Origin of the sequence: Serratia sp. BNK-33-b (assembly GCF_048684565.1) — a bacterium.
GTDB lineage: Bacteria > Pseudomonadota > Gammaproteobacteria > Enterobacterales > Enterobacteriaceae > Serratia > Serratia marcescens.
Map to the genome: position 1 here is coordinate 4,756,800 of NZ_JBLQTZ010000001.1, position 56,631 is coordinate 4,813,430.

Annotated in this window: 52 protein-coding genes and 4 tRNA genes (2 of these 56 running past the window's edge); 17 read left to right on the forward strand and 39 right to left on the reverse strand. The window is 59.9% G+C overall.

The window, feature by feature from the left end; genetic code table 11:
• A protein-coding gene (locus ACMGGK_RS23015) for a DUF2500 domain-containing protein (protein ID WP_028127633.1) crosses the window boundary here: on the reverse strand, positions 1-306 show its 5' portion. 51 nt of this gene lie to the left of the window's left edge; 306 of the gene's 357 nt are visible here — the first part of the coding sequence; its start codon is at positions 304-306; the stop codon falls past the left edge of the window.
• A gap of 160 nt (positions 307-466) precedes the next feature.
• On the opposite strand from ACMGGK_RS23015, the gene ACMGGK_RS23020 reads away from it, so the two are divergent.
• On the forward strand, positions 467-1,093 hold the full coding sequence (locus ACMGGK_RS23020) for a lysoplasmalogenase (protein WP_016929474.1): 627 nt from the start codon (positions 467-469) through the stop codon (positions 1,091-1,093).
• 40 nt (positions 1,094-1,133) lie between these two features.
• Here the strand turns inward: ACMGGK_RS23020 and ACMGGK_RS23025 are convergent, their stop codons facing one another.
• Complete coding sequence (locus tag ACMGGK_RS23025; protein WP_016929475.1) at positions 1,134-1,511, reverse strand: AprI/Inh family metalloprotease inhibitor; 378 nt, start codon at positions 1,509-1,511, stop codon at positions 1,134-1,136.
• A gap of 55 nt (positions 1,512-1,566) precedes the next feature.
• Positions 1,567-3,030, reverse strand: a complete 1,464-nt coding sequence (locus ACMGGK_RS23030) for a serralysin family metalloprotease (protein ID WP_016929476.1) — start codon at positions 3,028-3,030, stop codon at positions 1,567-1,569.
• 681 nt (positions 3,031-3,711) lie between these two features.
• Here ACMGGK_RS23030 and ACMGGK_RS23035 point away from each other — a divergent pair.
• The gene (locus tag ACMGGK_RS23035) at positions 3,712-6,030 is read left to right on the forward strand and encodes a zinc/cadmium/mercury/lead-transporting ATPase (RefSeq protein ID WP_420277310.1); all 2,319 of its coding nucleotides are present in this window, start codon (positions 3,712-3,714) and stop codon (positions 6,028-6,030) included.
• Positions 6,031-6,110: 80 nt separating this feature from the next.
• Here ACMGGK_RS23035 and tusA read toward each other — a convergent pair whose 3' ends face one another.
• Positions 6,111-6,356 carry a sulfurtransferase TusA gene (gene tusA, locus ACMGGK_RS23040; RefSeq protein ID WP_025304890.1) on the reverse strand — a complete coding sequence of 82 codons (246 nt, stop codon included), beginning with the start codon at positions 6,354-6,356 and terminating at the stop codon, positions 6,111-6,113.
• A 220-nt stretch (positions 6,357-6,576) separates the two neighbouring features.
• Here tusA and ACMGGK_RS23045 point away from each other — a divergent pair, with 220 nt between their 5' ends.
• From ACMGGK_RS23045 to ACMGGK_RS23055, 3 genes are all read left to right on the forward strand, one after another.
• Positions 6,577-7,236, forward strand: a complete 660-nt coding sequence (locus ACMGGK_RS23045; RefSeq protein ID WP_016929479.1) for a 7-cyano-7-deazaguanine/7-aminomethyl-7-deazaguanine transporter — start codon at positions 6,577-6,579, stop codon at positions 7,234-7,236.
• Between the two features lie 41 nt (positions 7,237-7,277).
• Positions 7,278-7,712 carry a GNAT family N-acetyltransferase gene (locus ACMGGK_RS23050; protein ID WP_049299804.1) on the forward strand — a complete coding sequence of 145 codons (435 nt, stop codon included), beginning with the start codon at positions 7,278-7,280 and terminating at the stop codon, positions 7,710-7,712.
• An 80-nt stretch (positions 7,713-7,792) separates the two neighbouring features.
• Entirely contained in the window at positions 7,793-8,356 is a 564-nt protein-coding gene (locus tag ACMGGK_RS23055; RefSeq protein ID WP_016929481.1) for a DcrB family lipoprotein, read from the forward strand.
• A gap of 33 nt (positions 8,357-8,389) precedes the next feature.
• On the opposite strand, the gene glpC is transcribed toward ACMGGK_RS23055, so the two are convergent.
• Genes glpC through glpA form a run of 3 tightly spaced genes read right to left on the reverse strand, consistent with a single transcriptional unit; the run spans position 8,390 to position 12,493 of the window.
• Entirely contained in the window at positions 8,390-9,589 is a 1,200-nt protein-coding gene (glpC, locus tag ACMGGK_RS23060; RefSeq protein WP_240430186.1) for an anaerobic glycerol-3-phosphate dehydrogenase subunit GlpC, read from the reverse strand.
• A complete protein-coding gene (gene glpB / locus ACMGGK_RS23065; protein WP_038874127.1) occupies positions 9,586-10,854 on the reverse strand; it encodes a glycerol-3-phosphate dehydrogenase subunit GlpB in 1,269 nt (422 codons plus the stop codon). Before glpB ends, glpC begins: the two co-directional genes overlap by 4 nt.
• A complete protein-coding gene (gene glpA / locus ACMGGK_RS23070) occupies positions 10,844-12,493 on the reverse strand; it encodes an anaerobic glycerol-3-phosphate dehydrogenase subunit A (RefSeq protein ID WP_143778381.1) in 1,650 nt (549 codons plus the stop codon). Before glpA ends, glpB begins: the two co-directional genes overlap by 11 nt.
• Positions 12,494-12,857: 364 nt before the next feature.
• On the opposite strand from glpA, the gene glpT reads away from it, so the two are divergent.
• Both glpT and glpQ read left to right on the forward strand, forming a co-directional pair.
• Positions 12,858-14,213, forward strand: a complete 1,356-nt coding sequence (glpT, locus tag ACMGGK_RS23075; RefSeq protein ID WP_004934295.1) for a glycerol-3-phosphate transporter — start codon at positions 12,858-12,860, stop codon at positions 14,211-14,213.
• Between the two features lie 82 nt (positions 14,214-14,295).
• On the forward strand, positions 14,296-15,375 hold the full coding sequence (glpQ, locus tag ACMGGK_RS23080) for a glycerophosphodiester phosphodiesterase (RefSeq protein ID WP_015376272.1): 1,080 nt from the start codon (positions 14,296-14,298) through the stop codon (positions 15,373-15,375).
• 43 nt (positions 15,376-15,418) lie between these two features.
• Here the strand turns inward: glpQ and yigL are convergent, their stop codons facing one another.
• Positions 15,419-16,216: a sugar/pyridoxal phosphate phosphatase YigL gene (yigL, locus tag ACMGGK_RS23085; protein WP_004934290.1), complete on the reverse strand. Its 798-nt coding sequence runs from the start codon at positions 16,214-16,216 to the stop codon at positions 15,419-15,421.
• A gap of 4 nt (positions 16,217-16,220) precedes the next feature.
• Complete coding sequence (gene pldB, locus ACMGGK_RS23090; protein WP_016929485.1) at positions 16,221-17,264, reverse strand: lysophospholipase L2; 1,044 nt, start codon at positions 17,262-17,264, stop codon at positions 16,221-16,223.
• A 148-nt stretch (positions 17,265-17,412) separates the two neighbouring features.
• Here pldB and rhtB point away from each other — a divergent pair, with 148 nt between their 5' ends.
• Positions 17,413-18,033 carry a homoserine/homoserine lactone efflux protein gene (gene rhtB / locus ACMGGK_RS23095; protein ID WP_004934282.1) on the forward strand — a complete coding sequence of 207 codons (621 nt, stop codon included), beginning with the start codon at positions 17,413-17,415 and terminating at the stop codon, positions 18,031-18,033.
• A gap of 47 nt (positions 18,034-18,080) precedes the next feature.
• Here the strand turns inward: rhtB and rhtC are convergent, their stop codons facing one another.
• The 3 genes from rhtC to pldA are packed head-to-tail and all read right to left on the reverse strand — an operon-like array spanning position 18,081 to position 21,468.
• Positions 18,081-18,701: a threonine export protein RhtC gene (gene rhtC / locus ACMGGK_RS23100; RefSeq protein ID WP_016929486.1), complete on the reverse strand. Its 621-nt coding sequence runs from the start codon at positions 18,699-18,701 to the stop codon at positions 18,081-18,083.
• Between the two features lie 12 nt (positions 18,702-18,713).
• Positions 18,714-20,546 carry an ATP-dependent DNA helicase RecQ gene (recQ, locus tag ACMGGK_RS23105; protein WP_028127631.1) on the reverse strand — a complete coding sequence of 611 codons (1,833 nt, stop codon included), beginning with the start codon at positions 20,544-20,546 and terminating at the stop codon, positions 18,714-18,716.
• A 43-nt stretch (positions 20,547-20,589) separates the two neighbouring features.
• The gene (pldA, locus tag ACMGGK_RS23110) at positions 20,590-21,468 is read right to left on the reverse strand and encodes a phospholipase A (RefSeq protein WP_016929488.1); all 879 of its coding nucleotides are present in this window, start codon (positions 21,466-21,468) and stop codon (positions 20,590-20,592) included.
• Between the two features lie 203 nt (positions 21,469-21,671).
• On the opposite strand from pldA, the gene ACMGGK_RS23115 reads away from it, so the two are divergent.
• Positions 21,672-22,142 (forward strand): thioesterase family protein, encoded by a 471-nt coding sequence (locus tag ACMGGK_RS23115; protein WP_016929489.1) that lies wholly within the window; start codon positions 21,672-21,674, stop codon positions 22,140-22,142.
• Positions 22,143-22,208: 66 nt separating this feature from the next.
• Positions 22,209-23,096, forward strand: a complete 888-nt coding sequence (gene rarD, locus ACMGGK_RS23120) for an EamA family transporter RarD (protein WP_016929490.1) — start codon at positions 22,209-22,211, stop codon at positions 23,094-23,096.
• A 16-nt stretch (positions 23,097-23,112) separates the two neighbouring features.
• Here the strand turns inward: rarD and corA are convergent, their stop codons facing one another.
• Entirely contained in the window at positions 23,113-24,063 is a 951-nt protein-coding gene (corA, locus tag ACMGGK_RS23125; protein ID WP_004934262.1) for a magnesium/cobalt transporter CorA, read from the reverse strand.
• A 444-nt stretch (positions 24,064-24,507) separates the two neighbouring features.
• On the opposite strand from corA, the gene ACMGGK_RS23130 reads away from it, so the two are divergent.
• Positions 24,508-24,981 carry a WbuC family cupin fold metalloprotein gene (locus ACMGGK_RS23130; protein ID WP_016929492.1) on the forward strand — a complete coding sequence of 158 codons (474 nt, stop codon included), beginning with the start codon at positions 24,508-24,510 and terminating at the stop codon, positions 24,979-24,981.
• Between the two features lie 47 nt (positions 24,982-25,028).
• On the opposite strand, the gene uvrD is transcribed toward ACMGGK_RS23130, so the two are convergent.
• The 6 genes from uvrD to lptM form a co-directional block, all read right to left on the reverse strand.
• Entirely contained in the window at positions 25,029-27,191 is a 2,163-nt protein-coding gene (gene uvrD / locus ACMGGK_RS23135; protein WP_025304874.1) for a DNA helicase II, read from the reverse strand.
• Between the two features lie 78 nt (positions 27,192-27,269).
• A complete protein-coding gene (yigB, locus tag ACMGGK_RS23140) occupies positions 27,270-27,986 on the reverse strand; it encodes a 5-amino-6-(5-phospho-D-ribitylamino)uracil phosphatase YigB (RefSeq protein WP_016929494.1) in 717 nt (238 codons plus the stop codon).
• Entirely contained in the window at positions 27,986-28,897 is a 912-nt protein-coding gene (gene xerC, locus ACMGGK_RS23145) for a tyrosine recombinase XerC (RefSeq protein ID WP_016929495.1), read from the reverse strand. Before xerC ends, yigB begins: the two co-directional genes overlap by 1 nt.
• Positions 28,894-29,607 carry a DUF484 domain-containing protein gene (locus ACMGGK_RS23150; protein WP_004934247.1) on the reverse strand — a complete coding sequence of 238 codons (714 nt, stop codon included), beginning with the start codon at positions 29,605-29,607 and terminating at the stop codon, positions 28,894-28,896. The genes xerC and ACMGGK_RS23150 overlap by 4 nt, the downstream gene beginning before the upstream one ends.
• Positions 29,604-30,428, reverse strand: coding sequence for a diaminopimelate epimerase (dapF, locus tag ACMGGK_RS23155; protein WP_004934244.1), 825 nt, complete (start codon positions 30,426-30,428; stop codon positions 29,604-29,606). The genes ACMGGK_RS23150 and dapF overlap by 4 nt, the downstream gene beginning before the upstream one ends.
• 71 nt (positions 30,429-30,499) lie before the next feature.
• A complete protein-coding gene (lptM, locus tag ACMGGK_RS23160; protein WP_004934241.1) occupies positions 30,500-30,706 on the reverse strand; it encodes an LPS translocon maturation chaperone LptM in 207 nt (68 codons plus the stop codon).
• A 78-nt stretch (positions 30,707-30,784) separates the two neighbouring features.
• Here lptM and cyaY point away from each other — a divergent pair, with 78 nt between their 5' ends.
• Positions 30,785-31,105 (forward strand): iron donor protein CyaY, encoded by a 321-nt coding sequence (cyaY, locus tag ACMGGK_RS23165; RefSeq protein WP_004934237.1) that lies wholly within the window; start codon positions 30,785-30,787, stop codon positions 31,103-31,105.
• A gap of 36 nt (positions 31,106-31,141) precedes the next feature.
• Here the strand turns inward: cyaY and ACMGGK_RS23170 are convergent, their stop codons facing one another.
• Complete coding sequence (locus ACMGGK_RS23170; protein ID WP_004934235.1) at positions 31,142-33,694, reverse strand: class I adenylate cyclase; 2,553 nt, start codon at positions 33,692-33,694, stop codon at positions 31,142-31,144.
• 316 nt (positions 33,695-34,010) lie between these two features.
• On the opposite strand from ACMGGK_RS23170, the gene hemC reads away from it, so the two are divergent.
• The 4 genes from hemC to hemY are packed head-to-tail and all read left to right on the forward strand — an operon-like array spanning position 34,011 to position 38,036.
• Positions 34,011-34,952 carry a hydroxymethylbilane synthase gene (gene hemC, locus ACMGGK_RS23175; RefSeq protein ID WP_004934233.1) on the forward strand — a complete coding sequence of 314 codons (942 nt, stop codon included), beginning with the start codon at positions 34,011-34,013 and terminating at the stop codon, positions 34,950-34,952.
• Positions 34,949-35,689 (forward strand): uroporphyrinogen-III synthase, encoded by a 741-nt coding sequence (hemD, locus tag ACMGGK_RS23180; RefSeq protein ID WP_049299799.1) that lies wholly within the window; start codon positions 34,949-34,951, stop codon positions 35,687-35,689. The genes hemC and hemD overlap by 4 nt, the downstream gene beginning before the upstream one ends.
• A 22-nt stretch (positions 35,690-35,711) precedes the next feature.
• Positions 35,712-36,836 carry a uroporphyrinogen-III C-methyltransferase gene (gene hemX / locus ACMGGK_RS23185; RefSeq protein WP_016929498.1) on the forward strand — a complete coding sequence of 375 codons (1,125 nt, stop codon included), beginning with the start codon at positions 35,712-35,714 and terminating at the stop codon, positions 36,834-36,836.
• A 3-nt stretch (positions 36,837-36,839) separates the two neighbouring features.
• On the forward strand, positions 36,840-38,036 hold the full coding sequence (gene hemY / locus ACMGGK_RS23190; RefSeq protein ID WP_151254315.1) for a protoheme IX biogenesis protein HemY: 1,197 nt from the start codon (positions 36,840-36,842) through the stop codon (positions 38,034-38,036).
• A gap of 719 nt (positions 38,037-38,755) precedes the next feature.
• On the opposite strand, the gene ACMGGK_RS23195 is transcribed toward hemY, so the two are convergent.
• The 19 genes from ACMGGK_RS23195 to trxA all read right to left on the reverse strand — a co-directional run bounded on the left by ACMGGK_RS23195 (position 38,756) and on the right by trxA (position 56,349).
• Positions 38,756-38,832, reverse strand: a tRNA-Pro gene (locus tag ACMGGK_RS23195).
• A 74-nt stretch (positions 38,833-38,906) separates the two neighbouring features.
• A tRNA-Leu gene (locus tag ACMGGK_RS23200) sits at positions 38,907-38,993 on the reverse strand.
• Positions 38,994-39,034: 41 nt separating this feature from the next.
• Positions 39,035-39,110 (reverse strand) — tRNA-His (locus tag ACMGGK_RS23205).
• Between the two features lie 63 nt (positions 39,111-39,173).
• Positions 39,174-39,250: transfer RNA gene (locus tag ACMGGK_RS23210), tRNA-Arg, on the reverse strand.
• 135 nt (positions 39,251-39,385) lie between these two features.
• Positions 39,386-40,789, reverse strand: a complete 1,404-nt coding sequence (thrP, locus tag ACMGGK_RS23215) for a bifunctional threonine/serine APC transporter ThrP (RefSeq protein WP_004934226.1) — start codon at positions 40,787-40,789, stop codon at positions 39,386-39,388.
• Positions 40,790-41,154: 365 nt separating this feature from the next.
• On the reverse strand, positions 41,155-41,895 hold the full coding sequence (gene wecG / locus ACMGGK_RS23220; protein WP_420277319.1) for a lipopolysaccharide N-acetylmannosaminouronosyltransferase: 741 nt from the start codon (positions 41,893-41,895) through the stop codon (positions 41,155-41,157).
• 14 nt (positions 41,896-41,909) lie between these two features.
• Positions 41,910-43,277 (reverse strand): ECA oligosaccharide polymerase, encoded by a 1,368-nt coding sequence (wzyE, locus tag ACMGGK_RS23225; protein ID WP_016929500.1) that lies wholly within the window; start codon positions 43,275-43,277, stop codon positions 41,910-41,912.
• The gene (locus ACMGGK_RS23230; protein ID WP_016929501.1) at positions 43,274-44,359 is read right to left on the reverse strand and encodes a TDP-N-acetylfucosamine:lipid II N-acetylfucosaminyltransferase; all 1,086 of its coding nucleotides are present in this window, start codon (positions 44,357-44,359) and stop codon (positions 43,274-43,276) included. Before ACMGGK_RS23230 ends, wzyE begins: the two co-directional genes overlap by 4 nt.
• Positions 44,356-45,606, reverse strand: a complete 1,251-nt coding sequence (gene wzxE / locus ACMGGK_RS23235; protein ID WP_016929502.1) for a lipid III flippase WzxE — start codon at positions 45,604-45,606, stop codon at positions 44,356-44,358. Before wzxE ends, ACMGGK_RS23230 begins: the two co-directional genes overlap by 4 nt.
• A 1-nt stretch (position 45,607) precedes the next feature.
• Complete coding sequence (rffA, locus tag ACMGGK_RS23240; RefSeq protein ID WP_033634227.1) at positions 45,608-46,738, reverse strand: dTDP-4-amino-4,6-dideoxygalactose transaminase; 1,131 nt, start codon at positions 46,736-46,738, stop codon at positions 45,608-45,610.
• A complete protein-coding gene (rffC, locus tag ACMGGK_RS23245) occupies positions 46,725-47,456 on the reverse strand; it encodes a dTDP-4-amino-4,6-dideoxy-D-galactose acyltransferase (RefSeq protein ID WP_016929504.1) in 732 nt (243 codons plus the stop codon). Before rffC ends, rffA begins: the two co-directional genes overlap by 14 nt.
• Positions 47,434-48,315, reverse strand: coding sequence for a glucose-1-phosphate thymidylyltransferase RfbA (gene rfbA, locus ACMGGK_RS23250; RefSeq protein ID WP_016929505.1), 882 nt, complete (start codon positions 48,313-48,315; stop codon positions 47,434-47,436). Before rfbA ends, rffC begins: the two co-directional genes overlap by 23 nt.
• Before the next feature lie 48 nt (positions 48,316-48,363).
• Positions 48,364-49,431: a dTDP-glucose 4,6-dehydratase gene (gene rffG, locus ACMGGK_RS23255; protein WP_049300314.1), complete on the reverse strand. Its 1,068-nt coding sequence runs from the start codon at positions 49,429-49,431 to the stop codon at positions 48,364-48,366.
• Positions 49,428-50,690 (reverse strand): UDP-N-acetyl-D-mannosamine dehydrogenase, encoded by a 1,263-nt coding sequence (gene wecC, locus ACMGGK_RS23260; protein WP_049300315.1) that lies wholly within the window; start codon positions 50,688-50,690, stop codon positions 49,428-49,430. The genes rffG and wecC overlap by 4 nt, the downstream gene beginning before the upstream one ends.
• Positions 50,687-51,817: a non-hydrolyzing UDP-N-acetylglucosamine 2-epimerase gene (wecB, locus tag ACMGGK_RS23265; RefSeq protein ID WP_049300316.1), complete on the reverse strand. Its 1,131-nt coding sequence runs from the start codon at positions 51,815-51,817 to the stop codon at positions 50,687-50,689. Before wecB ends, wecC begins: the two co-directional genes overlap by 4 nt.
• A gap of 85 nt (positions 51,818-51,902) precedes the next feature.
• Positions 51,903-52,955 carry an ECA polysaccharide chain length modulation protein gene (gene wzzE / locus ACMGGK_RS23270; RefSeq protein ID WP_016929509.1) on the reverse strand — a complete coding sequence of 351 codons (1,053 nt, stop codon included), beginning with the start codon at positions 52,953-52,955 and terminating at the stop codon, positions 51,903-51,905.
• 20 nt (positions 52,956-52,975) lie between these two features.
• Positions 52,976-54,073 carry a UDP-N-acetylglucosamine--undecaprenyl-phosphate N-acetylglucosaminephosphotransferase gene (gene wecA / locus ACMGGK_RS23275; protein ID WP_028127624.1) on the reverse strand — a complete coding sequence of 366 codons (1,098 nt, stop codon included), beginning with the start codon at positions 54,071-54,073 and terminating at the stop codon, positions 52,976-52,978.
• A gap of 289 nt (positions 54,074-54,362) precedes the next feature.
• Positions 54,363-55,622, reverse strand: coding sequence for a transcription termination factor Rho (gene rho / locus ACMGGK_RS23280; protein ID WP_004934188.1), 1,260 nt, complete (start codon positions 55,620-55,622; stop codon positions 54,363-54,365).
• A 400-nt stretch (positions 55,623-56,022) separates the two neighbouring features.
• Positions 56,023-56,349 (reverse strand): thioredoxin TrxA, encoded by a 327-nt coding sequence (trxA, locus tag ACMGGK_RS23285; RefSeq protein WP_004934187.1) that lies wholly within the window; start codon positions 56,347-56,349, stop codon positions 56,023-56,025.
• Between the two features lie 131 nt (positions 56,350-56,480).
• Here trxA and rhlB point away from each other — a divergent pair, with 131 nt between their 5' ends.
• Positions 56,481-56,631, forward strand: the 5' end (the start) of a protein-coding gene (gene rhlB, locus ACMGGK_RS23290) for an ATP-dependent RNA helicase RhlB (protein ID WP_015376249.1). 1,136 nt of this gene lie beyond the right edge of the window; the window shows 151 of its 1,287 coding nt (coding positions 1-151); the start codon lies at positions 56,481-56,483; its stop codon lies beyond the right edge, outside the window.

Below are 56,631 nucleotides of genomic sequence, written 5' to 3' on the forward strand. Positions count from 1 at the left end.
GCCCTGCGCGCCTTTTTCAATCGGGTTGTACTGCCATTGCTTCAGCCGCAGCTGGATGTCTTCACCGCCCTGGTTCGGGCTGAACACCACCTCGTAATACATCGGCTCATTGACCAGCGGTTCGCGCTGCGGCGCACGGGTCTTGGCGACCGGCACCGCGCGTTTGTCGCTCACCGTCACCTGCAGACTGCGCATCGGCGCGCGATCGTTTTCCGCCTCCTGCTGGCGCTGTTTGAAGTAGCGTTGCGTGGCCAACACGGCGATCAACGCCATCACGGCGACAAAAAACAACGGTGGCTTACTCATCGGTTTCCCATTTCCTTCGCGGCTAAATCAGCGTAAACATAGCATTCTCAAGAAAGCATTGTCGATCGCTGGCAGGCTACCTACACTGAAATGAAGAAGTGACATGTGTGACAGTTTGGAGCCGGTGGTTGCGGCTCCCTCATACATAAGGAAGACATAAATGAGTTGGCCGTTCCTTGCCGTATTCTTTTCCGGTTGGCTGTTCGTCGACGCCTCTTACCGTGGGCCGCGCTGGCAGCGCTGGGTGTTCAAACCCGTCACGCTGCTGTTGCTGTTGCTGTTGGCCTGGCAGGCGCCGGTGCTCGGCGCGGCGGGTTATCTGATCGTACTCGGCCTGCTGGCGACGCTGATCGGCGACGCATTGCTCCTGTTGCCGCGCGAACGGGTGCTGTACGCCATCGGCGCCTTTTTCCTGTCCCACCTGCTGTACACCCTGAGTTTCGCCAGCCAGATGACGTTCAGCCTGTTCTGGCCGCTGCCGCTGGCGCTGCTGGCGATCGGCGCACTGCTGCTGGCCACCGTCTGGACCCGGCTGGAAGAGATGCGCTGGCCGATCGTTACCTACGTGGCGATGACGCTGCTGATGGTCTGGCTGGCGGGCGAACAATATTTCCTGCGCAGCACCGATTTCGGCTTCTCGCTGCTGATCGGCACCTCGCTGCTGCTGCTGGCCAACGTGGTTTGGCTGCTCAACCGCTACCGCTTCACCTTCCGCGCGGCGGACGCCATCGTGGCTTTCTGTTACTTCTCCGGCCACTTCCTGATCGTGCGTTCGCTCTACCTGTAGAGACCTGCCGCGGGTTCGGCGCGCCGAACCCGTTTCTTCATCAAGCCAGCGCTTTCAACGTCAAAGCCTCATCCGCACCCAGCTGATTGCGGTACAGATCGCCGTCGCGCGAGAAGAACGCCAGCGTGCTGCCATCCGCCCGCAGCAGGGCGATGCCGTCCGGCGCCGGGCGCCAGCCCACCACTTCCGCCGCAAACACGCTCTGCAAACAATGTTGCCGATCCACCAGCTGATAGCCGTTGGTCTCGCTTTGTTCATCCGCCAGAAACTCGATTTGGCATTGCCGTTCGCTGTCGGCCACCTGCCATTGTCCCGCCAGCGACTGCGCGGTCGGCAATGCCAAACTGCCGGCCATCACCGCGCTCGTCACCATCATGCCGCCCGCCGCCAAGGCGGTGCGCGCTAAAGTACCTTTCATACCGGGCTCCCGCATCACGCCCGGCCGAGACTGCGCCGGGCGTTCCGTTGCTGTGTTACACGATAAAGTCCGTGGCGACGTCTACTTGGCCGACGATTTTCACCAAGAAGTCCGGCGCCTGATGCCCACCGATGTTCACCGACAAATCGGTCACGTTGCTGGACGCGTTGTAGCTCAGCAGCGCCTCACCGGCCGTGCCGCTGAAGTGATCGACGAAGTGAATGAAATCGCTGCTCTGCGCTTCTTTATTGAAGAACGACAGGTCGATCTTGTCGATCCCCTTCTGGAAGTCGCGGATCCAGTCTGAGGCGCCCGGTGCGGAATCGCTGGCGGCAGAGAACACGAAGATGTCTTTGCCGGCACCGCCCCACAATTCATCCGCCCCGCCGCCGCCGAACAGCACGTCGTTACCCGCGCCGCCTTTCAGCACGTTGTTGGCCGCGTTGCCGACGATCACGTCGTTGCCGGAACCGCCAATGGCGTTCTCAATGGTCACACCGGCGGCGATCGAGACGTTGCCCTTCAGGCCGCCCACGTCGGAGAACGATTTCTCGTTCAGGTTGATGCGCTGGTTAGCGGTGTAACCGGAGAAGTCGAAGGTATCGTTGCCGCCCGCATCCCAGGCCGCAAAGATCACTTTCTGCGAGTTGCTGGTGGTGCTGAGGAAGTCACGACCGGTATTGGAGTTAAAGCCGTACACGGTGTCGCCGGTGCGGGTCGACAGGTTGGCGCCATACAGATGCTGAATGGCGGCAATGTCATCCAGCAGCGGAGCCGCGGCATAGTGACCGCCGTTGTCGCCACCGGTATTGGTTTCACTCCAGTAGCTCATCAGGCTGAACTGGCGGGTATCTTCCGCATAGGTGACATCTCTATATGTCGGGTTGCCCTCACCGGCGTTGTAGTCGCCCGGGTGGCTCAGGCCCAGCGCATGGCCAATCTCATGGGTGAACGTCTGGCGGCCGTAGTCTTCGGTCGCCGGATGCTTCACGTTGGATTGGTTGACGTTGTACCAGGTCTGGCCGCCCAAATCCTGGCCCTGCCAAATGGTGTTCGGCAGGAAGGCGTAGGCCTGGGTGCCGTAATCATAGTGGCCGGGACGATCCTGGCTGTAATTGCCGAAGGTGATATTGGCCTTTTGACCGGCCGCCACTTCGGTGAAGGTGATATTGGCGACGTCGGCCCAGGACTGCAGCGACAGCTTAGCCTGCTGCTGCTGTTCCGCGCTGAACTTGCTCAGCCCGGTGTCGCCGGCGACGTTGGTGGAAGAGAACTTATAGTCCGGGAACGAGAAGGTTAATTTGACCGGCTGGCCAAATACCTTGTAACCGTTCCAGGTTTGGTTCTCACGGGTAATAAACAGCCCAGCTTGCTCGTTAGAAAATGAATCCTTGCCATTAATCTGAATCCCGTTACCCCGCTCATGATAATGCAGCAGGTCGTCTACAGCATCGTAACCGGTTGTCGCGGCTGCGAGGCTGGATTCAGTAATTTCAATTGCCTTTTTAGTAGATTGCATTGGTTCGATTCCACTCATTACCTGATTGATATCAATCAGACAGATAGACATAACCTCCCCGTAAGCCACGGTTAATGAACCTCAAGCTTGCTGGAAGGGGCTTATGCGCCGTTACCGGCAGTGTGTTAGGTAGAATTAATGCATATATATCAGCAAATAAGATCACCATTAAAAATGGTAATCGATTCCAATTATAGGCAGGACCGTAAAACTGCACATAAAATAATCAACCATTTATTATCGCAACGAAAGTTTGTTATGCTGCTTTTTAGGCTTATTTACAAAGCAAATGAAACTTGATGAGGATAAGTTGGCACCAAACTTCAATAGCAATGCGGCCTGCAGACTCAAGCGAATCATGCTGGCTTTACTCGGGGGAAAAGGTAAATTTTGCTAAAGCGTTATAGATTAATAACTCTTTATTATTAGGTTGGGCGATTTTTTAGTTTCTATAGGAATATTATTTTCTTATTTAAACTAACGGCAGCGAGCCTTTTCGCCCAAATAGGGGATAAGAAAAGCCGATATATTTAAATTCGCATTATTCATTATTGAATGATTCCCCCTTTCTACGCTTGAACGCCGTTAGCAATAATTCTCATCCGGCGCTTGACTCTGGAGTGGACTCCAGGGTGTAGAGTCAGTTGAGCAAACCCGTTTAACAGCCCGAAGGGGGACGTTATGCACAATCAGCAAAACCATAATCATCAGGAACATCACCACGCCGAAGGCGGATGCGGCTGCAACCACAGCCACAGCAAAACTCAACATGGCTGCAGCAGCGAACCGAAAAACGCCGCCGCACAGGCCGAACACGCCCACCATCATCACGATCATGGCGATAGCGGCTGCTGCACCGCCGCGCCCGACGATCCGGACGAGGAAAGCGACAGGCTGGCCGCCGCTCCCCCTTCCGGCAGCCAACGTTTCAGCTGGAAAGTCACCGGCATGGACTGCCCCAGCTGCGCCAAAAAAATCGAAAATGCCGTCACGGCACTTCCCGGCGTCGACAGCGCGCGCGTGTTGTTCGCCACCGAGAAACTGGTGGTCGACGCGCAGTCCGATATCAGCCTGCGGATCCAGGACGCGGTCGCCCAGGCCGGTTTTACCCTGCTCGGCGCTCAGACCGCCAAAGCCGCCGCGCCGAAAACCTCACGCTTCGGCGAATTCGCGCCGCTGCTGCTGTTAACCACCCTGATGGTGGTCAGTTGGGCGCTGGATCGGGTTAACCCGGAGCTGGGCCGCATCGCCTTTATCGCCACCACGCTGGTCGGGTTGGCGCCGGTCGCCGCCAAGGCGCTGCGTTTGATTCGTTCCGGTACGCCGTTCGCCATCGAAACGCTGATGAGCGTGGCGGCCATCGGCGCGCTGTTCATCGGCGCCACCGCCGAAGCGGCGATGGTGCTGCTGCTGTTTATGGTCGGCGAACTGCTGGAATCCTACGCCGCCAACCGCGCACGGCGCGGGGTGACGGCGCTGATGGAGCTGGTACCTGAAGATGCGCTGCTGCTGCAAGGCACGGAACGCAAACGCGTGCCGGTCGCCAGCCTGCGCCCCGGCGACGTGATTGAAATCGCGCCCGGCGGGCGCCTGCCGGCCGACGCCGAGCTGCTCAATCCGTTCGCCAGCTTCGATGAAAGCGCCCTGACCGGCGAATCGGTGCCGGTCGAGCGCCAACAGGGTGAGAAAGTGGCTGCCGGCAGCCTGTCCGTCGATCAGGCGGCGCAGATGAAGGTGATCTCCGAGCCTGGCAAAAACGCCATCGACCGCATTTTGCAGCTGATTGAAGAGGCCGAAGAGCGCCGCGCGCCGATCGAACGCTTCCTCGATCGCTTCAGCCGCTACTACACCCCGGCCATTATGCTGCTGGCGGTCGCGGTGATCCTGGTACCGCCGCTGCTGTTCTCACAGCCGTGGGAGACCTGGATCTATCGCGGCCTGACGCTGCTGCTGATCGGCTGTCCATGCGCGCTGGTGATCTCAACGCCGGCGGCCATCACATCCGGGCTGGCGGCCGCCACGCGGCGCGGCGCGCTGATTAAAGGCGGCGCGGCGCTGGAGCAACTGGGCCAGATTCAAACCATCGCCTTCGATAAGACCGGCACCCTGACCGAAGGCAAGCCGACGGTCACCGACGTGCTGCCTATCGGCGCGCTGACCGAACAACGGCTGTTGCAGCTTGCCGCCGCGGTGGAAGCCGGTTCACATCACCCGCTGGCGCAGGCGATCATCAACCGCGCCGCCGCAAGCGGGGCTGAGTTGCCGCTGGCGCAGGCGCGCCGCGCGCTGGCCGGCGTCGGCGTGGAAGGGATCGTGGACGGCAAGACCGTGCTGATCAGTGCGCCGGGCAAGCTGGCGCCGGGCCTGCTCGCCACCCAATGGCAGAACCAGGTAGACAAGCTGGAAAACGCCGGTAAAACGGCGGTGGTGGTGCTGGAAGACGGCGCGCCCATCGGTTTGCTGGCGCTGCGCGATACGCTGCGCGGCGACGCCAGGCAGGCGATAGCCGAACTGAACGCGCTGGGCATTCGCGGCGTGATGCTGACCGGCGATAACCCGCGCGCCGCCGCGGCGATCGCCGGCGAGCTGGGCCTCGACTATCGCGCCGGTCTGCTGCCGGAAGATAAGGTCAGCGCGGTCACCGAACTGAGCGAACTGCGCCCGACGGCGATGATCGGCGACGGCATCAACGACGCCCCGGCGATGAAAGCCTCCAGCTTCGGCATCGCCATGGGCAGCGGCACCGACGTGGCATTGGAAACCGCCGACGCCGCCCTGACCCACAATCGGCTGGTGGGCGTCGCGGAGATGATCCGCATCTCGCGCGCCACCCACGCCAATATCCGGCAAAACATCACCATCGCGCTGGGGTTGAAAGGGGTCTTCCTGATCACCAGCCTGCTGGGACTGACCGGGCTGTGGCTAGCGGTGCTGGCCGACTCCGGCGCCACCGCACTGGTCACCGCCAACGCGCTGCGGCTATTGAGAAAGCGCAGCTAAGTTTGGAAACAAACACGGGCGCGGCATACCGCGCCCGTTGTCATTTGGGGGAGGGAACTTTTAACTCGGCCGCGCCGCCGTTAGACGCCTTTACGCAGCAGATAACGGTATGGCGCCTGCTCGGTCTCCTGCGCCACCAGCGTGTGCTCCATAAAGCGGCAGAACCCCGGGATATCGCGGGTGGTGGCCGGATCGTCGGCGATAATCAGCAGCGTTTCGCCGTTGTCCATATGGCGCACGGTTTTGCGCACCATCATCACCGGTTCCGGGCAACGCAGCCCCAGCGCGTCGAGCGTCTGGTCTGCCTGGGCAAATAAGTCAGTCATGCAATTTTTCTCGTTCAAAAACGATCGGCGAACGCTCGCCGCATCTCATTAGCGCCTAGTTTACGCCGGTAGTTTTTCTGCGCAAGATGCGTTAACGTTTGCGTTAAATTTAACCATTGCATTGGTTGCGCAAACGCGTATCATGCCGCCGCGCAGCGTTTTTTGCTGTTTTGACAAGACACACTGGGTTCCCTCACCCCACTGCTAAAAAGGCTACAACATGTATTCGTTTACCGCACAGCAGCGCTTCACCGCGTTGGTCTGGCTTTCGCTGTTTCATATCGCCATCATTACCTCCAGCAACTACCTGGTGCAGCTGCCGATCACCGTTTTCGGCTTCCATACCACCTGGGGCGCCTTTACCTTCCCGTTTATCTTCCTGGCGACCGATCTGACCGTACGCATTTTCGGCGCGCCGCTGGCGCGACGCATTATCCTGGCGGTGATGGTGCCGGCGCTGTTCATCTCTTATGTGATCTCCACCGTCACCTATCAGGGAGAATGGCAGGGCTTCGCGGCGCTGAGCAGTTTTAACCTGTTCGTGGCGCGCATCGCCGTCGCCAGCTTTATGGCCTATGTGCTCGGCCAGATCCTCGACGTACACGTCTTCAACCGCCTGCGTCAACGCAGCGCCTGGTGGGTGGCGCCGGCGGCGGCGATGTTCCTCGGCAACATCAGCGATACGCTGGCGTTCTTCTTCATCGCCTTTTATAAGAGCAGCGATCCCTTCATGGCCAACAACTGGGTGGAGATCGCGCTGGTGGATTACAGCTTCAAGGTGATGATCTGCCTGCTGTTCTTCCTGCCGATGTACGGCGTGTTGCTGAACATGCTGCTCAAACGCATCGCGGCGCGCAGCGGCGGCCTGCAGCCGGGCTGAGTCGTGTTATTCTGGGCGGCCTTATCCTTTGGAGGCCGCTCATGACCCCAATCGTCCGCACCGCCACGCTCGAAGACATCCACCTCCTTTACCAACGCATCCCCGAATTCGGCGGCCTGCATAGCCTGGCCGATCTGCAGCAACGTATCGGCGCCGCCCCCGCCAGCCTGTTGATCGCCGAGATAGCCGGACAGCCGGCCGGTTTCAAACTCGGTTATCAACGGCAGGAAACGGTGTTTTACAGCTGGCTGGGCGGCGTGCTGCCGGCATTTCGTCGCCACGGCGTGGCGCAGGCCTTGTTGGCTGAACAGGAACGTTGGGCGCGGGCGCAGGGCTATCGCCAACTGACGGTCAAAACCCGTAACCGGTTCCGCGCCATGCTGACGATGCTGATCGCCCACCACTATCAGATTGTTCAGCTGGAAAAGAAAGGCGAAGTGGCTGATTATCGGCTATTACTGGAAAAAAACTTGTGACAACATCTGCCTTGCATTTCAACCTGGAATAGGTTGCGATACGACAGTGAATCCCTACCGGAAAGGAAGAAGGAAGCCCGATGCGTAAAGTAGCGAAATTGATGGGTATCAGCCTGCTGGCGCTTGGCCTCGCGGCCTGCGACGGCGAAACCAAAGACACCAAGGCAGCGCCAGACGGCGCGGCGGCCAGCGCGCCGGCCGGGCAGCAGGTGAGCCTGCTGGACGGTAAACTGGCGTTCACCCTGCCGGTCGGCATGGCGGATCAGAGCGGCAAGCTGGGCAACCAGGCCAACAACATGCATGTTTACGCAGACAGCACCGGTCAGCGCGCGGTGATCGTCATCTTGGGCGACAAGACCGCCGACAGCCTGGAGACTCTGGCCAAACGCCTGGAGAATACCCAGCGCGCGCGTGACGCCAACCTGCAGGTGATCACCAACAAGGCGCTCGACGTCAACGGCGTGCCGCTGCGTCAGCTGGACAGCATCATCACCAGCGGCGGTGAAAAGGCTTATTCTTCCGTCCTGATCGGTTCGCTGAACAACAACATGCTGACCATCCAGGTAACGCTGCCGGCAGACAATCAGCAGCAGGCGCAGACTGAAGCCGAAGGCATCATCTCTACCCTGAAGCTGAAACAGTAATCCCGCAGGGGCCGGCCTGCCGGCCCTTTCGTTTTATGCCAACGCCTGCGCCAGCAGGGTGATCGGATGTTCGCAGCGCTTGCTGGTGGACATTTCTATCTGCCATTTGCAGGTCTCGCAGTCGGTCACCACCAGATCCACCCCGCTCTCTTCTATCTGCCGGAACAGCGGCACGCCGATGCCTTGCGACGTGGCGTAGTTCTCCGATTTGAACCCGTAGGTGCCGGCGATGCCGCAGCACTGCGAATCCAGCACCACCAGCTCCAGCCCCGGTATCTGCCGCAGCAGCTCCAGGGTGTAGGCGGTCCAGCCCATCTTCTCCATATGGCAAGGCGTGTGATACGCCACCCGCAGCGACGTGCGTTTCAGCGGCAGGCTGCGCCCCTGATTGATCAGGCGATAGAGATAGCGCGTCGCCAGCTCCACCCGATCGCGCACCGGGGTGGTGTCTACGTCCAGCAAGTGGGGGTATTCGTCGCGCAGGGTGAAGGTGCAGCTCGATGAGGTCGCCACTACCGGAATGCCGCGCTCCAGCACCGTTTCATGCAGCGACTCGGCGTTAACCCTGGCCTGCTTCTTGGCCTGCTCGATAAACCCGTTGGCGATCAGCGGCACGCCGCAGCATTTCTCGCGTTTCAGCAGTTGCACGCCGATATCCAGCGCGTTGAACACCCGGACCAAATCCTTGCCCAGCTGCGGGTGGTTATAGTTGACGAAGCAACCGTGGAAGAATGCCACCTGCTCGGCGTAACGCTGCTGAGCCTGCGCCTGTTGCCGGTACCAGCGGCGGAAGGTGCCGAAGGAATATTTCGGCAGTTCGCGCCGGTGATCGATCTTCAGCGCCTTGTCCAGCAGCTTGCGCACCGGTTTCAACCCGGTGGCGGCGTTGACGATCGGCGCAAACGGCGTCGACAGCGATCCCATGATATCGGTATGGCTGAGGATGGCATCGCGCAGCGTCGGCTTGCTCTGGGCGAAGTCGGCGCGGGCGCGCTGAATGATGTCGCCGATTTTGACGTCGGACGGGCAGGCCACTTCACAACGCTTGCAGTTGGTGCAGTATTTCAGCGCTTCGTCGTACAGCGCCGGGTCTTTCAGCCGCAGCCGTTCGCCGTCCGGCCCCGCCTGTTTCGGCCCCGGATAGAGCGGGTTCACTTTGGCGACCGGGCAGTAAGTGGTGCAGACGGTGCATTTGATGCAGCTTTCAAAGCTGTGGTCCCGATGCAGGCTCATACGTTCTCCTCCGCGGCGATCTGCTGCGCGACGTGCAGCGCGCCGATCAATGACACGCCGGCGCCGCAGCCCTGCTGCAGCGGATCGTAGCCGCCGGCGACCGCACCGATGGCGTACAGGTTGTCGAACGGCACTCCCTGCTTCATTGCCCGCAGTCTGCCGTCGGTACGCACGCCGAACTGCAGGTAAGGCTGCGGCGCGAACAGCTCGCGTCGGCTCCAGTCGGCGCGATCCGCCCGACTGTGTACGTCCAGCCCGAAGATCGGTTCGCGCACCCCGTCGAAATCGGCCACCAGTCCATTGCTGAAGAAGCTGCCGCTGGCCAGCACCACCTGCTGCGCTCGCAGCGGAATATCGCCGTGGTTGCGGGTGTACAAACCGGTGACGCGGCCGGCTTCGCTCTCGGCGCGCAGCACGCTGTCGCCCGGCATGAAAACGCCGCCCAACTGCTGGAAACGCCGCCGCAGCGCCTGATGCAAGCGCATGCCGGGCACCGAAGGCGGCAACGTCGGCAGCAGTCGGATCGGCTTGCCGACCGCATCCTGCAACACCGCCAGCGACGCGTCGTCCTCCAGGCCCAGACAGGCCGGCAGGAAGAGCGCCTCGGCCTCGCCCGCCAGCCGCCGCAGCTCTTCGGCCATCGGCGGCAGGCTTTCCATCAAATCCAGTACCCGGGCGATGTTCACCGCACGAAACTCGCTGGGGTTATTGCGCAATCTGTCCAGCGCCGGCATGTGCAGATAGGCCACGTCCGTCTGCACGCCGAGCTCTCGGCTCAGGGCGTCGGCGGCCATCTGCGGTTGGAAGTCGAGGAACCCTTCGATGCCGATCACCGCAATGCGCCGCCACGGCAGTTGGCCGGTCAGCGGCAGCGTCGGGATCGCCTGCGGGCTGAGCCAGGTGGCGCGGCGCGTGCCGAGCGGCGTAATGCGCAGATGGTTGTTCACCCCCTCGCCCTGCAGATTCAGCCCGCAGCGTTCCAGCAGCCGCTGCGCGGCGGCGGACAGCGCCGCCACCCGGCCGGGCCCGATCAGGGCGTACGGATGCTGCGGCGCCTGTTGCGCCAGCTGCGGCAACGCCGCCAGCGGCATCTCGACCGGCGTGCCGTCCGGCAATCTCGCCAGCAGATCGAGCGAGCCGGAGGAGAAGTAGAGCGCGCTCTGGCCAGAACTGACCACCGCGCAGCGCTTGCCCTGTTCGGCCACGGCAATGGCGCAGCTCAGGCCCGCCAGACCACCGCCAATCACCACGACGTCAAATCGCATCATCCGCCTCCTGCTCCTGGTCGGCCTGGGCTTCAAGCCCGCATAATCCCTGGTAAACCCAACTGGTGAATTCGCTCTCGCGCAGCGCATCGCCCCAGGCGATCGGCCGTACGCCTTTCCAGCGTTCGTTGAGGAACTGCGACAGTTGCGCGATGGATTGCTGCGGCGTGCTGACGTTAAAACGCGTCAACAGCCCGGCGGCGCGGCAGGCGCAGAGTTCGCCCTGGCAGGTGCCCATGCCGACGCGGGTGCGGCGGCGCAGATCCACCAGGTTATTGACGGTCAGCGAGTTGACGGCATAGCGCACTTCCCCGGCGGTCACCGCCTCGCATTCGCACACCAGGCTGGTGTCGAGCCGATCGGCCGCCGGCACCTGGCTGGCGCGATCGCCGTGCCGGTAGATCGCCGAGCCGCGAATGCTGGCGGGCAGTGAGACCACGCTGCGCACCGTTTCCTCCGCCGACTGGCGGGATCCGGGCAACGCGTCCTGCGCGGTGGTGCACGGGCGGTTTACGCCAAGCTTTTCGCACACCTTGTCGGTGGCCCACTCCGCCATCAGACGATAGGTCATCAGCTTGCCGCCGGTGATGGTGATAAACCCTTCCAGCCCGTCGCGGCTGGCGTGATCGAGCAGCACGATGCCGCGACTGACGTTGCGCCCGCTGGGATCGTCGTCGCTGGCCACCAGCGGCCGCACCCCGGCATAGGCGCGCAGAATGCGGGTCTGCGCCAGGGTGGGCGCCAGCAGCGCCCCTTCGCGGATCAGAATGTCCACCTCCTGCGGCGTCACCAGCATGTTATCGATTTGGTCGTAGTCGATATGGGTCGAGGTGGTGCCGATCAGCGAGATGGTGTCGCCCGGCACCAGGATGTCGGCGTCCGCCGGTTTGCGGCAACGGTTGATCACCATATTGTTGATGCGGTGACCGAGGATCAGCAGCGCTCCCTTGGCTGGGAACATGCGGATGCGCAAATCGGCGTATTCGGCGATCTGCTGGCCCCAGATGCCGGCGGCGTTGACCACCACCGGTGCGTGCAGCTCATAGCGCCGCTGATTCTGATGGTCGTAAACGCGCACGCCCGTCACCCGGTCGCCGCTGCGCAGCAGCCCCACCACCTGGTGGTAAGTCAGGATCTGCGCGCCGTGTTCGCGCGCGTCCAGCATGTTGGCGGCGGTCAGCCGGAAAGGATCGACGGTGCCGTCCGGCACCCGCACCGCGCCGATCAGCGCCGGGTTAGCCGCCGGCTCCAGCCGCAGCGCCAGCTGCGGGTCGATCGCCTCGGCGTCGATGTCGGCCTGGCGGCAGGCGGCGATAAACTGCTGCTGATAGTCCAGCGAGTCCTGCGGCAGGGTGATGAACAGCCCATCGGTGCGCTCGATACAGTGATGCGCGATGCGTTTCAGGATGCGGTTCTCTTCGATGCACTCGCGCGCCGACTCGCCGTCGGTCACCGCATAGCGCGCGCCGCTGTGCAGCAAGCCGTGGTTGCGGCCGGTGGCACCGGTGGCGATGTCGTGACGCTCCAGCAAAATGCAGCGCAAGCCGCGCCGCGCACAATCGCGGGCAATGCCTGCGCCGGTGGCGCCGCCGCCGATGATGATCACATCCGTTTCGCCGCCGTCAAAATAGCTGCTCATGTCGCTCCCTCAGGATCGGTAGTTATGAGCCTATTGAGCCACGGTTATTAGGGTCTTTGTTTGATAAGGAACAAGAACGAACATAAAACGAAATAAAAATGTCCACAAAAAACCATCAATGTGATCATAATCACGATTTTTGGACGTTTTTCTATTTCATAACGTTAACGAATCGCTCAAAATCCGCCGTGGTTTCATGAAAGTGTAACAATTGCGCCATTCGTCACAGCGACACCAGGCGTATTTGATGACAATGGCGCTCGTTATGGAACACAAAAACACTACATTCGATATCCGCTCAATCATCAAATGAACGTAAAAGGTCATATTGATGTGATAACAGATAAAGCCATCGGAGGCGCTCATGTTGAGTATTTTTAAGCCGGCCGCACACATCGCCCGTGTGCCGAGCGATAAGGTAGACCCGCTCTACCGTAAGCTGCGCTGGCAAATTTTCCTGGGGATCTTCTTCGGTTACGCCGCTTACTATCTGGTGCGTAAGAACTTCACCCTGGCCATGCCTTACCTGATCGAACAAGGCTTCAGCCGCGGCGACCTCGGCTTCGCGCTGTCGGGCATCTCCATCGCCTACGGCTTCTCCAAATTCATCATGGGTTCGGTCTCCGACCGTTCCAACCCGCGAGTGTTCCTGCCTGCCGGCCTGATCCTGGCGGCGGCGGTGATGTTGTTCATGGGCTTCGTGCCGTGGGCCACCTCCAGCATCGCCATCATGTTCGTCCTGCTGTTCCTGTGCGGCTGGTTCCAGGGCATGGGTTGGCCGCCGTGCGGCCGCACCATGGTGCACTGGTGGTCGCAGAAAGAACGCGGCGGCATCGTTTCCATCTGGAACTGCGCCCACAACGTGGGTGGCGGCCTGCCGCCGCTGCTGTTCCTGCTGGGCATGGCCTGGTTCAACGACTGGCACGCGGCGCTGTACATGCCGGCCTTCGGCGCCATCCTGGTGGCTCTGATCGCCTTCGCCCTGATGCGCGACACCCCGCAATCCTGCGGCCTGCCGCCGATTGAAGAGTACAAAAACGACTACCCGGACGACTACAGCGAAAAAGACGAAGAAGAGCTGACCGCCAAGCAGATCTTCATGCAGTACATCCTGCCGAACAAGCTGCTGTGGTACATCGCGGTCGCCAACGTGTTCGTCTACCTGCTGCGTTACGGCATTCTGGACTGGTCGCCGACTTACCTGAAAGAAGTGAAGCACTTCGCGCTGGACAAGTCTTCCTGGGCTTACTTCCTGTACGAATACGCCGGTATCCCGGGCACCCTGCTGTGCGGCTGGATGTCGGACAAAGTGTTCAAAGGCAACCGCGGCGCCACCGGCGTGTTCTTCATGACGCTGGTGACCATCGCCACCGTGGTGTTCTGGATGAACCCGGCCGGTAACCCGACCGTAGACATGATCTGTATGCTGGTCATCGGCTTCCTGATCTACGGCCCGGTGATGCTGATCGGCCTGCACGCACTGGAGCTGGCGCCGAAGAAAGCCGCCGGCACCGCCGCGGGCTTCACCGGCCTGTTCGGCTACCTGGGCGGCTCGGTCGCGGCCAGTGCCATCGTCGGCTACACCGTAGACTTCTTCGGTTGGGACGGCGGCTTCATGGTGATGATCGGCGGCGGCGTGCTGGCGGTTATCCTGCTGCTGCTGACCATGCTGAACGAAAAGAAACACCACGCGGAAATCGCAGCCGGCAAACGCGGCTAAGCGTCACACGACTTTTGCATGATTTAAAGGCCGCCCTGCGGCCTTTTTACTACCCTGCCCCCAACAACATGGAGAAAACGGAATGCGGACTCAAGTCAAAGCCCTGCTGACAGGGATCATTCTCGCCACCTCAATGGTCAGCGCCGCGCAGGCGGCGGACAAAGTGGTGATCGCCCACCGCGGCGCCAGCGGCTACCTGCCGGAACACACTCTGCCGGCGAAGGCGATGGCCTACGCGCAAGGCGCCGATTACCTCGAACAAGATCTGGTGATGACCAAAGACAACGAGCTGGTGGTGCTGCACGACCATTACCTCGATCGCGTCACCGACGTCGCCGAACGCTTCCCGGACCGCGCGCGCAAAGACGGCCGTTATTACGCCATCGACTTTACGCTAGCGGAGATCAAATCGCTGAAGTTCACCGAAGGCTTTGAAATCGAAAACGGCAAGAAAGTGCAGGGCTACCCTGGCCGCTTCCCGATGGGCAAATCCGACTTCCGCGTGCACACCTTCCAGGAAGAGATCGAGTTCGTGCAGGGTCTGAACCATTCGACCGGCAAGAACATCGGCATCTACCCTGAAATCAAGGCGCCGTGGTTCCACAAACAGGAAGGCAAAGACATCTCCAGCAAAGTGCTGGCGGTGCTCAAGCAGTACGGCTACACCGGCAAGAACGACAACGTCTACCTGCAGTGCTTCGACGCCAACGAGCTCAAACGCATCAAGAACGAGCTGGAACCGAAGCTGGGCATGGATCTGAAGCTGGTGCAGCTGATCGCCTATAACGACTGGCAGGAAACCTACGAGCAGAAAGCCGACGGCAAGTGGGTGGAATACGACTACGACTGGATGTTCAAACCGGGCGCGATGAAGAAAATCGCTCAGTATGCCGACGGCATCGGGCCGGACTACCACATGCTGGTGGTGGCGGATCAATCCAAGCCGGGCCACATCGTGCTGACCGACATGGTGAAAGAAGCGCACGCCAGCAAGCTGGCGGTGCATCCGTTCACCATCCGCGCCGATGCGCTGCCGAAGTATGTGACCGACGTAAACCAGCTGTATGACGTGATTTACAACCAGGCCGGCGTCGACGGCGTGTTCACCGACTTCCCGGACAAGGGCGTGCAGTTCCTGCAGAAGCAGGGCCAGCACAAGTAATACCAAGGGCGCCGCAAGGCGCCCTTATTATTTAAAGGTTATTTCAGAGGAACATCTTGCGCAGGTAGTGCGGCACCGCGTTATCGACGTTGGAACCGATCACTTCCAGCTCCGGCAGCATGTCCTTCAGGCGCTGATGCGCGTCGCGCATGATGCAGCCCTTGCCGGCCATCGACAACATCTCCAGATCGTTCATGCCGTCGCCGAAGGCGATGCACTCTTGCAGCGTATAGCCGATGATCTTGGCCACTTCTTCCAGCGCATGCCCTTTCGACACGCCGCCCGCCATTACTTCCAGGCAGGTCGGGAACGAGAAGCTGACGTTGACCCGATCGCCCCAGCGCGCGTTGATGGCGTCTTCCACCTGCAGCAACCGCTCGTGATCTTCACAGGTGAAGTAAACCTTGCAGACGCCGTCGGTTTCCAGCAGGCCCGGCTCAAACAGCTGATATTTGAACACCGACTCCTGGAAGAATTCTTCCTGCTCCGGGCTTTCGCGGTTGGTAAACCAATCGTCGTTACGGTAGACGTTGGTGGTGATATCCGGATCGTCGTGCAGCATGCCGTACAGATCGCGGGCGATATCTCCGTCCAGGTTGTGGCTGAAAATCAGTTCGCCGGCGGTGTTGTGCACCCGTGCGCCGTTGGAAGTGATCATAAAGGCGCTGATCTCCAGGCTGTCGCGGATCTGCGCCACGTCGATATGGTGGCGGCCGGTAGCGAACACGAAATGCACGCCGCGCTGAGTCAGCAACTTCAGCGTTTCTTTAGCGTACGGCGACAGGGTATGGTCGGGAGACAGCAGCGTGCCATCTAAATCGGAAGCGACGACGTGATACATAGCGTTATGTTCTAACCTCTGATGGAGTTGTCGGCGGCAGCGCGCCGCCTAAGTGTTGAGCAAAGAAGCGCAGAATTGCGTTCAGTGCTTCGGCGCGCAGCGCGTCCCGCTCGAACAGGATCTCATGGCGTGCGCCGTTGATAACCCACGGGAGCCCCCCTTCGCAAGGGCGCCCCGCGTCTGACAGAGCCTGACAAAAAGCCTGGTGCGAACGGTTGTCGACTACCCGTTCTTCACCGGCCTGCAAAAGCAACAGCGGCGTGGTGATCTCCCCGGCCTGCGCGATAATCTGCCGGCCGGCGCGGATGCTCTCCCGCACCCAATGGTAGGTCGGCCCGCCCACCTGCAGCTCGGGGTAATCGGCATAATAGCGCAGGCTGCGCCGGTAACGCTCGCGGCTATGGGTCAACACGTTGACCACATAGGGCAACGGACGCCACTGGCCGGTGCCCACCGCGTAATAATCGCGGATCGCCGGGCGGATCTCCGCCCAGTCGAGAATGCGATCGGCCAGCCAACCCGGCATCGGCAACCGGATGCCGAACATCGGCGCGCAAAACGCCGCCGCGTCGAACGCCTGCGGCCGGCGCTGCAGGAACTGCGCCAGGATCGCGCCGCCCATCGAATGCGCCAGCGCGAAGCGCTGCCGATAACCGCGCGATTCGACCTCGCGCAGCCACAGCTGCTCGAAATCGTCCACGTAGTCGGCGAAGTTTACCACATGACCGCGGTGCGTATCCGCCAGTAAACGCCCGGAACGCCCCTGGCCGCGATGATCGACGATCACCACGTCGTAGCCGCAGTGGAACAGATCGTAGGCCACCTCGGGGTATTTCACATAGCTTTCGATGCGGCCGGGGCTGACCACCACCACGCGCTGATGCCGCGCGGAACTGAAGCGCACAAAGCGGATCGGCACGCCGTCCACGCCGCTGAATTCGCCTTCTTCGCGCTGCCGCCAGAAATCCAGCAGCGGCCCGGTGGCGAAGGCAGCGAACTGCGTTTCACGCGTTAACCAGTCATCGGAGCTGAGAGTGAACGAGGTCATCGAGAGCGTTTTCCCTGTGGGGCCGGCGGAAAAATGTGACCGCTGGCACAAGAAATCATACTAGCGTATTGTGATTCAATTCTTACAAAAACGGCGCCGCCTCGGCGCATTGTGGCACAAAACGACACTTTCAGGGAGCCGAAGCACCATGACCTTGGACTGGTGGTTAACCTATCTGCTGACCACGCTTATCCTGAGCCTCTCCCCCGGTTCAGGCGCCATCAATACCATGAGCACCGGCATCAGCCACGGCTATCGCGGCGCCGCCGCGTCGATCGCCGGGCTGCAGGTCGGGTTGAGCGCGCACATCGTGCTGGTGGGCATCGGCCTCGGCGCGCTGATATCGCAATCGCTGCTGGCGTTCGAGCTGCTGAAATGGCTGGGCGCCGCCTACCTGGTGTGGCTCGGCATCCAGCAATGGCGCGCCGCCGGGGCGCTGGATCTGCATGCGCTGGCGGGCAGCATGCCGCGCCGCCGTCTGTTCCGCCGCGCGGTGCTGGTCAACCTGACCAACCCGAAAAGCATCGTGTTCCTCGCCGCACTGTTCCCGCAGTTCATCTTGCCCAATCAGCCCCAGGCTGAGCAGTATCTGGTGCTCGGCGTCACCACCGTGGTGGTGGATATTCTGGTGATGATCGGTTACGCCACCCTGGCGACGCGCATCGCCGGCTGGCTGAGAACGCCGCGCCAGATGCAGCTGCTCAACCGACTGTTCGGTTCGCTGTTCATTCTGGTGGCGGGGCTGCTGGCGACCGCCCGCAAAGCCTGACAAAAAAGGCCGGGCATCGCTGCTCGGCCTTGGGCATTTCACTGCGGTTAGCGGGTAAATATCAGATGTAACCCGAAGCCGGTAAACAGCACGCCCGCCACACCGTCTATCCACTTGGCCAACCGCTGATAGCCGCGGCGCATCGCCGGCAGCGCAAACACCACCGCCACCAGGCTGAACCAGACGAAGGTCTCGGCGACAATCAGCAAGAACAGCCCCCAGCGCGCTCCGGCGCCGACGCTGTCGCCGACGAACAGCGAGAACACGCTGCCGAAATAGATCACCGCTTTCGGGTTGGACAAATTGGTCAGGAAGCCGCGAATAAAGCTGCGCCCGGCCTTCGGCAACGCCACCTGGGCCTCCGCCGCCGGCTGCGCTTGCTGCGCCCGCGCGGAACGCAGCAGTTGCCACCCCATCCAGCACAGGTAAATGCCGCCGCCAACCATGATGATCTGATGCAACCAGGCCATCTTCTGCAGGATCAGATGCAGCCCCATCAACGCCACGCCGGCCCATACCACGATGCCGAGCGAAATGCCGACCACGCCCATCATCGCCTCGCGGCGCGAGCGGCTGGCGGCGGTTTGCGACACGAAAAAGAAGTCCGGCCCCGGGCTCATCAGCGCAATCAGATGCACCAGCGCCACGGTGAGAAACAGCATCAGCATGATATATCGCCCTCAGTCTTCGTCATTGTCGAGATGGTCGCGGATCATCGCCATAAAGGGCGCGCCGAAACGCTCCAGTTTGCGCTGGCCGACGCCGTTGACGCTCAGCAGATCGCCGGCCTTGATCGGCATCTGTTCGGCCATTTCCAGCAGCGTGGCGTCGTTGAACACCACGTAAGGCGGAATGTTTTCTTCGTCGGCGATCGATTTGCGCAGTTTGCGCAGCTTGGCGAACAGCTTGCGATCGTAATTGCCGCCGTAGGATTTCTGGTTGGCGCTGCTGCGCGACTTCAGGCTCTGAATACGCGGCACCGCCAGCTGCAGCGCCACCTCGCCGCGCAACACCGGACGCGCCGCCTCGGTCAATTGCAGCGCTGAGTGCATGGCGATGTTCTGGGTGATAAAGCCCAGGTGGATCAGCTGACGCAGCACGCTGGTCCAGTGTTCGGTGGTCTGATCGCGGCCGATGCCGTACACCGGCAGCTTGTCGTGACCGTATTCGCGGATACGCTGGTTGTTGGAGCCGCGCAGCACTTCCACGATGTACCCGAGGCCAAAGCGCTGACCGACGCGATACACGCATGACAGCGCCTTGCGCGCGTCCTCCAGCCCGTCGTAGCGCTTGGGCGGATCGAGGCAGATATCGCAGTTGCCGCAGTTCTCGTGCTTGCCTTCGCCAAAGTAGTTGAGCAGCACTAGGCGGCGGCAGGTTTGCGCCTCGGCGAACGCCCCCATGGCATTCAGCTTGTGGCGCTCGATGTCCAGCTGTTGCCCGGCGGGTTTCTCCTCCAGACAGCGGCGCAGCCAGGCCATGTCGGCCGGATCGTACAGCAGGATGGCTTCGGCCGGCAGGCCGTCGCGCCCGGCGCGGCCGGTCTCCTGATAATAGGATTCGATATTGCGCGGGATGTCGAAATGCACCACGAAGCGCACGTTGGGTTTGTTGATGCCCATGCCGAAGGCGACGGTGGCCACCACCACCTGCAGATCGTCACGCTGGAACGCTTCCTGCACCTGGGCGCGGCGCTCGTTGTCCAGCCCGGCGTGGTAGGCGCCGACGCTCAGCCCACGGCTTTGCAGGCGCGCGGCGGTGTCTTCCACCTTGGCGCGGCTGTTGCAATAGATAATGCCGCTCTTGCCGCGCTGATCCTGCACGAAGCGCCACAGCTGATCGAGCGGTTTGAATTTTTCCACCAGCGTGTAGCGGATGTTCGGCCGGTCGAAGCTGCTGACCTGCACCAGCGGATCCTGCAGCGACAGCAGGCGCACGATATCGCCGCGCGTGGCTTCGTCGGCGGTGGCGGTCAACGCGATCACCGGCATCGCCGGGAAGCGCTGTTTCAGCTGGCCCAGCGCGCGATATTCCGGCCGGAAGTCATGGCCCCACTGCGAGATGCAGTGCGCCTCATCCACCGCCAGCATCGCCGGCGGGCAGTGATCGAGCAGGTTGAGGAAGCTTTCCATCATCAGCCGTTCCGGCGCAATGTACAGCATCTTGATGGTGCCGTTGCGGCAGCCGGCCATGACGTCCAACTGCTCCTCGCGGGTTTGCGTCGAGTTGTAGCAGGCGGCGGAAACGCCGTAGGCCAACAGTTGGTCGACCTGGTCCTTCATCAGCGAGATAAGCGGGGAAACCACCAGGGTCAGGCCGTCCATCACCAGCGCCGGGATTTGGTAGCACAACGACTTGCCGCCGCCGGTCGGCATCACCACCAGGCAATCCTGCCCGCCGATCGCGGCATTGATAATCGTTTGTTGGCCCGGACGGAATTGCTGGTAGCCGAAGGTATCGCGCAATACCTGCTCGGCCAGCAACTCTCTGTTAATCACTGCTGCGGTTGACACACACTTCCCCATTTTTTCATCGGTACACACCCACCGGGTATGATTACATAATATCGTTCAGCATGACACCAACGCCCACCCGTGTCTGCCGGAAGTTGTAGTCGATCAGCGATTCGCCGTAGCCGCTGAACACCTGGGTATAGAATCGCACGTTGCGGGTGATCGGGTAGCTCCAGCCCAATTCCGCGCCGCCGTAGCCGCTGTTCCAGTTGTAGTGGCTGTCGACGCTGAACACGCTGTCGCCCCAGGCGTAACCGACCTTCAACCGGTAGTATCCCATGTATTTGGTGATGTCCGGGTTGTCGTCGTTGCTCGAGCTCTCCGAGAAACGGAACCAGGGCTTGAGATCCACCTGCCAATTGCCGTTTTGCGCCATCAGCCGCGCATAACCGCGATTCCAGCTGCGCGACGTCGGGTCCGAGCGGCCGTTAGACTGATGGTTAACGCCGATTTCAACATCGCGCAGCGTCCAACCGGCAAAGCGGTAATCGGTCGCCCACCCCACGAACAGTTGCGGCTCGTAGTTGGTCTCGCGGAACGGCGAAGACTCGCCGCGGTTGGACAATTGCCACCAGGAGCGCTGAGTATAAGACGCGCCGAGCACCGAATTGTCGCCGGCAATGCCCCGCCACAGCGGAAACGCCAAGCTAAGCTGGTATTTCACCTCGTCCTTGCGCGCCTTGTCGGCCCAGTTGTACGTCTTGATGGCTTCTTTGTTGATATCGCTGGTGTCGGTGTACAACAGGTAATTGGGATCGTAAGGATACAGCGTGAACGGATTATCGTGCTCCTGCAGCAGGTTGGCGATAATGCTGCCGCGCACCGCCGGCCTATCGTGAATCTGCTGCTCTTTGGCTTCCTCAGCCAATGCCAGCGCCGGCATCAGCAGCGTGGCGGAAACGATCCCTGACAAAATGCGCATAACCTCTCCTCACTCCAACGAAAAAGGGCAAGCCCGGAAAAAATCAGGCCATTTTACACACAAAGGAGGCTTTACCGCAGCGCAGTCCGGTTTTATTGGAATAGTCTGGAAAGCAACAAAGGTTAAGCATAAAATCAACATTCCATTAACCTGGACTGACCAGTTAGCTCCCTTAAAACGCAAAAGAAAAACGGAACCCCGCTATGTCGACCACACCACTGACCCTGGAAGCCGCCCGCCGCAAGATCGGCGAAATTTTTGTCTACCACATGCCGTTCAACCGCGAGCTTGGCCTGGAGCTGCGCCGCTTCGACGATGACTACGTCGAACTGAGCTTCACCAACCAGCGCAAGCTGGTGGGCAACGCCGCACAGGAAATTCTGCACGGCGGCGTGATCGCCGCGGTGCTGGACGTCGCCGCCGGGCTGGCTTGCGCCGGCGGCGTGCTGACGCGCCTGGAACCGCTGATCGAAGAAGAGATCGCCGCCAAACTGTCGCGCATGGGCACCATCGATCTGCGCGTCGACTATCTGCGCCCCGGCCGCGGCGAACACTTCGTCGCCTCCGCCAGCGTGCTGCGCAGCGGCAACAAGGTCGCCGTCGCGCGCGTAGAACTGCATAACCACGACGGCCTGCATATCGCGACCGCCACCGCCACCTATCTGGTCGGCTGATGATTGTGTGCGGTGAGCGACTTCAGTACACTCACCGCATCTTACGTTCCCCACCAGAGTGACGTCATGGACGCAAAGCAAACGCGTCAGGGCATTTTCTTCGCCCTGGCCGCCTATTTTATGTGGGGCATCGCCCCGGCCTATTTCAAACTGATCCAGCAAGTGTCCGCGGACGAGATCCTCACCCACCGGATCATCTGGTCGTTTTTCTTCATGCTGGCGCTGATCTCGCTGGGCCGCAACTGGCCGAAAGTGCGCGCCGCCTGCCAAAACCGCAAACGGCTGCTGTTGCTGGCGGTCACCGCGCTGTTGATCGGCGGCAACTGGCTGCTGTTCATCTGGGCGGTGAACAATCACCATATGCTGGAAGCCAGCCTGGGCTACTTCATCAACCCGCTGGTTAACGTGCTGCTGGGGATGCTGTTTCTCGGCGAACGTTTCCGCCGCATGCAGTGGGTGGCGGTGGCGCTGGCGTTCACCGGGGTGCTGGTGCAGCTCTGGCAGTTCGGTTCGTTGCCGATCATCGGTCTGGGGTTGGCGTTCAGCTTCGCCTTCTACGGCCTGCTGCGCAAAAAAATCGCCATCGACGCGCAGACCGGCATGCTGATTGAAACGCTGTGGCTGCTGCCGGTGGCGGCGGGCTACCTGTTCCTGTTCGCCGACAGCCCCACCAGCCACCTGAGCGCCAACCCGTGGTCGCTGAATCTGCTGCTGGTCGCCGCCGGCATCGTCACCACCGTGCCGCTGCTGTGCTTCACCGCGGCGGCTACCCGGCTGCGCCTGTCGACGCTCGGTTTCTTCCAGTATCTCGGCCCGACGCTGATGTTCCTGCTGGCGGTCACCTTCTACGGCGAGACCATCGGCCAGGACAAGCTGGTGACCTTCGGCTTTATCTGGGCGGCGCTGATCCTGTTCACCCTCGACGCGCTCTATACCCAGCGCAAGCTGCGCTGAGCCCGGCGCCGCCGGGTTACAGCCAGTTCTTGCGCTTGAAGTACAGGTAAGGGGCCAGGCCCGCCAGGATCATCAAGGTGATGGCGCCCGGGTAGCCGAACGACCATTTCAGTTCCGGCATGAATTCAAAGTTCATGCCGTAGCTGGAGGCCACCAGCGTAGGCGGCAGGAACACCACCGACACCACCGAGAAGATCTTGATGATGCGGTTCTGTTCGATATTGATGAAACCCATCGCCGCCTGCATCAGGAAGTTCACCTTCTGGAACAGCGATTCGTTGTGCGGCAGCAGGGATTCGATGTCGCGCAGCACTTCACGCGCCTGCTCCAGTTGGCCGGTCGGCAAACGCGCCTTGCGCACCAGGAAGTTGAGCGCGCGCTGGGTATCCATCAGACACAAACGCACCTTCCAGCCGATATCTTCCAGCTCCGCCAGCGTCGACAGCGCGGCGTCGTATTCGTCGCCCTGATGCCCTTCCATGATCACCCGGCTGAGCTGTTCCAGATCGCTGTAGATGTTCTCTATCTCGTCCGCCAGCTGTTCAATCTTGGTTTCGAACAAATCCAGCAGCAGTTCGTAGGCGTTGCCTTCGAGCATGGTCTGGTTGCGGGCGCGCATGCGGTACAGGCGAAACGCCGGTAGTTCACGCTCACGCAGGGTATACAGGCGGCCGTCGCGGATGGTGAAGGCCACCGTGGAGTTGCCGGCGTGATCTTCCGCATCTTCGAAGTAGAAGAAGGAGTGGATATGCAGACCGTCTTCGTCTTCGAAGAAACGGGCGGAGGCTTCGATGTCGTCCAGTTCGGGACGCGTCGCCAGGCTTTGTCCCAGCTCATTCTGCACGCGCTCACGCTCGCCCTCTTCCGGCTCGACCAGATCAACCCACAGCGATGACGTGAGATCATCCGAGTCGTCCAGTTCCAGACGGGACAAGCGGCGGTTATCTAATTTAAAAGCGCTCAGCATGTGCCAAAACTCCGTGAAGGTAACGGGTGCGGACAACGCGTTGAAGCACAGAAACAGAGGGGATGCGTATCACCGATTGTTTCAGACCATGAAGAGATCTGACTCATAGCGACGCTTTGCGGGGTCGCCGACAACCACGAAGGCTATCAGCAAAAACGGAGAGCCTTAGAAGTTATACCTGCGGCGCAGGTCAGTGAGCCAGTATCTACTGGGTGTGTCCAAGGCGTCTGTCCTCAATGATAATAGTGCGCGCATGTTACGCCGAGAAGAAAAAGCCTGTCAACACGTTAGGCGGGATAATTGCGCAACAAATCATCACGATGATCAATGGCAGAAATGGCGCTTAAACCGTACTGAAAAAGTCGCGGCGATCGCTTACCGCCACCAAGAATGTTGCTAAGATGACATCACCCTAATGGTACGACAAGCATGCGGATTTAAACGATGAAACAGATTACCGCCCATGAACTGACCGCGATGAGCGAACAGGCCGCCAGCGTGCCCCGCCTGCGCGCGCACCGCACCTTACACGAAGAGCTGAGCGACCCGGTGCAACGCCTGGCGATCGCCATGGAACCCGGCACCTATATCCGCCCGCACCGCCACCCGCAAACCTGGGAGCTGCTGACGCCGCTGCGCGGCCGTTTTGTCGTGCTGCAGTTCAACGATGACGGCGTCGTGACGCAGCGCACCCTGCTCGGCGAAGAAACCAAAGTGCTGGAGATGCCGGCATTTACCTGGCATGCGGTGCTGTCGGTCGATGCCGGCGGCGTGGTGTTCGAAGTGAAGCGGGGTCCGTATCAGGCGCTGACCGAAGAAGACTGCATGCCGTGGGCGCCGCAGGAAGGCGGCGAAGGCACCGAAGCGGTGATGCGCTGGTATGCCACCGCGCAGGTCGGCGATCGCTACCCTCACTGATGATGAACGATTGCAGGGGCTGAAACTCCTGCAAATCGCCCCTCTCTTTATACCGTTTCCAGCCGAGCGTAGGCCGCCACCAGCCACTTGATGCCTTCGCCCGGGAAGGCGATCTGCAGCCGGCTGTGCTCGCCGCTGCCTTCCAGATTGACGATGGTGCCTTCGCCAAACTTGGGATGGCGCACGCGCTGACCCAGCTTGTATCCGGTGTCGTTCTCGCTGATCGGCGTGCCCATGCGGCGGTGATTGACCGGCCGCGATACGCTGGCGCGCAGGCGCACTTCTTCCACGCACTCCTCCGGCAGTTCGCCGATAAAGCGCGACGGCCGATGGTAAACCTCTTTGCCGTACAGACGGCGCGTTTCGGCGTAGGTCAGCGTCAGCTTCTGCATGGCGCGCGTTACGCCCACATAGGCCAGACGGCGCTCCTCCTCCAGACGGCCGCCTTCATCCAGCGACATCTGGCTCGGGAACATGCCTTCTTCCATGCCGACGATAAACACCAGCGGGAACTCCAGCCCTTTGGCCGAGTGCAGGGTCATCAGCTGCACCGCATCCTGATAGGCGTCGGCCTGGCCTTCGCCCGCTTCCAGCGCCGCATGCGACAGGAACGCCTGCAGCGGCATCAGATCCTGATCTTCTTCCTGATAGCTGAACTGGCGCGTCGCCGTCACCAGTTCCTCAAGGTTTTCGATACGCGCCTGCCCCTTTTCGCCCTTTTCCTGCTCATACATGATGAACAACCCGGAATCGCGGATCACCCGGTCGGTCTGCACGTGCAGCGGCATATCGGCGGTTTCATGAGCCAGCGACTCCACCAGCTCGATGAAGCGCTGCAGCGCCGACGCGGCGCGGCCGGCCAGAACCTTGTCCTGCATCAGTTCGCGCGTCGCCTGCCACAACGTCAGTTGGCGATCGCGCGCCGCCTGGCGCACCACGTCGAGGGTGCGGTCGCCGATGCCGCGCGTCGGAGTGTTGACCACGCGCTCGAAGGCCGCGTCGTCGTTGCGGTTGGAGATCAGGCGCAGGTAAGCCAGCGCATCCTTGATTTCCTGACGTTCGAAGAAGCGTTGGCCGCCGTAGATGCGGTACGGCATCGCCGTCTGCAGCAGCGCCTCTTCCAGCACGCGCGACTGGGCGTTGCTGCGGTACAAGATGGCGCAGTCGTTCAGCGCGCCGCCGTTGTCTTGCCAGGTCTTGATGCGGTTGACCACGAAGCGCGCTTCGTCGAGTTCGTTGAAGGCGCAGTAGAGGGAAATCGGCTCGCCTTCGCCGCCTTCGGTCCACAGGTTTTTGCCCATGCGCCCGTCGTTGTTGGCGATCAGGGTGTTGGCCGCTTTCAGGATGTTGCTGGTGGAACGGTAGTTCTGCTCCAGGCGGATGGTTTCCGCGCCGGGGAAATCCTTCAGGAAGCGCTGGATGTTTTCCACCTGCGCGCCGCGCCAGCCGTAGATCGACTGGTCATCGTCGCCGACGATCATCACGTTGCTGTTGCCGCCCGCCAGCAGACGGATCCAGGCGTACTGGATGCTGTTGGTATCCTGGAATTCGTCCACCAGCACGTTGGTGAAACGCTCGCGGTAGTGGTTGAGGATATGCGGCTTGTTCAGCCACAGCTCGTGCGCGCGCAGCAGCAGCTCGGCGAAATCCACCAGCCCCGCGCGATCGCAGGCTTCCTGATAGGCCTGGTAGATGCGCAGCCAGGTGGCCTCCACCGGGTTGTTGTAGGTTTCGACGTGCTGCGGGCGCAGGCCCTCATCTTTCTTGCCGTTGATGTACCACATCGCCTGACGCGGCGGCCACTGCTTCTCGTCGACGTTCAGCGCCTTGATGATGCGCTTGAGCAGCCGCAGCTGGTCGTCGCTGTCGAGGATCTGGAAATCCTGCGGCAGGTTGGCTTCCAGATGATGAGCGCGCAGCAGGCGGTGCGCCAGACCGTGGAAAGTGCCGATCCACATGCCGCCCTGGCTGGTGCCGATCAGATGTTCGATACGGTGGCGCATTTCCGCCGCCGCCTTGTTGGTGAAGGTCACCGCCATGATCGAATACGGTGAGCAGTTCTCCACCGACAGCAGCCAGGCGATGCGATGCACCAGCACCCGCGTCTTGCCGCTGCCCGCTCCGGCCAGAACCAACAGGTTGCTGCGCGGCGCCGCCACGGCTTCACGTTGTTTTTCATTCAGGCTGTCGAGCAGATCGGAGACGTCCATAGGCACCACTAATGGTTAAGGGAAAACCCGCCGGTGACGGGTTTTTCACTGGAAATTTATACAGAGTTCTGGCAGGGATTATAACAATGCTGTCAGCGATGCCAACTGCGAAATCTCAATATGCGGCAGCAGGCGGCTGTCGGCGGCCTGCATCAGGCAGCGTTGCCGATCGTTGATCCAACACGCCTGCAGCCCCGCGCGCAGCGCGCCGGCGACGTCGGTAGTCAGATCGTCGCCCACGTGCAGGATCTGCTCGGGCGCCACGCCCAGCCGCTCGACGGCCAGGTGATACATGTCCTGATACGGCTTGGCGCGCCCGTCCGGCCCGGAACGCAGCACGAACTGAAAGTAGCCGTCCAGGCCGCACTGCGCCGGATCGGCGTTGCCGTTGGTGATCGCCACCAGCGGGTAGCGCGCGGCCAGCGCCTTCAGCGTGGCGTGGGTCGCTTCCGGCACCTCGATGCGGCTGCGCCACAGCGCGAAGTTTTGCATTGCCGCATCGGCCCCGATCGCCGCTTCGGCGTCGCGCAGCCCCTGCCGGCTCAGCGCCAGATGAATGGCGCGCCAGCGCCACTGGGTGACGTCGTGGTAGATCTCCGGATCCTGCTCGCGCAGCTCCTGGCGCAGGCGGTGGAAATCCGCCGACTGGAAACTGTTCAGGCCGGGATGGTAGCTCTGCAGGAAGGCCACCGACTGCTGCTCGGTTTGCCGGATCACCGGACGGTTGTCATACAGCGTGTCGTCCAGATCGAAAGTCAGCGCCGCCAGCGGGCGCAGCGGGCGATAAAAATGCATCAGGATTTCCCCCGTTTGGCGCGCGGATGCGCGGCATCGTACACGTTCGCCAGATGTTGAAAGTCGAGGTGGGTATAAATTTGCGTGGTGGTCAGGTTGGCGTGGCCGAGCAGCTCCTGCACCGCACGCAGATCGCCGCTCGACTCCAGCATGTGGGTCGCGAAGGAGTGACGCAGTTTGTGCGGGTGAATATGGCTGTTGACGCCCTGTTTCACGCCCCATTCGGCGAAGCGCTTTTGCACGTTGCGCGTCGAGATGCGCCGCCCCTGATTGGACAGGAACATCGCGTCATCTTCCGGCCCGAACAGATCGCGCATCGCCAGCCAGTGTTCCAGCCAGGTGACGGCGGTGCGCCCGATCGGCAGTTTACGCTCTTTGCTGCCTTTCCCCATCACCCACACCTCGCCGGCCGCCATATCGACATGGCGGCAATCCAGCCCCACCAGCTCGGAGAGACGCAGGCCGGCGCCGTACATCACCTCCAGCATGGCGCGATCCCGCACCGCCAGCGGATCGTTGAGATCGATCTCCAGCAGCTGGTTCATTTCATCGACGTCGATATTTTTCGGCAGATGGCGACCGCTGCGCGGCGTGCGGATGCCTTTGGCCGGGTTGGCGTGCAGCACGCCCTGGCTGACCAGCCAGTCGAGGAAACTGCGCAACGAAGAGAGCCGCAGCGCCAGGCTGGCGGACTGCAGGCCGGCGCGTTTGCTGCGCGCCGCCAGCATGCGCACCCGGGCGGCGTCCAGCGCCGCCCAGTCGGTGACGCCGATCTCCTGCGCCAGGCGCATCAGCGCCGCCAGCTGGCGTGAATAGCTGAGCTGCGTCAGTGGGCTAAGTTGCCGTTCTACCTTGAGATAACGCAGAAAAGCGTCCACCGGCTGCTGCAGGCTGGGCGCAATCGGCGTCATGCGCGTTCGATCCAGCGTTCCAGCAGTTCCGGCAGCATGCGCGCCAGTTGATTGAGCATCACCGTGCCCATGCCCTGCTGATAGTGTTGCGTATCGCGGCTGCTGAAGATCACCATGCCCAGCTCGCCGTCGTCGCCGAGCATCGACAGCGCCACCGAACCAATCTGGCCGATCTGTTTGGCCTGCGGCAACAGCAGCAGCAGTTCGGGGCCGTTCAGGCCGCCGAGGTAGTGTTGTTCGCTGCCCAGCCGCTGGATGCGGAACGGCTCGAACGCCGAACGCGTCAGCGCCAGATGGGTGAAATCGGAAGGCGCGCCGATATTCCAGCGCTCGGCGAACAGGCGCACCGTGGCGCCGGCCAAACCGAAGCCGCGCGCCCAGCGCTGCAGCCGGTTGAGCATGTCCTGCAAGCTGTCGGCGGTGGCCAAATCGGCCTGCAGGTGCAGCAACCGGGCGAACAGCCCTTCGTTAGCGCTGGCCTGCTCCATCAGCAGCGTGATCTCTTCTTCCAGCCGTTCGATGTGATTGCGCTGGCGGGCCAGATGCCATTCCACCAACGAAACGGTGCCGCGCACCGGGTGCGGCACGCGCATCTGCTCAACCTGGCGCGCGTTGCGAATAAAGAAATCCGGGTTCTGCAGCAGGTACTGCATCACGGTGTCGTCATCCAGCGCCAGGCCGGCGACGCTCTGTTCTTCTACGCTTTTCATAGATGAATAAATCCGTCATAGACATGGGTTGCCGGACCGGTCATAAACAGCGGGTTGCCCGGCCCTTTCCAGCGAATATGCAGGCTGCCGCCCGGCAGTTCTACATGCACTTCTTCTGACAGCAATTCCTGTTGGATCCCCACCGCCACCGCCGCACAGGCGCCGCTGCCGCAGGCCTGCGTTTCACCGGCGCCGCGCTCATAAACGCGCAGCTTGATGTGATCGCGGCTGACCACCTGCATAAAGCCGATGTTGGCCCGTTCCGGGAAGCGTTCATGCCCTTCCAGCACCGGCCCGAGCAGCTCCACCTTGGCGGTTTTTACGTCGTCCACCTGCAAAACACAATGCGGGTTGCCCATCGACACCACGCCGCACAACACGGTATGTTCCGCCGCGCGCATGATGTAAGTCTTTTCAGCCTTGGCGGCGCGGAACGGCACCGCCTGCGGGTCGAAATTCGGCTCACCCATGTTGACGCACACCAGATCGTCGTCGGTGACGCTGAGCACCATGCGCCCGGTTTGGGTGCTGACGCGGATGTCGCGTTTGTTGGTCAGCCCTTTCAGCCGCACGAAACGCGCGAAGCAACGCGCGCCGTTGCCGCACTGCGCCACTTCGCTGCCGTCGGCGTTAAAAATTCGGTAGTGAAAATCCAGTTCGGGATCGTAAGGCGGTTCTACCACCAGCATCTGGTCAAAGCCGACGCCCAGGTGCCGATCGGCCAGCCGGCGGATCAGCTCAGGTGAAAAATAGACATTCTGTGTAACGGCATCGACCACCATAAAGTCGTTGCCCAGACCGTGCATTTTGGAGAACTGCATATCATACTCCGCTATCTGGACGCGCTATCCGTCTTGATTTTACGGCGGCGCTCGCCACCGCAAACAGGGTGTTACTGGTCAACCATCGACGGTTTTTGCTGAGAGCCAGACTGCTCCTGCTGGTTCTTTTGCACCTGATCGCCCGTTTGCACCGGCGGCTTGGCCGGTTTCTGGCTGGCGGGATCGGCAGGCGGGAAGTAAAGCGGGCCTTTCAGACCACAGCCGGCGAGGCCGGTAACCAGAACTGCCATCAGCGCATAGCGTAGTTGTTTTTTCATTTGCATTAATGCCTGTAATTCATGCGTCCAAGGTCTCTATAATCGCAGGTGGATCATGAAAAGCAATAGGAATTGAATATGAACGACAGCGAGTTTCACCAGTTGGCCGACCAGCTGATGCTGAATATTGAAGAGACACTGGACGATTTTGACGGCGATGCGGACATCGATTACGAAACCAATGGCGGCGTGATGACGCTGAGCTTCGAAAACGGCACCAAAATCGTCATCAACCGCCAGGAGCCGCTGCACCAGGTGTGGCTCGCCACCAAGGCCGGCGGTTACCACTTCAACTACCGCGACGGCGTTTGGCTATGCGATCGCAGCGGGCAGCCGTTTTATCAGCTGCTCAGCGAAGCGGCCAGCGCGCAGGCCGGCGAGGAACTGCATTTTTCCTGAAGCTAATCAGGGCTCGGCAACCGAGCCCTTGCGGCGTCAATGCAGCTGGAACTGCTGCTTCAGCGGCTGAGCGGCGCCGTCGGCCACCGTCACGCACAGGCTGGACAGCACGTTGCTGCGGAACGGGATCACCTGCGTGCGCCCGTCGAGCTGCACAATCTGATAGAACTGCGGCAGATTGAAGTTGATGAAGCTGGAGCCGTAAGTGAAGCGATCGTGCGACGAGGAGTAGAAGCGGCTAACGTCGCGCACCAGCTCCTCTTTACTGCCCTCGCAGTGGTGATACACCTCGACCCGATTCGACTCATCCAGAATATAGATGTTGAAGCCCTTGTCGTCTGAGGTGTCTTCGAAGAAGAACTGGATGATCCCCTCGCTGGCGAAGCCATCCACCACCGGCGGCAGATGCACCTGATCGGTTTCCACCTTGATAGACAGGCCATGCAGCTTGTTGTTGGAGATGGCGCCGTAAAACTCCACCGCATTCTCCAGCTTTTGCACCGATACGCTCAAGCGCTCGAAGAACAGCCCCCAGGTCTGCCCGGCGACGCGCACCGCCTTGAAGCGGCCGGGTTCCAAACGGGTACTGGACAGGCGCAGCTCGATGCACTCCGACACCAACTGCTGGATACGGGTGCGGATCAGGCCGCGCAGGTGCTGGCTGTAGCAGAACACTTCCACCGATTCCGGCGGCGCGGCGTCCTGATGCATTTTGCCGAGAATGGTTTTCAGCGCTTCCAGCACCGACTGCTCACCGCTGAAATGCAGGGTGCGCACCTCGTTCCAGGAATTGCGGTACAGCAGATCGATGCTGCCCACCAGACACTGCTGCTGCTGGCCGAAGCTGAACACGTCCAGCTTGCGGAAATCGAAGTGCACCACCTGATTGCGGAAGGCGGCGGTCGGATCGTTTTCCAGATTGACGATGATCGCCAGATGGCGAATCTCGCACGGGCTGTACAGCGCTTTCGGCGTCGGCGCCGGCAGGCGCAGCGGGAAGTGATGGGAAACGTCGGCCACCAGCTCCTGCAGCTTGGCGGTGTCGCACAGGTTGCCGCTCTTGATGTGCAGGCGGGTCTGCGGCGTCAGCAGGCCGTTGAAATAGGCCCAGGCCACCAGCTTGTTCAGGTAGCGGTTATATTCCAGCGGCTGATGGCTGACGATCGAATCCATGGCCGGCGCCTGATTGTACAGGTACCAGCCGGTGCGGTTGGCGCGGCCAACCGGCACGTGAATAAAGGTTAAATCGTTTTCCGACAGGTCCGGTGAAATCTGCGGGTTCACCAGCGTCACCTTGCCGGGCAGCGCTTCGAACGCCGCATACAGTTTGCGGGTCAGCACGCCGATATCCTGCGGGCTGGCGCTGACGCTGAGGTTGTTGCGGCGAGCGAAACGGATCAGGTTGCGGTAGCTCTGCATCATCGCGTCGAGCAGTTCGTTATGCGCTTCGCGCACCCGCTCGATTTTCCAGTTGGCGCGGTTGTCCAGCATCGCCAGACGCTCTTCGCTCCAGCCCCACTCGCTGACCAGCTGGCTGAGGATCTCGCGCCGCCAGCCGACGCAGGCCTTGGCCAGCGACAGCTTTTCACATACTTTCAGGTAAAAACAGCGGCGGGCCAGATCGAGGCGGGTGGTGTCGTTGATGTCGGTCAGGTAGCGGGTCACGCGCTCAAGCATCATGCAGTAGGCGTCGAGCCCGAAGCTGACGATCTCGCCCTGATGCAGCCGGTGTTTGATGTCCGTCGCCAGCAGTTGGGTATTGGGGTATTCCCAGGAATAGGCTTCCAGCAGCAGGGTCTTCAGCACCGCCTTGTAAGGCGAATCGATGCTCTTATACAGTTGCCACAGGCTGGCGCCAAAGTACTCTTCCGCCGACAGCGAACTCAGGCCGCCGAGATCCAGCCACTCGTTCGGCGTCAGCGCGCCCTGCGCGTACAGCGACAGCACGTATTCATCGTAGTGCGCTTCTTCTTCGCCCGGCACCATGTTCCACAGGATGCGTTTGCCGGCCAGGCGCACCGCGGTGCGATAGAATTCGTCGAGCAACAGGATGTGCTGCGTCGAGCCGCAATCTTCGCCGCCCAGGCTGCCGCTTTCATTATGGCGGAAACGGTTTTCATCGATCAGGAAGAAGCTGACTTCCACCCCCATCGAGGCGGCCCACTTCTCAAGCAGGCTGCATTTTTGCTGCAGGCGGGTGCGTTCTTCGTTGTCCAGCCAGGACTGGTGGCAGACCCAGATGTCGAGATCCGAGCTGCAGCTTTGGCCGATAGACGAGGTGCTGCCCATCGAGTAGACGCCGGTGATCGGCAGCTCGCCGCTGGCCGGTTTGTCAAACGGGCTGCCCCATTTGTCTTCTAAATCGTTCAGGTATTCTTGTTGAGTTTCATCAGGCGTGTAGAGGCAAATGCCGTGGGGAACGTTACCGTTCAGGTAACCCGGCATCAGCGGGTGGTGGTGGTGCAGTAAGGTGGGCAGCAGACTGTATACCCGTTGAAACGCGGGCTTCATAGCCGCCAGGGCGCGATCGACGCGTAGCTGATTGATCGCATCCAGTCTCTGCTTCAATGTCTCGATGTAGAGGTACAAGACGTCTCGCCTGATTATCCCGGTGTTTAGAAAAAAACCCGTATTCCATAAGCGCCGTTAGTGTAAGAAGAATATTTGGCGACTTATTGCTGGAAACGTGATCAATTTAACACCTTGCTGATTGACCGTAAAGGAGGTAACGCTTCACAATTATTGTAGCGCTTCCCTAAACGATTTACCCGCAGTGTTAACTGCCCCAAAGCACATCACACGTCCCTTTGATTCCGTTGTCCTTTTTCCGCCTCCGGCTTCTTGCACTGACAGTATTGGCTCTCAGTGGTAGGATGGATGGCGAAATATAAAAACGGTAACAAGCATGTTAGACAAAATTATTCGAATTGCCACCCGACAAAGCCCGCTTGCACTTTGGCAAGCACATTATGTGCAGCAACGTCTGATGGCCTGCCATCCCGGCCTGCAGGTCGAGTTGGTGCCGATGGTGACGCGCGGCGACGTTATTCTGGATACGCCGCTGGCGAAAGTCGGCGGTAAGGGCCTGTTTGTTAAAGAACTCGAGCTGGCGCTGCTGGAAGGCCGCGCCGACATCGCCGTGCACTCGATGAAAGACGTGCCGGTCGATTTCCCTGCCGGGCTCGGTTTGACCACCATTTGCGAACGCGAAGATCCGCGCGACGCTTTTGTTTCCAATCGTTTCGCCTCGCTCGATCAGCTGCCGCAGGGCAGCGTGGTCGGCACCTCCAGCCTGCGCCGCCAGTGCCAGCTGCGCGAACGCCGCCCGGATCTGATCGTGCGCGACCTGCGCGGCAACGTCGGCACTCGCCTGGCCAAGCTGGACAACGGCGACTACGACGCAATTATTCTGGCGGTGGCCGGCCTGAAGCGCCTGGGGCTGGAGCAACGCATCCGCAGCCCGCTGAGCGCCGAAGAGTGCCTGCCGGCGGTCGGCCAGGGTGCGGTCGGCATTGAATGCCGTCTCGACGACAGCGTCACCCGCGCGCTGCTGGCGCCGCTGAACCATGCGGCCACCGAAACCCGCGTGCGCGCCGAGCGGGCGATGAACACCCGCCTGGAAGGCGGCTGCCAGGTGCCGATCGGCAGCTATGCCGAACTGGATGGCGACAGCCTGTGGCTGCGCGCCCTGGTCGGCGCGCCGGACGGCAGCCAGATGGTGCGCGGCGAACGCCGCGGCCCGGCCGCCGAAGCCGAACGGATGGGCGTTGAGCTGGCGGAAGAGCTGCTGGCGCGCGGCGCGCGCGAGATCCTGCGCGAAGTTTATCAGGGAAATCCGCCGGCATGACGATCCTGGTAACCCGCCCATCGCCTTCGGGAGAGCAGTTAGTGAGCCGGCTGCGCGCACTCGGCCGGGTTGCCTATCATGCGCCGCTGATCGACTTCGCCCCCGGCGGCGATCTGCCGCAGCTGCCGCAGGCGTTGCAACAGTTGAACGCCGGCGATCTGGTGTTCGTGCTGTCGCAGCATTCGGTGAACTATGCCGATTCGGTCATTGGCCGCGCCGGGCTGAGCTGGCCCGCGCACCTGACTTATTACGCCATCGGCCGCACCACCGGGCTGGCGCTGCACCGCATCAGCAGTTTGCCGGTGGAATACCCGCGCGAACGCGAGATCAGCGAAACGCTGCTGCTGCTGCCGGCGCTGCAAAAGCTGGCGGGCAAACGCGCGTTGATTTTGCGCGGCAACGGCGGCCGCGAACTGTTGGGGTCGACGCTGAGCGAGCGCGGCGCCGACGTCAGCTATTATGAATGCTATCAACGCAGCCCGGTGCACTATGACGGCAGCGAGCAAAGCGCCCACTGGCAGCGCGCCGGTGTGGATACGCTGGTGGTGACCAGCGGTGAAATGTTACAACAGCTCTATACTTTAGTTCCTGATTACTATCGTTCTTCATGGCTGCTGCGTTGCCGCCTGGTAGTAGTGAGCGAACGCCTGGCTACCCTCGCCCGGGAATTGGGCTGGCGTACGATTCGGGTAGCTGACAACGCCGATAATGACGCGCTGATCCGCGCGCTACAATAATCTGACTATGGGATGTGCCACTATGACGGAACAAAATACCCCAGCCGCCCCGGTTGAAGAGCCAACCACCGCGGTTGAGAGCTCCCAGCAGCCAGCCGCTGCCAGCCGCAAAGGCAAGAACACCGGCCCGGTGCTCGGCGCGATCGCTATCGTGCTGGTCATCGCCCTCGGCGCGGGCGGCTATTACCACACGCACAAGCAGGCGCAACAGCTGATCGCCGCCAATCAGGCGCTGCAGCAGCAGCTTGAAGGCGTGAAGCAGAGCCAACAGCAGGAAAGAAATGCGCTGGAAGGCCTGCTGCAGCAACAGGGTAAAACCCTGGACGCCGCCGATCGCGAGCAGGCGAACCTGGCGCGCCAACTGAGCGAGCTGCAGGAAAAAGTGGCGACCATCTCCGGCAGCGACGCCAAAACCTGGCTGCTGGCGCAGGCCGATTTCCTGGTGAAAATGGCCGGCCGCAAGCTGTGGAGCGATCAGGACGTGACCAGCGCCGCCGCGCTGCTGAAAAGCGCCGACGCCAGCCTGGCGGATATGAACGATCCGAGCCTGCTCGACGTGCGCCGCGCCATTACCGAAGACATCAGCACGCTTTCCACGCTGACCCAGGTCGATTACGACGGCATCATCCTCAAGGTCAATCAGCTGTCCAATCAGGTGGATAACCTGCGCCTGGCGGACAACGACACCGACGAAGCGCCGATGGATCAAAACAGCAGCGAGCTCTCCGGCTCGATCGGCGAATGGCGGCAGAACCTGGCCAAGAGTTGGCGCAATTTCATGGCCGACTTCATCACCATCCGCCGCCGCGACACCAGCGCCGAACCGCTGCTGGCGCCGAACCAGGACATCTACCTGCGCGAAAATATCCGTTCGCGCCTGCTGGTGGCCGCACAGGCCATCCCGCGCCATCAGAACGAGACCTACAAGCAATCGCTGGAAACCGTCTCCACCTGGGTGCGCGCCTATTTCGACACCACCGATCCGGCGACCAAGGCCTTCCTGGAAGAGCTGGACAACCTGAGCCAACAGTCGATCTCGATGGACGTGCCGGATCAGCTGAAAAGCCAACCGCTGCTCGAAAAAGTGATGCAGACCCGGGTGCGCAACCTGATGACCCAGTCCCCTGCCGCTCACCAGGAGGGTTAAGCCATGTTACGCGTGCTATTTCTGTTCCTGGTGGTGATCGCCAGCGTAGTGCTCGGGCCGATGTTGGCCGGGCATCAGGGCTATGTGCTGATCCAGACCGATAACTACAATGTCGAAACCAGCGTCACCGGCCTGGTGATCATGTTGGTGCTGCTGTTCGTGGTGCTGCTGGCGATCGAATGGATCCTGCGCCGTATCTTCCGTACCGGCGCCCGTACGCGCGGTTGGTTTATCGGCCGCAAGCGCACCCGCGCGCGCCAGCAAACCAAAGCCGCGCTGATCAAACTGGCGGAAGGCGACTACAAGCAGGTTGAAAAGCTGATGACGCGCAACGCCGACCACGCCGAACAGCCGGTGGTGAACTACCTGCTGGCCGCCGAGGCCGCACAACAACGCGGCGATGACTTCCGCACCAACCAATATCTGGAGCGCGCCGCTGAAGCCGCCGACACCGATCAGCTGCCGGTGGATATCACCCGGGTTCGTATCCAACTGGCGCAGGGCGAGAACCACGCCGCGCGCCACGGCGCCGATCGCCTGCTGAACCAGGCGCCGCGCCATCCGGAAGTGCTGCGCCTGGCGGAACAAGCCTATCTGCGCACCGGCGCCTACGCGTCGCTGCTGGAAGTGCTACCGTCGATGCGTAAAATCGAACTCCACAGTGAAGAGCAGTTGCAGGCATTGCAGCAACAGGCTTATATCGGGCTGATGAATCAGGCGATGGCGGACGAAGGCAGCGAAGGACTGAAGCGCTGGTGGAAAGATCAGAGCCGCAAGACGCGTCACGAGGTGCCGCTGCAAATCGCGATGGTGGAACACCTGATCGAATGCAACGACCACGAACTGGCGCAGGAGATTGTGCTCGACAGCCTGAAGCGCCAATACGACGAGCGTCTGGTGCTATTGCTGCCGCGGCTGAAGTCCGGCAACCCCGAGCAGCTTGAGAAAGCGCTGCGTCAGCAGATGAAACAACACGGCGCGACGCCGCTGTTAAACAGCACGCTGGGGCAACTGCTGATGAAGCACGGCGAGTGGCAGCAAGCGGCCGACGCCTTCCGCGAAGCGCTGAAACAGCGCCCGGATGCTTACGACTACGCCTGGTTGGCCGATACGCTGGAAAAACTGCATCGTTCGGATGAAGCGGCGCAGATGCGACGTGAGGGACTGATGTTGACGCTGAAACAGAACGGCGGCGAATAACGCCCTGCCCAAGTGAGAAAAGCGCGGCTCCGATGCCGCGCTTTTTTTGCCCGGGGTTTTCTGTGGCGCAAAAAAAAACACTTGCCGTATGGCAAGTGTATAAAGAAGCAATCAGGTCTAGGACAACAGGGGCGGTGCCTCACTCAACGTTTTGCCCTGAGCGTGATGACGGGTTAGTCATCGTTCTCGTGGGCGATAGGCACCCTAAATCGGCTCTGCGTCATTCCCAGGGTTTATGAAGCCTAAGGCGAACATAAGAGGTGGAATGAGCATCTACGCTATAGATATTGCATTTGACGTGCCAACTTTTAGATTGAGCCCGTCTCCAATAGGAAATTTAATTCAATGCATTGAAATATAAATAATTTATACTTCCTCCCCACCCTCCCTGCCTGATACCTCTCCCTGGCATTCCATGCCAGAGGCCGTTATAAGAATGTCGCTTCAAAACGACGGCTTAAGCCAAATCCGGTTTTATCTTTTAAAATCAATAAATTATTTGTCTCAACCTGACGACAGCGCTGGATGGTCATGTCGCTGAAAACCAACACGCTCACAGGCAGGCACAAGATGCCAGCCCTCATGGATGCAAAAAGCCCGCACATTGCTGCGCGGGCCTGCCTTCTCGTCTCGCTTCGCGAGGCTCCTCCTGCGGAGGTACTCATCCTCATAAACGACAGACGAAAAAAAACCTGCTTTAAAAGCAGGTTTTTCGAATGTGGTCGGCGAGAGAGGATTCGAACCTCCGACCCACTGGTCCCAAACCAGTTGCGCTACCAAGCTGCGCTACTCGCCGATTTGTGTTGCTCATACTACCCGATTTATCAGACCGCTGTCCATATAAATCTTATATTTATCAGACATTTTGCGTGGTGCGAAGAGAGGGACTTGAACCCTCACGTCCGTAAGAACACTAACACCTGAAGCTAGCGCGTCTACCAATTCCGCCACCTTCGCACTGTCACAAAATACTGCTAAATCTTCACTTCATCAGGAAGTGGGGTGGCTAATGGGACTCGAACCCACGACAACTGGAATCACAATCCAGGGCTCTACCAACTGAGCTATAGCCACCATTACTACTTCTTCTTACTCACGCGGTAATATTACCACCGCAGCTCCTGCGCACAAACTTAATGGCGCGCCCGACAGGATTCGAACCTGAGACCTCTGCCTCCGGAGGGCAGCGCTCTATCCAGCTGAGCTACGGGCGCGTAGCGCCGTTGCGGGAGGGGATACTACGGATTTACGCCAATCCTGTCTAGTGCTTTTTCGCAGAAATGTTGCGTTTGATTACGCTTTGCTCACTCCTGCGCAGGAAAGCGCACTCCGTAGCCCCTTTTCACCGTTTATTGCCGTGTTTCTACCCGATTTTCAGCCGGATGATGTTTCTTATGCATGCCGAAAGCGAAGTAGCACAGGCTGACGCCCGCTAAGAAAATCGCCCCGACCAGCAGGGAAATTCGCGTATCCGGGTTGATTCCCATGCCGACCAGCACGCAAACCAGAAAAGCGATGGTCAGATAGTTCACATACGGGAACATGATCGACTTAAAACTGTGGTTTTTGATCGCTTCCTTGTGCGCGCGGCGGAAATAGAGCTGGCTGATCAGCACCACGAACCACGGCACCATGCCCGGCAACACGCTGGCGCTGTAGACATAGACGAACACCTGCTCCGGATTAGGGATAATGTAGTTCAGCGCGGAGCCCACCAACAGGCAGCCAATGGTGACGGCGATGCAGTTGACCGGCACGCCGCTGGCGGAAAGCTTGGTCAGCGCCGCCGGCAGTTGGCGATTCTTGGCCAGGGCGTACAGCATGCGGCCGCCGCTGTACATGCCGCTGTTGCAGCCGGAAAGCGCGGCGGTCAGCACCACAAAGTTGATGATGCCGGCGGCGGCGACGATGCCGATCTTGGCGAAGGTCAGCACGAACGGGCTGCCGGTGGTGCCGATGCCGTTCCACGGGAAGATGGTCACGATGACGAAGATCGCGCCGACATAGAAGATCAGGATGCGCCACAGGATATTGTTGATCGCGCGTTTCAACGTCACTTGCGGGTTTTTGGCTTCCCCGGCGGTGATGCCCACCAGCTCAACCCCCTGATAGGACGCCACCACGATGCACAGCGCAAACAGGAAGCCCTTCCAGCCGCCGGCAAAGAAGCCGCCGTGCGCCGTCAGATTGGCGAAACCGATAGGTTCACCGCCGTTGCCGAAACCGAAGAAGATCACCCCCAGCCCCACCAGAATCATCACGATGATGGTGGTGACCTTGATCATGGCGAACCAGAACTCCAGCTCACCGTACAGACGCACCGCCGCCAGGTTGGCCAGCGCCACCATCGCCACGGCGATCAGCGCGGGAACCCACTGCGGTATTTCCGGGAACCAGAACTGCACATACACCCCGATGGCGGTGATCTCCGAAATGCCGACGGCGATCCACATAAACCAGTAGCCCCAGGCGGTCAGGTAGCCGAAATAGGGATTCATGTACTTGTGCGCGTAAACGGCGAACGACCCGGCGACCGGCTCAAGGAACAGCATCTCCCCCATCGAACGCATAATGAAGAATACGAACAGCCCGGCGATGATGTAAGCCAGCAGTACCGACGGCCCCGCCCATTTCAGCGTACTGGCCGATCCCATAAACAGGCCGACACCGATGGTGCCCCCGAGAGCGATAAGCTCGATGTGCCGGGCCTCAAGGCCTCGGTGTAGCCCTTGCGGTTTCTCTTTGTGTGCCATAAATCCTCAATAGTTTTTCTCGGGTTGTGTTTGCCTGCCGGCCGCTGCCGGTCGTTATTGTCATTATTAAAAGAATAAATCATCCCCTGCCGTTCGAGTTGGCATCAACGGGTAGTCGGAGCGAAGTTACCGTGAGAAGAACATCGTTCAGCGCTGTCGCATCAGGCTTCAGCGGCCAGGGATAATTTCCGGGCGGTATCGTTTCGCATTTCGCCGCTATAAGCAAACCGCAATTTAAAACTTTATGGAATAAATGCGGCGGCGTTTAGGGCCGAGGGTTATAGATATGCGGGAGAAACGCGCAAAAGCAGATTATTGGTACAGCAGTCCGGAGCGGAACAGCACTTTCCACCCCGGATGAGGGGTTACATCTTGCCGCTGTAGTAGTAGCCGACAAACTTCAACAGCTTCAACTGTCGGCCGATGCGGCTGGGTTGGCTGAGCAGGCGGTAGAGCCATTCCAGACCGAGGTTCTGCCACACCTTGGGCGCACGCTTCACATGCCCGGTAAAGACGTCGTAGGTGCCGCCCACGCCCATATACAGCGCCTGCGGATACACCTTGCAGCAGTCGCGCATCAGGAGCTCCTGCTTCGGCGATCCCATCGCCACCGTCACGATAGCGGCGCCGCTGGCGCGAATACGCTCGAACAGCGCCTCTCGTTGATCCGGTTTGAAATAGCCGTCCTGGCTGCCCACCAGGTTGACATTCCACTGGCTGCGCAGCTTTTGCTCGGTTTCCGCCAAGACTTCCGGCTTGCCGCCGACCAGGAAGACCGGCGTGCCTTCGCGGCCTGCGCGCTGCATCAAGGCTTCCCACAGATCGGCGCCCGCGACGCGCGACACATCCGCCGCCGGGTATTTGCGGCGGATTGAGCGCACCATGCTGATGCCGTCGGCGTACTTGTACTCCGCTTCATCCAGCAACGCATGCAGCGCCTGGTCCTCTTCCGCCTTCAGGATCTTTTCCGCGTTCATCGCCACCAGCGTGCCCTGTTTGACCCGGCCGCCGTCGAACAGAAAGTCCATGCAATGCGCCATATCGCGAAAGCCCCACAGGCTGAAGCCGCGTAGCTCATACTGCGGCACCGAAATCTTTGTTTCCATCGTTCTCATTACCCTTACAAAAGACCGTTGGCCCGAGGCGGAGACGCCAGCGCGCGGGCACGCGTCACTCTGGCCTTGATCAGCCCGGCGGTATCGAACAGCCAATACAGCAACTTCGCCAGCACCAGACAGGCGCCGAAAATAATGCAGAAGAACACCACGCGCGACACGAATGAGTCCACCCCTTCGCGCGCCAACACGATCATGTTGAACACCGCGCCGAAGCAGAATCCTTGCAGGATAGCCGCCTTATAGCGGTTCGGCTCGGTTTTGCCCAGCTCATACAGCCAGTCGAACCACTTGATGATCATGCCCACCAGAATCGCGCCGATCGGGATAAACAGCGCGCCGCCCATCACCACCAGCGAACCGATCAGCGTCGGCGAAATCGCCAGCCCGGAGTGGTTGTTCAGCACTTCCCAGGTGAAATAGTTGGCGGAGTTCAGCACCACGTCCGGCCGGCCCGGCCATAGCCAGGTTGGGATAAAGACGTAGAAATCACGCAAGATCGGCGCCAGGCCCTGGAAATCGATCTTGTCGTAATTTTGCAGCAACAGCGCCAGGTTTTCCCACGGAGAGAAGGTATCGCGGGTCAGATAGAGGAAGGTATAAAACGCTTCCGCGCCGCTGACGTCCAGGCTATAGCGCTTCAACGCCAGCCAGAACATGCCGACCACGCCGAATATGCCCGCCGCCGCCAGCATCCACAGCGTGATCCAGCCGCGCACGATACCGATAAACAGGAACAACGCGAAAGCGATGATAATGTTGGCACGGGTGCCGCCGACGATCACGTAGGTCAGAATGCCGAACGCCACCGTCGCCACCAGGAACAAGAACCAGGCGCGCAGATCCTGCCGCAGGAAATAGACCACCAGCATCGCCGGAATGAAGAAGTAGAAGAACCGCTTGAGCGCCACGCCGGACACGTCGCTGGAGAAGATCTGGCTGTAGGAATTGAGCTTGAACAGCAGGAAGCCGTTCTGCATGAAGAAGATGCCCACGGTACCGATCGCCACCAGCGCCAGCAGCACCCAGGTCATATGAGTCTCTACCCGGTTCATGGTAAACAGCGCCGCGCGCGGCTGAGTGCGGCGCTTGCGCAGCCGGGTCTTGTAAGTGACGTAATAGATGGCGTAAAACGCCGTCGCCGACAGCAGGGCGTACAGCAGAAACTCCACCGGCACCACCTCGACGTCAAACTGAAACACCAGCAGGCAGGTTAACGGGAAGCCGAAATAGAACGTCAGCAAATACAGCAGCGAGAAGAAGACGTTGAAGTTAAAGCGCACGCGCCGAAACTCCTGGTAGGTCAGCGTCAGGATAAACGTCAGGCTGACCAGATAGACGACAAACAGGCCGCCGAATTGCGCCAACGTCATGAATGCTCTCCCGCTGCCAACGCCAGGGCTTGCTGCCAGCCGTCAACATAGTTCGGATTGAAGAAGGCGATCGCCTGTTTATCCACCGCCGCCAGCTGACGCTGCGCTTCGCGCACCACCGCCTCGTCGAGCGAGTCGCCGTAGAACAGCACCGGCAGGTGCTGTTCCGCCAAATCCTGCCAGAACGGGTTCTGCCGGCTGAGCACGAAAGGCACGCCGAACTGAATCAGCAGGCACAGGGTGCCAATCCCCTGCTGGCGATTGAAAATGAAATAGCCGAGATCGCAGGCGCGCAGAATATTGAGGTAGTCCTCAAACGCCACCTGCTGCGTGAGCAGCTGCAGGTTTTTCTCGCCGAACAGCGGCAATCCGGCGGCGCGCACCTGCTCGATGTAAGCATCGTTGTTGGCCGGATAACCCATCGGCAGGATCACGCGCACGTCGGCGCCGAACTGCTGATGAATCGCCTGCAGCGCTTCGATATGCCGATTGCTGCGATCGCCGGAGTTGCCCACCAGAATCGTCATCGGCCCGGCCAGGTTTTTCTCGACGTGAACGTCGGTCAGCGCCGGATCCATGCGGGTCGGGAAGTACAGCAGCGAGGCCGGCACCCGCGCATGGCGCTGCTGGTAGTGAATCACGTCGCCGCGGGTAGCAAACACATTCCCTACCCGCCCCTGCGCAATGCGGCGCAGCAGATAGAACAGCCGGAATTTCCAGCTGGCGGCGTCTTCATACAGATCGGCGCCCCAAATATGCCAACTGACCTGACGCGCTTTGATCTTGCCGCTCAGCAGCGCCAGCCACAGCCCCGGGTTGAACTGGCCGTGCAGGAAGAAACGCGTATCGCGATCGGCTTGGGCGCGCGCGATGACCGCCGCCGCCAGGCTTTTCTTATCCGCGTAGGGCTCAATGTTCAGGGCGGGGAAATCTCCCAGTGCCGCCACATCCTTGGCCGCCACCATAAAATGCCGCGTCTGCTCAGCCGGCAGACGCGGCGCCAGCACGTCATTGAAGAAGCGCAGCACCGTCTGGTTATGATGCGGGATATCGGATCCCAGAACGTGAATCAGTGTGGTCATACTCGTCTACGATAAATAAGAAACACGCAGCTACAGAGCGCGAAATACACGATGTAGGTTGCCATATAGGCCTGAGCCGCCCCCAGCGCGCCATGCAGCGGGATCAGCCAGTGCGAGAACAGCGTCAGCAGCAGAAACTGGCTGACTTCCGTCAGGATATAAAAGCGCAGCGACGCTTTGGCGATCACCAAATAGCCGAACACATAGGCCCCGACTTTCAGCACGTCGCCCACCAGCTGCCAGGCAAACAGATCGCGCATGGCGACGAATTTGTCCGAGAACAACAGCCAGATGGCGAAATCACGCAGCAGCCACACCGTAAAGCTCGCCGCCGCTACCGCCGGCAGCACGAATTTCAACGAGCGCACGATCTCCCGCGAGATGGCGCCCTTGTCCGTCAGCCGCGACAGCGTCGGCAGCAGATAGACGGTAAACGAGGCGGTGATGAACTGCAGATAGGCATCGGAAATGCTGCTGACGCCCTGCCAAATCCCCACCTCATCCCAACCGTAATGCGCGGCCAGCAGGTTACGCATCATCACGTAAGCCACCGGCAGCGTCACCGAGGTGATCAACGCCATGAGGGTGAACTTGCCGAGGTTGCCGGCCACGAGTTTGTCCCAACGCGGCGCCAGATAGCGCAGCGGCAACGTTTTGCGCCGCCACAGCATCAGCCCGGCAGGCAACACCACCAACGCCGGCACCAGCGCCAGCCCCGCCAGCGCGCCTTCATAGCCCCCCAGCTTGAAGCACAGGTAATAAGCCACCACGCCAATCAGGCTGCCGCCGATCACCGCCAGCGCATTGCCCATCGCGTCGCGATAGCCTTTCAGCACCGCCATGAACAGGTTGGCGTAGGCGATGCCCATCTGAATGAAAGCGACGGCGCGCACCACGCCGACGTAATCGGCATGCCCGAACAGCCCAATGCTGATCGGTTCGGCGGCGAACAAAAACACCAGCGCCAGCAAGGTCGAAAAAACCAGCACGATGCTCGACGCGGTGCCCACCGCCAGACGCAGACGCTGCGGATCCTGGTGGTACTCCGCCACGTATTTGGTGATGCCGTTAAAAATACCCGCGCCGGACAGCACGCCCAGCACGGTAATCAACTGGCGGAAGTTACCCGCCTGCCCCACCCCGCTGGGGCCAAACGCCACCGCCAGCAGTTTCACCACCAACAGCCCCACGCCGATTTTGATCAGCGTGGAGCCGGCAGTCCATATCGATGCTTTTGCCAACGACATATCAGGCAAAGAAGCTCAGGATGGTATTGATTACCGTACGCTGATTGACATCAGACATATTGTAGAACAGCGGCAAGCGCACCAGACGCGCGCTTTCCTGCGTGGTGTAACGATCTTCGCCGGCAAAGCGGCCGAACTGTTCGCCGGCCGGGCACGCGTGCAGCGGGATATAGTGGAACACCGCCATGATTTCGGCTTCCTTCAGGTAGTCGATAAAGGCCGTGCGCTCTTCGATATCACGCAGCTTGATATAGAACATGTGCGCATTGTGCTCACAGTCCGCCGGCACGATCGGCAACTCGATGCGCCCTGACTGCGCCAACGGCAGGAAGCTGTCGTAGTACTTCTGCCACAGAGCCAAACGGCGCTGGTTGATGCGTTCCGCCACTTCCAGCTGGCCCCACAGGTAGGCGGCCTGCAGGTCAGACATCAGATAGCTGGAACCGATATCGCGCCAGGTATATTTGTCCACCTGGCCACGGAAGAACTGACTGCGGTTGGTGCCCTTCTCGCGGATGACTTCCGCCCGATCGATCAGAGCCGGATCGTTCACCAGCGTCGCGCCGCCTTCGCCGCCGGCGGTGTAGTTTTTGGTTTCATGGAAGCTGAAGCAGCCGATATGGCCGATGGTGCCCAATGCCTTGCCTTTGTAGGTCGACATCACGCCCTGCGCGGCGTCTTCCACTACGAACAGGTTATATTTCTTCGCCAGCGCCATGATGGTATCCATCTCGCAGGCGACGCCGGCGTAGTGCACCGGTACGATCGCGCGGGTTTTATCGGTGATCGCCGCTTCGATTTTGGTTTCGTCGATATTCATGGTGTCCGGACGCAGGTCGACGAACACCACTTTGGCGCCGCGCAGCACAAAGGCGTTGGCGGTTGAAACGAAGGTAAAGCTCGGCATGATCACTTCGTCACCCGGCTGGATATCCAGCAGGATGGCGGCCATTTCCAACGACGCGGTGCAGGAAGGCGTCAACAACACTTTCGCGCTGCCGAAACGCTGTTCCATCCACTGCTGGCAGCGACGGGTGAAACCGCCGTCGCCGCACAACTTGCCGCTGCCCATGGCAGCCTGCATATATTCCAGTTCAGTGCCAACAACCGGTGGAGCGTTAAATGGAATCATGTCTACCTCTGTATAACCAATACGCGGTGCTTTCAATCACGGCACCCTGTCGTTGATAGAGTCGTAATGCGGCGATATTGCCTACCTGGGTCGCGACCCGCAGGCGCTGCATCCCTTGCCGTCGACATTCGGCGATCGCCGCCGTCATCAGCCTGGCGCCCACGCCCCGGCCGAATGCACCGGGGAAAGCCGCCAACAGGCCGATGCGCGTTTCCTGGCCGCCAATGTCACGCAGGCTGACAAAGCCTTCGGGTTGCCCCTGGTTGTTCAGTACCAGCAAACATTGATGATCAAAGGTGCCCAGCACCGCTTTTTCGATCCAGGCCGCATAGAATCGCCCACTATCGGCGCGATCGTACCACGGTGCACGAAACCGGCTGGCGGCGAACACCTCACCGGCGGCAGCCCGCAATGACGGGATATCCTCGGGAACGGCCAGACGCACCGCAGCCGCCGAAGCGACATCGGCCGTCGTGCTTTCAGACGCAACGTTCACTGCCAGGTCCACTTCCCCTTCGACCAGCCGGAATCCCAGCGCCGACAGCGCATCGGCCCACTCCAGGCGGCAAGCGGGGATTTTGGCCTGCACCAACGTATAAGCATCCAAATCAGCCTCGGCCACGGGCGCTGCCGAGCTATCGAAATGTAACTTGGCGCTTTTCAAGTGGAAGAAGTCGCTCTCCCAATTCAGCGGTTCAATACTGGCGTGGACGCGCATGCAATAAATCCAGTAAGTATTTGCCGTAACCGGTTTTGGCCAGCGTCTGAGCCGCGCGTTTCACGCCCTCATCATCCAGCCAGCCATTGCGCCAGGCGATCTCCTCGAGACAGGCGATTTTAAAGCCTTGGCGTTTCTCGACCGTCTGCACGAAGCTGCTGGCTTCCAGCAGGCTGTCGTGAGTGCCGGTGTCCAGCCAGGCAAAACCGCGCCCCAACAGCTCGACGGCCAGCTCTCCGCGTTCCAGATACATCTGGTTAATGCTGGTGATTTCCAGCTCGCCGCGCTCAGAAGGCTTCACCTGTTTGGCAAACTCCACCACCTGGCTATCGTAGAAGTACAGGCCGGTCACCGCCCAGTTAGACTTCGGTTTAACCGGTTTTTCTTCGATCGACAGCGCACGGAAGTGGTCGTCAAACTCCACCACGCCAAAGCGCTCGGGATCCATCACCTGATAGCCAAACACGGTCGCACCGGTGGTGCGCGCTGCAACGCTTTTCAGTTTGGGACTGAACCCCTGACCAAAGTAAATATTGTCACCCAATACCAGGCAGCTCGGCTCACCGGCCAAAAATTCTTCGCCGATCAAAAAGGCCTGAGCCAGGCCATCGGGACTTGGCTGTTCGGCATAGCTGAGATTAATGCCGAATGCTTCGCCGCTGCCCAAAAGCCTCTTGAATGAAGGCAGATCTTCCGGCGTGGAGATAATCAGAATGTCTTTGATTCCCGCCAGCATCAGCACCGACAACGGGTAATAGATCATCGGTTTGTCGTAGATCGGCAGCAGTTGCTTGGACACACCACGAGTAATCGGATGCAGACGCGTACCGGAACCGCCAGCCAGAATAATACCTTTCATACGTACTCCAAAACCCGCCGCGCCGCCGCAAAGCGGCGCGGCGTTAGATTAATCTGACAACCCCAAACGCTCGCCGGCATAAGAACCGTCTTGCACCCGGCGCCACCAGGTTTCGTTGTTCAGGTACCAAACCACGGTTTTGCGAAGGCCACTTTCGAACGTTTCCTGTGGCCGCCAACCCAACTCGCGATCGATTTTGCCGGCGTCGATGGCGTAACGCATATCGTGGCCCGGGCGATCCTTCACGTAAGTGATCAGATCGCGGTAGTGCGCCACGCCCTGCGGCTTGTTCGGCGCCAGTTCTTCCAGCAGATCGCAAATGGTCTGCACCACTTCGATATTCTTGCGCTCGTTATGGCCACCGATATTGTAGGTTTCGCCTACCACGCCTTCGGTCACGACCTGATAGAGCGCGCGCGCGTGATCCTCGACATACAGCCAGTCGCGCACCTGCGCGCCGTTGCCGTATACCGGCAGCGGTTTGCCGGCTACCGCATTCAGGATCACCAACGGAATCAACTTTTCCGGGAAGTGATAAGGGCCGTAGTTGTTCGAACAGTTGGTCACGAGGGTCGGCAAACCGTAGGTGCGCAACCAGGCACGCACCAGATGATCGCTCGACGCCTTGGAGGCGGAATACGGACTGCTCGGCGCATATGGCGTGGTTTCGGTGAACAGATCGTCGGTGCCGTGCAGGTCGCCGTACACTTCGTCGGTGGAGATATGATGGAAACGGAAAGACTGCTTCTTCTCCGCCGCCAACGGCTGCCAGTAATGGCGCGCCGCTTCCAGCATCGTGTAAGTGCCAACCACGTTGGTCTCGATAAAGGCCGCCGGGCCATCGATAGAGCGATCGACGTGGCTTTCCGCCGCCAGGTGCATCACCACGTCCGGCTGATACCGGGCAAATACCCGATCCAGCTCAGCACGATCGCAGATGTCGACCTGTTCGAAAGCATAGCGCTCGCTCTCGGCCACCACCGCCAGCGACTCGAGGTTACCGGCATAGGTCAGCTTATCCACTACCACCACGCTGTCGCCGGTGGCCTCGATGATGTGCCGCACAACTGCGGAGCCAATGAAACCGGCGCCACCGGTCACCAAGATACGCTTCAACGCCAGACTCCCTTGGTATCCACCACCCAGCTTTGCTTGATCTCTTCCGGCCGGATGGCCTTGAACTGTTGGTGATCGACCAACATCACGATCACATCGGCCTGCTGCAACGCCTCAGCGATTGGCGTCAACGTGACATGGCCCGCCAGCGACTTCGGCAACTGTTCGACGTTCGGTTCCACCGCCAGCGTTTCGCCGACGTGCCATTCGGCGATCAGGTGCGCCACTTCTACCGCCGGGCTTTCACGCAAATCGTCGATATTCGGCTTGAAGGCCAGGCCGAAGCAGGCAATTTTCACCTCGGACGCTCGCTTATCGGTGGCGGCCAGGCAATCGGCCACCGCCGCTTTCACCCGGTCGACCACCCACAGCGGTTTTCCGTCGTTCACCAGGCGTGCGGTGTGGATCAGGCGCGCCTGCTGCGGGTTTTGCGCCACGATAAACCACGGATCGACGGCGATGCAGTGACCGCCTACGCCCGGCCCCGGCTGCAAAATATTCACCCGCGGATGGCGGTTCGCCAGGCGGATCAGTTCCCAGACGTTGATCCCCTGTTCGGCGCAGATCAACGACAATTCGTTGGCAAAGGCGATATTCACGTCGCGGAAGCTGTTTTCCGTCAGCTTGCACATCTCGGCAGTGCGCGAGTTGGTGATCACGCATTCGCCCTCGAGGAAAATCTTGTACAGCGCGCTGGCACGTTCCGAGCACTTCGGCGTCATGCCGCCGATCACGCGGTCGTTTTGAATCAGCTCTACCATCACCTGCCCCGGCAACACGCGCTCCGGGCAGTAGGCGATATTCACGTCCGCCGCTTCGCCCGCTTGCTGCGGGAAGCTGAGATCGCTGCGCGCCTGCGCCAACCATTCCGCCATCTGTTCGGTGGCGCCCACCGGCGAGGTGGATTCGAGGATCACCAGATCGCCTTTTTTCAGCACCGGCGCCAGCGATTTCGCCGCCGCTTCGACATAGGCCAGATCCGGCTCGTGATCGCCCTTGAACGGCGTAGGCACCGCGATCAGGAATGCATCGGCCGCCAGCGGCTTGGTCACCGCCTGCAGGAAACCGCCGTCGACGGCGGCCTTGACCACTTTGTCCAGATCCGGCTCGACGATATGGATCGCGCCACGGTTAATGGTATCTACCGCATGTTGGTTAACATCTACACCCACCACTTTTTTCTTGCGAGAAGCAAACGCCGCCGCCGTTGGCAAGCCGATATAACCCAGGCCGATAACCGAAATAGTGTTAAAACTCATAGTGTCACCTGATGATTCTTTAAAGCTTCGAGGATACGCTGACAGGCATGCCCGTCGCCGTATGGGTTGTGCGCCCGGCTCATCGCGTGATATTCGCTTTCGTCCGTCAACAGCCGGGTCACCGCTTCAACAATTTTGGCCACATCGGTGCCGACCAGGCGCACCGTGCCCGCATCTACCGCCTCAGGGCGCTCGGTGGTATCGCGCATCACCAGCACCGGCTTGCCTAACGAGGGCGCCTCTTCCTGAATGCCGCCGGAGTCGGTCAGGATCATGTAAGCGTGGGTCATCAGATAGACAAACGGTAAATAATCCTGCGGCTCGATCAGCATGACGTTGTCGATGCCTTTCAAAATGCGATTCACCGGCTCGCTGACATTCGGATTGAGATGCACCGGGTACACCACCTGCACTTCCGGGTGGCTGCGGGCGATCTCCGCCAGCGCGCTGCAAATCCGCTCAAAACCGCCGCCAAAGCTTTCCCGGCGATGGCCGGTGACCAGAATCAGTTTTTTGTCGGCATCGAGGAACGGGTAACGCTGCGCCAGGCCAGCGCGCAGCGCAGCATCGCTCATCACGCGATCGCGCACCCAGAACAGCGCGTCGATCACCGTATTGCCGGTCACAAAAATACGGTTGTCCGGCAGCAGCTCGCGCAGCAGGTTTTGGCGCGAGTTCTCGGTCGGCGCGAAGTGGAACATCGCCAGATGGCCGGTCAGTTTGCGGTTGGCCTCTTCCGGCCAGGGAGAATACAGATTGCCGGTGCGCAGCCCGGCCTCGACATGCCCGACGGGGATGCGTTGATAGAACGCTGCCAGACTGGTCGCCAGCGTGGTGGTGGTATCGCCGTGCACCAGCACCACGTCCGGTTTAAAGTCTTCCAGCACCCCTTTCAGCCCTTCCAGGATGCGACAGGTGATTTCCGTTAGCCCCTGGCCGGGTTTCATGATGTTCAGGTCGTAATCCGGCGTGATCCCGAACAACCGCAATACCTGATCCAACATCTCACGATGCTGTGCCGTTACGCAGACTCTTGCTTCAAAAGCCTCATCCTGGGCCAGTGCATGTACCAGCGGTGCCATTTTAATGGCTTCAGGCCTGGTGCCGAAAACAGTCAACACTTTCACAGCGAATCTCTTTTGGTCGGTTAATCGCAGGCCCAGCCTGCGAATGGGGCGCTCACGCGCCCTGCATCAGATTATTATATTATTTTTAACTACGCGGCCGACGCGCCAAGGCAACACCCGCGCCAACCAAAGCGCCCATCGCGCCCCACAGAATCAGCCAGAATACCCGGCGCGGGCTGTCGCGTTTTACCGGCTCTTCCGGCGTGCGCAAATAACGGTAGGTCTGGAACTTCTCATCCAACGTCGGGCCAACGTTCAGCGTCGCCAACATTGCGCGGTTCTGATCGTAATCCAGATCGTAGGTCGGGCCGGAGGCCTGCAGGCCTTCCAGACGCGCCTGCAGCATTGGCCGGCCCAGCAAGAACAGATCCGAATCCGGCAACTGTTCTGCCGGGGTGTCGGTTTGCGTGCGGCTGATCCCCTGGCTCTCGGCGATTTTCAGCGCCTGCTGCGTGGTGTTCAGCTCGCGCTTGTAAACCGACTCCGCGACCGCTTCCTGGCGCTTGACCTGTGCCTTCATCGAGGTGGTACGAGCGGCCCACGCCCCCTGGATCTCTTCGTTCAGGTGCAGGGCAGCGCGGTGGCTGGCGAAGGTCACGTATTGACGCAGCAGGCGGTTGGCGTCCGCCGCGGTTTCCGCCGTCAGCTTCACGCCGTCATTCGGGACTTTTTTGTCGTCGCGCGGCGTGAACAGGATGTTGTTGATCAGCTCGTCGAGCAGCGCCGCATCGGCGCGGGCATCCCCTTCCTGACGTTGCTTGTAGTAATCACTCTGCAGCCAGAAATCGCGACGCGTATCGTAAGCCGCCAATTGCATGATGAACTCATTGTACGCTTCATCCGCGATGCTCGGCTGATCGCCGGCCGTCGCCGGCAGCGTGCGCACATCCAGATTACGCAGGAACTGCTGCTGGGAGTAGTAACCGCCCAACGCATTCACCGTGGGTTTGTCTGTGATTGCGGTCGCGCTCCACTCTTGCTTAACCAGATAAGAGACGATCAACGCGACCGCCGCGAACAGCACCGCAATGCCGATAATCCACGGTTTGCCGCGCCACAGGGTGCAGCACAGGCCGCGGATATCGAGTTCGTTATCCACCGCCGGGGTATGCTTGTCAGACGTTGTTTCTGGATTCATCACAGCCAAAAAGCCTCTGGTTAAGATACTTGCTTGTTATCGCTCGAACGCCGCAGGCGACGCTTGATACGCTTAATGTACCGCGCAACCCGCCAGGCGCGCTTGATGCAGTAACCGTACAGGAAGAAAGCAAGCAAGAATAATGCCAACATAACCCACTCTGGGATAAAAGTCAGGCGCTCGCCGATCACGCCAACTGCAGCTAACAACACGGCAGCCAGAGTGATGAGCACAAAAGCCTGCCTTGGCGTAAAACCGGCGCGCATGATCAGATGGTGAATATGTTGACGATCGGGAGAGAAGGGACTCATTCCTTTGCGCAAGCGACGATACATGATCGCTATCATGTCCATCAGCGGAATCGCGATGATCCACAGCGCCGTCACCGGATTGATCGAGCGAGTGGCTCCCTGCGAACTTTGCAGCAGCAACCAAATGGCGGTAAAGCCGATCAGGGTGCTGCCGGCATCACCCATAAACACTTTATAGCGGCGGCCGAGGATACCGAGGTTGAGCAAAATATAGGGAACGATGGCAGCGATCATCGCAAAGCACCAGAACGCCAGCTCGTTATGGCCGCTCAGGTACAGCAGCAGGCCCAGCGCACCGAAGGAGACACACGACAACCCACCCAACAAGCCATCAATGCCGTCAACCATATTGAAAGCATTGATAGCCGCCCATACCGCAAACAGCGTCACCAAATAGCCAAAGGGACCCAGTAAGACTTCCCAGTTCCCCAGTACATGGCCAAAGCTGCGCAGATACAAACCGGCGAACACCATCATGGCAATGCCTACCAATGCCTGAACTAACGCTCTGATCTTAACGCTGATATCAAAACGGTCATCCAAGGCACCGATGAACACTAAAATGCCCGCGCAGGTGAGGTAAAGTTCACTGTGTGCAATCTTTTGTTCCGATATAAAGAAAGCGAAACATAGACCGGCATAGACCGCAATACCGCCAACCAACGGAATTAATCCTTGGTGACGTTTACGATAGTTCGGCTTATCAACCAACCCAATACGTTTCGCTACCTTACGGGCAACAAAGAGGAAAGCTAAGGAGAATAGGAAAACAAATAGAATTTCAGTACTCATAGTGAGTAGGTTCACAATTAACAGATCTCGTAAGAAGATAGGCAGCTTAACATGGGCGACAGGCTATGCCATGAGATCCCGTTGCCTTTCAGTCATTTCTTATGATGCGGGAATTCATTCTCATTCGCCCCAGCACCGCGGCCAATTCCGGCAGTAACATGCCGCATACTCAGATATCGAAAACAAGAAGAATTCTCAATAAGTCGTAGAAACAACTTACTTTTCCATTACCGCTACTTATCGTATCCGCCAAAAGCAAAAAACGCCACGACTAGGCGTGGCGTTCAGCGAATTTTTTAACGAATTATGAGCGTTTCATCATATCGAAGAATTCATCGTTGGTTTTGGTCATCGCCAACTTATTAATGAGGAACTCCATCGCGTCAATCTCACCCATCGGGTGAATGATTTTGCGCAGGATCCACATTTTTTGCAGCTCTTCGGAGGTGGTGAGCAGCTCTTCTTTACGGGTACCGGAACGGTTGTAATCGATCGCAGGGAATACGCGTTTCTCGGCGATTTTACGCGCCAGGTGCAATTCCATGTTGCCAGTGCCTTTAAATTCTTCGTAGATCACTTCGTCCATCTTCGAACCGGTATCAACCAGCGCAGTCGCGATGATGGTCAGGCTGCCGCCCTCTTCCACGTTACGCGCCGCACCGAAGAAACGCTTCGGACGGTGCAGGGCGTTGGCGTCCACACCACCGGTCAGCACCTTGCCAGAGGCCGGTACCACGGTGTTGTAGGCGCGCGCCAGACGGGTGATGGAGTCGAGCAGAATGATCACGTCTTTCTTGTGCTCAACCAGGCGCTTGGCCTTCTCGATCACCATTTCGGCCACTTGCACGTGACGCGAAGCCGGCTCGTCGAAGGTCGAGGCGATCACTTCGCCCTTCACCAGACGCTGCATCTCGGTCACTTCTTCCGGACGTTCGTCGATCAGCAGCACCATCAGCACGCAGTCTGGGTGGTTGTAGGCGATACTCTGCGCGATGTTCTGCAGCAGCATGGTTTTACCGGCTTTCGGCGGTGCCACGATCAGGCCACGTTGGCCGCGGCCAATCGGCGCCGCCAGATCCAGTACGCGCGCCGTCAGGTCTTCGGTCGAGCCGTTGCCGCGCTCCATCCGCAGACGGGAATTGGCGTGCAGCGGCGTCAAGTTCTCGAACAGGATCTTGCTGCGGGCGTTTTCCGGCTTGTCGTAGTTGACTTCGTTGACTTTCAACAGGGCAAAATAGCGCTCGCCTTCTTTTGGCGGACGAATCTTACCGGAAATGGTGTCACCTGTGCGGAGGTTGAAGCGGCGGATTTGGCTAGGAGATACGTAGATGTCGTCGGGACCGGCGAGGTAGGAACTGTCTCCAGAGCGGAGGAAACCGAATCCATCCTGCAATATCTCGAGCACGCCGTCGCCGAAGATATCTTCTCCGCTTTTCGCATGTTGCTTCAGAATGGAGAAGATAATGTCCTGCTTGCGCATGCGGGCAAGGTTTTCCAGCCCCATATTTTCGCCGAGAGTAATCAGCTCAGAAACCGGCGTATTCTTTAATTCGGTAAGATTCATAGTGGTGGGTTCTTAAACTCGGGGTATGTCTCGAACTTGTATCGTGAATGGTATGGCAGCGAAATGCGTGCCTGTTTACTGGACGTTCGATCACCGGGCGCAGAGCCGTCGCGGTAAGAAATGGCTTACATCGGGCGCACGCATTGACGGTTGAAGATCGAAGGTACCTTAAAAATGATTTTTGCAAAACCGTTTGATTGCCAAAACACGGGCTGAGTTCAGTTTACTTTCAACGCCAGTGGTTCGACACAGAGTATAGCTTTAGATTCAAACTCTTTAGATTTAAAACTTCGGGCAAGTTCTATATGCAGTGTGGTTAAACTTAACACGCTTCTTGGCAGGCGTCTAGCGGTGAATTGAACATCACCGCCAGGCGCCTGATACTGGGCTTCCCGCCCGATTACAGATTCGCGTTCAGGAAATCTTTGAGCTGACCTTTGGACAACGCGCCAACCTTGGTCGCGGCCACTTCACCGTTCTTGAACAGCAACAGCGTAGGGATGCCACGGATACCGTACTTAGGCGCGGTAGCCGGGTTCTGATCGATATTCAGCTTGGTGATGGTCAGTTTGCCTTCGAACTCTTCGGCAATCTCATCCAGAATCGGAGCAATCATCTTGCACGGCCCACACCATTCAGCCCAGAAATCGACCAGGATCGGCCCTTCCGCTTTCAGCACGTCAGCTTCGAAGCTGCTGTCAGTCAGGTGAATAATTTTATCGCTCATGTTCTACTCCACAGGATTATGTCTACCTTGTTGGTGTAGCATTAACCAACTCAAGGTGATTTTATTGCACCGCGTTTATTTCAACGGATGTGCTTTCGTAAAGCAATAGTTAGCTGATATTCTACCACACTATGAGCAAAACACACTTGACCGAACAGAAGTTTTCCGACTTCGCCCTGCACCCGTTAGTCCTTGAAGCCCTTGAGAAAAAAGGGTTTCACAATTGCACGCCCATCCAGGCGTTAGCATTGCCGCTCACGCTCTCCGGGCGTGACGTTGCAG

Excerpts from the sequence above, each read along its gene's own strand:
- rfbA (WP_016929505.1), bottom strand. The coding sequence starts at position 48,315 with ATGAAAGGTATTATTCTGGCTGGCGGTTCCGGTACGCGTCTGCATCCG.
- hemX (WP_016929498.1), top strand. The coding sequence starts at position 35,712 with ATGACGGAACAAAATACCCCAGCCGCCCCGGTTGAAGAGCCAACCACC.
- pldA (WP_016929488.1), bottom strand. The coding sequence starts at position 21,468 with ATGCGCATTTTGTCAGGGATCGTTTCCGCCACGCTGCTGATGCCGGCG.
- cyaY (WP_004934237.1), top strand. The coding sequence starts at position 30,785 with ATGAACGACAGCGAGTTTCACCAGTTGGCCGACCAGCTGATGCTGAAT.
- wecC (WP_049300315.1), bottom strand. The coding sequence starts at position 50,690 with ATGAGTTTTAACACTATTTCGGTTATCGGCCTGGGTTATATCGGCTTG.
- wecG (WP_420277319.1), bottom strand. The coding sequence starts at position 41,895 with ATGGAAACAAAGATTTCGGTGCCGCAGTATGAGCTACGCGGCTTCAGC.
- ACMGGK_RS23045 (WP_016929479.1), top strand. The coding sequence starts at position 6,577 with ATGTATTCGTTTACCGCACAGCAGCGCTTCACCGCGTTGGTCTGGCTT.
- glpT (WP_004934295.1), top strand. The coding sequence starts at position 12,858 with ATGTTGAGTATTTTTAAGCCGGCCGCACACATCGCCCGTGTGCCGAGC.
- hemD (WP_049299799.1), top strand. The coding sequence starts at position 34,949 with ATGACGATCCTGGTAACCCGCCCATCGCCTTCGGGAGAGCAGTTAGTG.
- ACMGGK_RS23230 (WP_016929501.1), bottom strand. The coding sequence starts at position 44,359 with ATGACCACACTGATTCACGTTCTGGGATCCGATATCCCGCATCATAAC.
- rhtB (WP_004934282.1), top strand. The coding sequence starts at position 17,413 with ATGACCTTGGACTGGTGGTTAACCTATCTGCTGACCACGCTTATCCTG.
- rarD (WP_016929490.1), top strand. The coding sequence starts at position 22,209 with ATGGACGCAAAGCAAACGCGTCAGGGCATTTTCTTCGCCCTGGCCGCC.
- hemC (WP_004934233.1), top strand. The coding sequence starts at position 34,011 with ATGTTAGACAAAATTATTCGAATTGCCACCCGACAAAGCCCGCTTGCA.
- yigL (WP_004934290.1), bottom strand. The coding sequence starts at position 16,216 with ATGTATCACGTCGTCGCTTCCGATTTAGATGGCACGCTGCTGTCTCCC.
- glpA (WP_143778381.1), bottom strand. The coding sequence starts at position 12,493 with ATGAGCAGCTATTTTGACGGCGGCGAAACGGATGTGATCATCATCGGC.
- rffC (WP_016929504.1), bottom strand. The coding sequence starts at position 47,456 with ATGCGCGTCCACGCCAGTATTGAACCGCTGAATTGGGAGAGCGACTTC.
- rffA (WP_033634227.1), bottom strand. The coding sequence starts at position 46,738 with ATGATTCCATTTAACGCTCCACCGGTTGTTGGCACTGAACTGGAATAT.
- glpB (WP_038874127.1), bottom strand. The coding sequence starts at position 10,854 with ATGCGATTTGACGTCGTGGTGATTGGCGGTGGTCTGGCGGGCCTGAGC.
- glpQ (WP_015376272.1), top strand. The coding sequence starts at position 14,296 with ATGCGGACTCAAGTCAAAGCCCTGCTGACAGGGATCATTCTCGCCACC.
- wzzE (WP_016929509.1), bottom strand. The coding sequence starts at position 52,955 with ATGAATCCAGAAACAACGTCTGACAAGCATACCCCGGCGGTGGATAAC.
- ACMGGK_RS23020 (WP_016929474.1), top strand. The coding sequence starts at position 467 with ATGAGTTGGCCGTTCCTTGCCGTATTCTTTTCCGGTTGGCTGTTCGTC.
- wzxE (WP_016929502.1), bottom strand. The coding sequence starts at position 45,606 with ATGTCGTTGGCAAAAGCATCGATATGGACTGCCGGCTCCACGCTGATC.
- trxA (WP_004934187.1), bottom strand. The coding sequence starts at position 56,349 with ATGAGCGATAAAATTATTCACCTGACTGACAGCAGCTTCGAAGCTGAC.
- uvrD (WP_025304874.1), bottom strand. The coding sequence starts at position 27,191 with ATGGACGTCTCCGATCTGCTCGACAGCCTGAATGAAAAACAACGTGAA.
- ACMGGK_RS23130 (WP_016929492.1), top strand. The coding sequence starts at position 24,508 with ATGAAACAGATTACCGCCCATGAACTGACCGCGATGAGCGAACAGGCC.
- hemY (WP_151254315.1), top strand. The coding sequence starts at position 36,840 with ATGTTACGCGTGCTATTTCTGTTCCTGGTGGTGATCGCCAGCGTAGTG.
- rho (WP_004934188.1), bottom strand. The coding sequence starts at position 55,622 with ATGAATCTTACCGAATTAAAGAATACGCCGGTTTCTGAGCTGATTACT.
- lptM (WP_004934241.1), bottom strand. The coding sequence starts at position 30,706 with ATGAAAAAACAACTACGCTATGCGCTGATGGCAGTTCTGGTTACCGGC.
- ACMGGK_RS23150 (WP_004934247.1), bottom strand. The coding sequence starts at position 29,607 with ATGAAAAGCGTAGAAGAACAGAGCGTCGCCGGCCTGGCGCTGGATGAC.
- pldB (WP_016929485.1), bottom strand. The coding sequence starts at position 17,264 with ATGACCTCGTTCACTCTCAGCTCCGATGACTGGTTAACGCGTGAAACG.
- xerC (WP_016929495.1), bottom strand. The coding sequence starts at position 28,897 with ATGACGCCGATTGCGCCCAGCCTGCAGCAGCCGGTGGACGCTTTTCTG.
- corA (WP_004934262.1), bottom strand. The coding sequence starts at position 24,063 with ATGCTGAGCGCTTTTAAATTAGATAACCGCCGCTTGTCCCGTCTGGAA.
- dapF (WP_004934244.1), bottom strand. The coding sequence starts at position 30,428 with ATGCAGTTCTCCAAAATGCACGGTCTGGGCAACGACTTTATGGTGGTC.
- glpC (WP_240430186.1), bottom strand. The coding sequence starts at position 9,589 with ATGAGCCTGCATCGGGACCACAGCTTTGAAAGCTGCATCAAATGCACC.
- ACMGGK_RS23025 (WP_016929475.1), bottom strand. The coding sequence starts at position 1,511 with ATGAAAGGTACTTTAGCGCGCACCGCCTTGGCGGCGGGCGGCATGATG.
- ACMGGK_RS23115 (WP_016929489.1), top strand. The coding sequence starts at position 21,672 with ATGTCGACCACACCACTGACCCTGGAAGCCGCCCGCCGCAAGATCGGC.
- thrP (WP_004934226.1), bottom strand. The coding sequence starts at position 40,789 with ATGGCACACAAAGAGAAACCGCAAGGGCTACACCGAGGCCTTGAGGCC.
- yigB (WP_016929494.1), bottom strand. The coding sequence starts at position 27,986 with ATGCATTTTTATCGCCCGCTGCGCCCGCTGGCGGCGCTGACTTTCGAT.
- ACMGGK_RS23030 (WP_016929476.1), bottom strand. The coding sequence starts at position 3,030 with ATGCAATCTACTAAAAAGGCAATTGAAATTACTGAATCCAGCCTCGCA.
- ACMGGK_RS23035 (WP_420277310.1), top strand. The coding sequence starts at position 3,712 with ATGCACAATCAGCAAAACCATAATCATCAGGAACATCACCACGCCGAA.
- wzyE (WP_016929500.1), bottom strand. The coding sequence starts at position 43,277 with ATGACGTTGGCGCAATTCGGCGGCCTGTTTGTCGTCTATCTGGTCAGC.
- ACMGGK_RS23055 (WP_016929481.1), top strand. The coding sequence starts at position 7,793 with ATGCGTAAAGTAGCGAAATTGATGGGTATCAGCCTGCTGGCGCTTGGC.
- rhtC (WP_016929486.1), bottom strand. The coding sequence starts at position 18,701 with ATGCTGATGCTGTTTCTCACCGTGGCGCTGGTGCATCTGATTGCGCTG.
- tusA (WP_025304890.1), bottom strand. The coding sequence starts at position 6,356 with ATGACTGACTTATTTGCCCAGGCAGACCAGACGCTCGACGCGCTGGGG.
- ACMGGK_RS23050 (WP_049299804.1), top strand. The coding sequence starts at position 7,278 with ATGACCCCAATCGTCCGCACCGCCACGCTCGAAGACATCCACCTCCTT.